The sequence below is a fragment of the Sphingomonas sp. genome (genome assembly GCF_965248875.1).
In the GTDB taxonomy this organism is placed as follows: Bacteria; Pseudomonadota; Alphaproteobacteria; order Sphingomonadales; family Sphingomonadaceae; genus Sphingomonas.
The window spans coordinates 169,405-222,981 of sequence record NZ_CBDFKR010000004.1 but is presented as its reverse complement, the minus strand read 5'-3'; the positions used below and the strand labels follow the sequence as shown (position 1 = coordinate 222,981).

At 69.0% G+C, this 53,577-nt stretch carries 63 protein-coding genes (2 of these 63 cut by a window edge); 30 read left to right on the top strand and 33 right to left on the bottom strand.

Annotated features, from left to right (window positions below):
* Positions 1-504, top strand: partial view of a pyrimidine utilization protein D gene (gene rutD / locus ACP2AD_RS03640; protein ID WP_425228721.1) — the 3' portion only. Its footprint begins 282 nt before the window's first position; only the last 504 of its 786 coding nucleotides appear in the window; its start codon lies beyond the left edge, outside the window; its stop codon occupies positions 502-504.
* Complete coding sequence (rutA, locus tag ACP2AD_RS03635; protein WP_425228720.1) at positions 504-1,574, top strand: pyrimidine utilization protein A; 1,071 nt, start codon at positions 504-506, stop codon at positions 1,572-1,574. The genes rutD and rutA overlap by 1 nt, the downstream gene beginning before the upstream one ends.
* A 139-nt stretch (positions 1,575-1,713) precedes the next feature.
* Here the strand turns inward: rutA and ACP2AD_RS03630 are convergent, their stop codons facing one another.
* On the bottom strand, positions 1,714-4,110 hold the full coding sequence (locus tag ACP2AD_RS03630; protein ID WP_425228719.1) for a TonB-dependent receptor: 2,397 nt from the start codon (positions 4,108-4,110) through the stop codon (positions 1,714-1,716).
* Between the two features lie 116 nt (positions 4,111-4,226).
* Between ACP2AD_RS03630 and ACP2AD_RS03625 the strand changes: the two genes are divergently transcribed.
* Positions 4,227-4,865, top strand: a complete 639-nt coding sequence (locus tag ACP2AD_RS03625; RefSeq protein WP_425228718.1) for a TetR/AcrR family transcriptional regulator — start codon at positions 4,227-4,229, stop codon at positions 4,863-4,865.
* A 27-nt stretch (positions 4,866-4,892) separates the two neighbouring features.
* On the opposite strand, the gene ACP2AD_RS03620 is transcribed toward ACP2AD_RS03625, so the two are convergent.
* From ACP2AD_RS03620 to rpmF, 5 genes are all read right to left on the bottom strand, one after another.
* On the bottom strand, positions 4,893-5,231 hold the full coding sequence (locus tag ACP2AD_RS03620) for a MerR family transcriptional regulator (RefSeq protein WP_425228748.1): 339 nt from the start codon (positions 5,229-5,231) through the stop codon (positions 4,893-4,895).
* Positions 5,228-5,527, bottom strand: a complete 300-nt coding sequence (locus ACP2AD_RS03615) for an integration host factor subunit alpha (RefSeq protein ID WP_425228747.1) — start codon at positions 5,525-5,527, stop codon at positions 5,228-5,230. Before ACP2AD_RS03615 ends, ACP2AD_RS03620 begins: the two co-directional genes overlap by 4 nt.
* 140 nt (positions 5,528-5,667) lie before the next feature.
* Complete coding sequence (locus tag ACP2AD_RS03610; RefSeq protein WP_425228717.1) at positions 5,668-6,636, bottom strand: beta-ketoacyl-ACP synthase III; 969 nt, start codon at positions 6,634-6,636, stop codon at positions 5,668-5,670.
* Entirely contained in the window at positions 6,633-7,673 is a 1,041-nt protein-coding gene (plsX, locus tag ACP2AD_RS03605) for a phosphate acyltransferase PlsX (protein ID WP_425228716.1), read from the bottom strand. The genes ACP2AD_RS03610 and plsX overlap by 4 nt, the downstream gene beginning before the upstream one ends.
* A gap of 29 nt (positions 7,674-7,702) precedes the next feature.
* Positions 7,703-7,882, bottom strand: coding sequence for a 50S ribosomal protein L32 (rpmF, locus tag ACP2AD_RS03600; RefSeq protein WP_425228715.1), 180 nt, complete (start codon positions 7,880-7,882; stop codon positions 7,703-7,705).
* 229 nt (positions 7,883-8,111) lie between these two features.
* On the opposite strand from rpmF, the gene ACP2AD_RS03595 reads away from it, so the two are divergent.
* The gene (locus tag ACP2AD_RS03595) at positions 8,112-8,552 is read left to right on the top strand and encodes an MAPEG family protein (protein WP_425228714.1); all 441 of its coding nucleotides are present in this window, start codon (positions 8,112-8,114) and stop codon (positions 8,550-8,552) included.
* A 13-nt stretch (positions 8,553-8,565) separates the two neighbouring features.
* Here the strand turns inward: ACP2AD_RS03595 and ACP2AD_RS03590 are convergent, their stop codons facing one another.
* Positions 8,566-9,222, bottom strand: coding sequence for an MBL fold metallo-hydrolase (locus ACP2AD_RS03590; protein ID WP_425228713.1), 657 nt, complete (start codon positions 9,220-9,222; stop codon positions 8,566-8,568).
* A gap of 86 nt (positions 9,223-9,308) precedes the next feature.
* Here ACP2AD_RS03590 and ACP2AD_RS03585 point away from each other — a divergent pair, with 86 nt between their 5' ends.
* The 3 genes from ACP2AD_RS03585 (at position 9,309) to msrA (ending at position 13,229) form a co-directional block, all read left to right on the top strand.
* Complete coding sequence (locus ACP2AD_RS03585; protein WP_425228712.1) at positions 9,309-11,054, top strand: chorismate-binding protein; 1,746 nt, start codon at positions 9,309-9,311, stop codon at positions 11,052-11,054.
* Positions 11,055-11,081: 27 nt separating this feature from the next.
* On the top strand, positions 11,082-12,281 hold the full coding sequence (locus ACP2AD_RS03580) for a pyridoxal phosphate-dependent aminotransferase (protein ID WP_425228711.1): 1,200 nt from the start codon (positions 11,082-11,084) through the stop codon (positions 12,279-12,281).
* 288 nt (positions 12,282-12,569) lie between these two features.
* A complete protein-coding gene (gene msrA, locus ACP2AD_RS03575) occupies positions 12,570-13,229 on the top strand; it encodes a peptide-methionine (S)-S-oxide reductase MsrA (RefSeq protein WP_425228710.1) in 660 nt (219 codons plus the stop codon).
* 152 nt (positions 13,230-13,381) lie between these two features.
* Here msrA and pdeM read toward each other — a convergent pair whose 3' ends face one another.
* Entirely contained in the window at positions 13,382-14,044 is a 663-nt protein-coding gene (gene pdeM, locus ACP2AD_RS03570) for a ligase-associated DNA damage response endonuclease PdeM (protein WP_425228709.1), read from the bottom strand.
* Between the two features lie 89 nt (positions 14,045-14,133).
* Between pdeM and ACP2AD_RS03565 the strand changes: the two genes are divergently transcribed.
* Positions 14,134-14,508 (top strand): hypothetical protein, encoded by a 375-nt coding sequence (locus ACP2AD_RS03565; RefSeq protein WP_425228708.1) that lies wholly within the window; start codon positions 14,134-14,136, stop codon positions 14,506-14,508.
* Here ACP2AD_RS03565 and ACP2AD_RS03560 read toward each other — a convergent pair.
* From ACP2AD_RS03560 to ACP2AD_RS03545, 4 genes are all read right to left on the bottom strand, one after another.
* Positions 14,489-15,880 carry a M20/M25/M40 family metallo-hydrolase gene (locus ACP2AD_RS03560; protein WP_425228707.1) on the bottom strand — a complete coding sequence of 464 codons (1,392 nt, stop codon included), beginning with the start codon at positions 15,878-15,880 and terminating at the stop codon, positions 14,489-14,491. The two genes, ACP2AD_RS03565 and ACP2AD_RS03560, sit on opposite strands and share 20 nt — an antisense overlap.
* 67 nt (positions 15,881-15,947) lie before the next feature.
* The gene (locus ACP2AD_RS03555) at positions 15,948-16,946 is read right to left on the bottom strand and encodes an aspartyl protease family protein (protein WP_425228706.1); all 999 of its coding nucleotides are present in this window, start codon (positions 16,944-16,946) and stop codon (positions 15,948-15,950) included.
* A 41-nt stretch (positions 16,947-16,987) separates the two neighbouring features.
* Positions 16,988-19,399, bottom strand: a complete 2,412-nt coding sequence (locus ACP2AD_RS03550; RefSeq protein WP_425228705.1) for a ligase-associated DNA damage response DEXH box helicase — start codon at positions 19,397-19,399, stop codon at positions 16,988-16,990.
* A gap of 42 nt (positions 19,400-19,441) precedes the next feature.
* The gene (locus ACP2AD_RS03545; protein WP_425228704.1) at positions 19,442-19,615 is read right to left on the bottom strand and encodes a hypothetical protein; all 174 of its coding nucleotides are present in this window, start codon (positions 19,613-19,615) and stop codon (positions 19,442-19,444) included.
* A gap of 96 nt (positions 19,616-19,711) precedes the next feature.
* Between ACP2AD_RS03545 and ACP2AD_RS03540 the strand changes: the two genes are divergently transcribed.
* Positions 19,712-20,710, top strand: coding sequence for a ligase-associated DNA damage response exonuclease (locus ACP2AD_RS03540; protein WP_425228746.1), 999 nt, complete (start codon positions 19,712-19,714; stop codon positions 20,708-20,710).
* A 116-nt stretch (positions 20,711-20,826) separates the two neighbouring features.
* Positions 20,827-21,417 carry a hypothetical protein gene (locus ACP2AD_RS03535; RefSeq protein WP_425228703.1) on the top strand — a complete coding sequence of 197 codons (591 nt, stop codon included), beginning with the start codon at positions 20,827-20,829 and terminating at the stop codon, positions 21,415-21,417.
* 3 nt (positions 21,418-21,420) lie between these two features.
* Here the strand turns inward: ACP2AD_RS03535 and ACP2AD_RS03530 are convergent, their stop codons facing one another.
* On the bottom strand, positions 21,421-21,810 hold the full coding sequence (locus tag ACP2AD_RS03530; protein WP_425228702.1) for a hypothetical protein: 390 nt from the start codon (positions 21,808-21,810) through the stop codon (positions 21,421-21,423).
* 106 nt (positions 21,811-21,916) lie between these two features.
* On the opposite strand from ACP2AD_RS03530, the gene ACP2AD_RS03525 reads away from it, so the two are divergent.
* The gene (locus tag ACP2AD_RS03525) at positions 21,917-22,609 is read left to right on the top strand and encodes a response regulator (protein WP_425228701.1); all 693 of its coding nucleotides are present in this window, start codon (positions 21,917-21,919) and stop codon (positions 22,607-22,609) included.
* Here the strand turns inward: ACP2AD_RS03525 and ACP2AD_RS03520 are convergent.
* A complete protein-coding gene (locus ACP2AD_RS03520) occupies positions 22,590-24,614 on the bottom strand; it encodes an ATP-binding response regulator (RefSeq protein ID WP_425228700.1) in 2,025 nt (674 codons plus the stop codon). The genes ACP2AD_RS03525 and ACP2AD_RS03520 overlap by 20 nt on opposite strands.
* A 198-nt stretch (positions 24,615-24,812) precedes the next feature.
* Between ACP2AD_RS03520 and ACP2AD_RS03515 the strand changes: the two genes are divergently transcribed.
* Complete coding sequence (locus tag ACP2AD_RS03515) at positions 24,813-25,175, top strand: hypothetical protein (RefSeq protein WP_425228699.1); 363 nt, start codon at positions 24,813-24,815, stop codon at positions 25,173-25,175.
* Positions 25,176-25,263: 88 nt separating this feature from the next.
* Here the strand turns inward: ACP2AD_RS03515 and rpoN are convergent, their stop codons facing one another.
* The 6 genes from rpoN to ACP2AD_RS03485 form a co-directional block, all read right to left on the bottom strand.
* Entirely contained in the window at positions 25,264-26,715 is a 1,452-nt protein-coding gene (gene rpoN, locus ACP2AD_RS03510; RefSeq protein WP_425228698.1) for an RNA polymerase factor sigma-54, read from the bottom strand.
* 163 nt (positions 26,716-26,878) lie between these two features.
* A complete protein-coding gene (gene lptB, locus ACP2AD_RS03505; RefSeq protein ID WP_425228697.1) occupies positions 26,879-27,667 on the bottom strand; it encodes an LPS export ABC transporter ATP-binding protein in 789 nt (262 codons plus the stop codon).
* Between the two features lie 232 nt (positions 27,668-27,899).
* Positions 27,900-28,424, bottom strand: a complete 525-nt coding sequence (locus tag ACP2AD_RS03500) for an LptA/OstA family protein (RefSeq protein ID WP_425228696.1) — start codon at positions 28,422-28,424, stop codon at positions 27,900-27,902.
* 6 nt (positions 28,425-28,430) lie between these two features.
* Entirely contained in the window at positions 28,431-29,087 is a 657-nt protein-coding gene (gene lptC / locus ACP2AD_RS03495) for an LPS export ABC transporter periplasmic protein LptC (protein WP_425228695.1), read from the bottom strand.
* Entirely contained in the window at positions 29,080-29,703 is a 624-nt protein-coding gene (locus tag ACP2AD_RS03490) for a ribonuclease D (protein WP_425228694.1), read from the bottom strand. Before ACP2AD_RS03490 ends, lptC begins: the two co-directional genes overlap by 8 nt.
* Positions 29,704-29,741: 38 nt before the next feature.
* On the bottom strand, positions 29,742-30,512 hold the full coding sequence (locus tag ACP2AD_RS03485; RefSeq protein WP_425228693.1) for a TerC family protein: 771 nt from the start codon (positions 30,510-30,512) through the stop codon (positions 29,742-29,744).
* Between the two features lie 196 nt (positions 30,513-30,708).
* On the opposite strand from ACP2AD_RS03485, the gene ACP2AD_RS03480 reads away from it, so the two are divergent.
* Positions 30,709-31,581, top strand: a complete 873-nt coding sequence (locus ACP2AD_RS03480; protein WP_425228692.1) for a cold-shock protein — start codon at positions 30,709-30,711, stop codon at positions 31,579-31,581.
* 103 nt (positions 31,582-31,684) lie between these two features.
* On the opposite strand, the gene ACP2AD_RS03475 is transcribed toward ACP2AD_RS03480, so the two are convergent.
* Complete coding sequence (locus ACP2AD_RS03475; protein WP_425228691.1) at positions 31,685-32,407, bottom strand: HAD-IA family hydrolase; 723 nt, start codon at positions 32,405-32,407, stop codon at positions 31,685-31,687.
* A gap of 23 nt (positions 32,408-32,430) precedes the next feature.
* Between ACP2AD_RS03475 and ACP2AD_RS03470 the strand changes: the two genes are divergently transcribed.
* Positions 32,431-33,228 carry a glutaminyl-peptide cyclotransferase gene (locus tag ACP2AD_RS03470; RefSeq protein WP_425228690.1) on the top strand — a complete coding sequence of 266 codons (798 nt, stop codon included), beginning with the start codon at positions 32,431-32,433 and terminating at the stop codon, positions 33,226-33,228.
* Here ACP2AD_RS03470 and ACP2AD_RS03465 read toward each other — a convergent pair.
* The 5 genes from ACP2AD_RS03465 to ACP2AD_RS03445 all read right to left on the bottom strand — a co-directional run bounded on the left by ACP2AD_RS03465 (position 33,212) and on the right by ACP2AD_RS03445 (position 37,392).
* Positions 33,212-34,069: an EamA family transporter gene (locus tag ACP2AD_RS03465; RefSeq protein WP_425228689.1), complete on the bottom strand. Its 858-nt coding sequence runs from the start codon at positions 34,067-34,069 to the stop codon at positions 33,212-33,214. The two genes, ACP2AD_RS03470 and ACP2AD_RS03465, sit on opposite strands and share 17 nt — an antisense overlap.
* The gene (locus ACP2AD_RS03460) at positions 34,066-34,884 is read right to left on the bottom strand and encodes an ATP-grasp fold amidoligase family protein (RefSeq protein WP_425228688.1); all 819 of its coding nucleotides are present in this window, start codon (positions 34,882-34,884) and stop codon (positions 34,066-34,068) included. The genes ACP2AD_RS03465 and ACP2AD_RS03460 overlap by 4 nt, the downstream gene beginning before the upstream one ends.
* Before the next feature lie 54 nt (positions 34,885-34,938).
* The gene (locus ACP2AD_RS03455; protein ID WP_425228687.1) at positions 34,939-35,433 is read right to left on the bottom strand and encodes an HNH endonuclease family protein; all 495 of its coding nucleotides are present in this window, start codon (positions 35,431-35,433) and stop codon (positions 34,939-34,941) included.
* 120 nt (positions 35,434-35,553) lie between these two features.
* Positions 35,554-35,706, bottom strand: a complete 153-nt coding sequence (locus ACP2AD_RS03450) for a hypothetical protein (RefSeq protein ID WP_425228686.1) — start codon at positions 35,704-35,706, stop codon at positions 35,554-35,556.
* A gap of 81 nt (positions 35,707-35,787) precedes the next feature.
* Entirely contained in the window at positions 35,788-37,392 is a 1,605-nt protein-coding gene (locus tag ACP2AD_RS03445; RefSeq protein WP_425228745.1) for a cisplatin damage response ATP-dependent DNA ligase, read from the bottom strand.
* A gap of 79 nt (positions 37,393-37,471) precedes the next feature.
* Between ACP2AD_RS03445 and ACP2AD_RS03440 the strand changes: the two genes are divergently transcribed.
* On the top strand, positions 37,472-38,272 hold the full coding sequence (locus tag ACP2AD_RS03440) for a hypothetical protein (protein WP_425228685.1): 801 nt from the start codon (positions 37,472-37,474) through the stop codon (positions 38,270-38,272).
* Position 38,273: 1 nt separating this feature from the next.
* Positions 38,274-39,116 (top strand): metallophosphoesterase, encoded by an 843-nt coding sequence (locus ACP2AD_RS03435; protein ID WP_425228684.1) that lies wholly within the window; start codon positions 38,274-38,276, stop codon positions 39,114-39,116.
* Here the strand turns inward: ACP2AD_RS03435 and ACP2AD_RS03430 are convergent.
* A complete protein-coding gene (locus ACP2AD_RS03430) occupies positions 39,071-39,412 on the bottom strand; it encodes a chorismate mutase (protein WP_425228683.1) in 342 nt (113 codons plus the stop codon). The two genes, ACP2AD_RS03435 and ACP2AD_RS03430, sit on opposite strands and share 46 nt — an antisense overlap.
* Positions 39,413-39,565: 153 nt before the next feature.
* Between ACP2AD_RS03430 and ACP2AD_RS03425 the strand changes: the two genes are divergently transcribed.
* From ACP2AD_RS03425 to rpsD, 4 genes are all read left to right on the top strand, one after another.
* Positions 39,566-39,745: a hypothetical protein gene (locus ACP2AD_RS03425; protein WP_425228682.1), complete on the top strand. Its 180-nt coding sequence runs from the start codon at positions 39,566-39,568 to the stop codon at positions 39,743-39,745.
* A 92-nt stretch (positions 39,746-39,837) separates the two neighbouring features.
* Entirely contained in the window at positions 39,838-40,110 is a 273-nt protein-coding gene (locus ACP2AD_RS03420; protein ID WP_425228681.1) for a hypothetical protein, read from the top strand.
* A 17-nt stretch (positions 40,111-40,127) separates the two neighbouring features.
* Positions 40,128-40,367 (top strand): hypothetical protein, encoded by a 240-nt coding sequence (locus ACP2AD_RS03415; RefSeq protein WP_425228680.1) that lies wholly within the window; start codon positions 40,128-40,130, stop codon positions 40,365-40,367.
* A 200-nt stretch (positions 40,368-40,567) separates the two neighbouring features.
* Positions 40,568-41,182 (top strand): 30S ribosomal protein S4, encoded by a 615-nt coding sequence (rpsD, locus tag ACP2AD_RS03410; RefSeq protein ID WP_425228679.1) that lies wholly within the window; start codon positions 40,568-40,570, stop codon positions 41,180-41,182.
* Between the two features lie 132 nt (positions 41,183-41,314).
* Here rpsD and ACP2AD_RS03405 read toward each other — a convergent pair whose 3' ends face one another.
* From ACP2AD_RS03405 to sucC, 5 genes are all read right to left on the bottom strand, one after another.
* The gene (locus ACP2AD_RS03405; RefSeq protein WP_425228678.1) at positions 41,315-41,929 is read right to left on the bottom strand and encodes a phytanoyl-CoA dioxygenase family protein; all 615 of its coding nucleotides are present in this window, start codon (positions 41,927-41,929) and stop codon (positions 41,315-41,317) included.
* Between the two features lie 62 nt (positions 41,930-41,991).
* Positions 41,992-42,921, bottom strand: a complete 930-nt coding sequence (locus tag ACP2AD_RS03400; protein ID WP_425228677.1) for an electron transfer flavoprotein subunit alpha/FixB family protein — start codon at positions 42,919-42,921, stop codon at positions 41,992-41,994.
* Complete coding sequence (locus ACP2AD_RS03395) at positions 42,918-43,667, bottom strand: electron transfer flavoprotein subunit beta/FixA family protein (RefSeq protein ID WP_425228676.1); 750 nt, start codon at positions 43,665-43,667, stop codon at positions 42,918-42,920. The genes ACP2AD_RS03400 and ACP2AD_RS03395 overlap by 4 nt, the downstream gene beginning before the upstream one ends.
* A 9-nt stretch (positions 43,668-43,676) precedes the next feature.
* On the bottom strand, positions 43,677-43,919 hold the full coding sequence (locus tag ACP2AD_RS03390; RefSeq protein WP_425228675.1) for a hypothetical protein: 243 nt from the start codon (positions 43,917-43,919) through the stop codon (positions 43,677-43,679).
* A gap of 9 nt (positions 43,920-43,928) precedes the next feature.
* A complete protein-coding gene (gene sucC / locus ACP2AD_RS03385) occupies positions 43,929-45,143 on the bottom strand; it encodes an ADP-forming succinate--CoA ligase subunit beta (RefSeq protein WP_425228674.1) in 1,215 nt (404 codons plus the stop codon).
* A gap of 79 nt (positions 45,144-45,222) precedes the next feature.
* Here sucC and ACP2AD_RS03380 point away from each other — a divergent pair, with 79 nt between their 5' ends.
* Both ACP2AD_RS03380 and ACP2AD_RS03375 read left to right on the top strand, forming a co-directional pair.
* A complete protein-coding gene (locus ACP2AD_RS03380; RefSeq protein WP_425228673.1) occupies positions 45,223-45,747 on the top strand; it encodes a sterol desaturase family protein in 525 nt (174 codons plus the stop codon).
* 24 nt (positions 45,748-45,771) lie between these two features.
* Entirely contained in the window at positions 45,772-46,107 is a 336-nt protein-coding gene (locus ACP2AD_RS03375; protein ID WP_425228672.1) for a pilus assembly protein PilZ, read from the top strand.
* A gap of 63 nt (positions 46,108-46,170) precedes the next feature.
* On the opposite strand, the gene ACP2AD_RS03370 is transcribed toward ACP2AD_RS03375, so the two are convergent.
* On the bottom strand, positions 46,171-47,103 hold the full coding sequence (locus ACP2AD_RS03370) for a ribose-phosphate pyrophosphokinase (protein WP_425228671.1): 933 nt from the start codon (positions 47,101-47,103) through the stop codon (positions 46,171-46,173).
* A 65-nt stretch (positions 47,104-47,168) separates the two neighbouring features.
* On the opposite strand from ACP2AD_RS03370, the gene ACP2AD_RS03365 reads away from it, so the two are divergent.
* From ACP2AD_RS03365 to ACP2AD_RS03330, 8 genes are all read left to right on the top strand, one after another.
* Positions 47,169-48,509 (top strand): glutamate--tRNA ligase, encoded by a 1,341-nt coding sequence (locus ACP2AD_RS03365; RefSeq protein WP_425228670.1) that lies wholly within the window; start codon positions 47,169-47,171, stop codon positions 48,507-48,509.
* 121 nt (positions 48,510-48,630) lie between these two features.
* Positions 48,631-49,293 carry an energy transducer TonB gene (locus ACP2AD_RS03360; protein ID WP_425228669.1) on the top strand — a complete coding sequence of 221 codons (663 nt, stop codon included), beginning with the start codon at positions 48,631-48,633 and terminating at the stop codon, positions 49,291-49,293.
* Positions 49,294-49,354: 61 nt separating this feature from the next.
* A complete protein-coding gene (locus ACP2AD_RS03355) occupies positions 49,355-49,702 on the top strand; it encodes a hypothetical protein (RefSeq protein ID WP_425228668.1) in 348 nt (115 codons plus the stop codon).
* Positions 49,703-49,823: 121 nt separating this feature from the next.
* Complete coding sequence (gene ribD, locus ACP2AD_RS03350) at positions 49,824-50,816, top strand: bifunctional diaminohydroxyphosphoribosylaminopyrimidine deaminase/5-amino-6-(5-phosphoribosylamino)uracil reductase RibD (protein ID WP_425228667.1); 993 nt, start codon at positions 49,824-49,826, stop codon at positions 50,814-50,816.
* An 18-nt stretch (positions 50,817-50,834) separates the two neighbouring features.
* Positions 50,835-51,461 (top strand): riboflavin synthase, encoded by a 627-nt coding sequence (locus ACP2AD_RS03345; RefSeq protein ID WP_425228666.1) that lies wholly within the window; start codon positions 50,835-50,837, stop codon positions 51,459-51,461.
* On the top strand, positions 51,448-52,578 hold the full coding sequence (ribB, locus tag ACP2AD_RS03340) for a 3,4-dihydroxy-2-butanone-4-phosphate synthase (RefSeq protein WP_425228665.1): 1,131 nt from the start codon (positions 51,448-51,450) through the stop codon (positions 52,576-52,578). Before ACP2AD_RS03345 ends, ribB begins: the two co-directional genes overlap by 14 nt.
* A gap of 40 nt (positions 52,579-52,618) precedes the next feature.
* Positions 52,619-53,038: a 6,7-dimethyl-8-ribityllumazine synthase gene (ribH, locus tag ACP2AD_RS03335; protein ID WP_425228664.1), complete on the top strand. Its 420-nt coding sequence runs from the start codon at positions 52,619-52,621 to the stop codon at positions 53,036-53,038.
* 128 nt (positions 53,039-53,166) lie between these two features.
* Positions 53,167-53,577 carry the start of a PEPxxWA-CTERM sorting domain-containing protein gene (locus ACP2AD_RS03330; protein WP_425228663.1) on the top strand. The gene runs 423 nt beyond the window's last position, so only the first 411 of its 834 coding nucleotides appear in the window; its start codon is at positions 53,167-53,169; its stop codon lies beyond the right edge, outside the window.

The window sequence follows — 53,577 nt, the reverse complement described above, 5'->3', positions numbered from 1 at the left end:
GGCATGATCGGGTTGCAGCTGGCGATGGACCGGCCCGAACTGGTGCTGCGCGTCATGATGGTCAACGGCTGGGCCAGCCTCGATCCGCACACCGCGCGCTGCTTCGACACGCGGCTGGCGCTGCTCCGCGACAGCGGCCCGGCAGCCTATCTGCGCGCAACGCCGCTGTTCCTCTATCCACCCGCCTGGGTGTCGGCGCATGACGCCGCGCTGCTGACGGAGGAAACCGAAGCACGCGCTTACCTGCCCGCCGCCGCCGTCATTGAGGCGCGGGTCCATGCCGCACGGCTGTTCGATCCCGGCGCTTACCGGCTCGGCGCGGTCGCGACGCCAGTAATGTGCCTGGCGAGCGAGGACGACGCGCTGGTCCCGGCGCATTGTTCGGAGGCGCTGACGAAGCTGCTTCCCCATGCGACGCTCGCCAGCTTCGCCAGCGGCGGCCATGCGGTAAACGTCACCCGCCCCGACGACTTCAACGCCCGCGTTCAGGATTGGCTGCGCTGATGCAGGTCGGCGTCTTTATTCCCATCAACAACAATGGCTGGCTGATCAGCGAGAATGCGCCGCAGTACATGCCGTCGTTCGATCTCAACAAGGCGATCGCGCTCAAGGCCGAGGAGCATGGGCTCGACTTCCTGCTGTCGATGATCAAACTGCGTGGTTTCGGCGGCAAGACCGAGTTCTGGGAGTACGGCCTGGAGAGTTTCACGCTGATGGCGGGCCTCGCCGCGGTCACCGAGCGGATCAAGATCTACGCGACCTGCCCGACGCTGGTCATCCCGCCTGCCTTCGCGGCGCGGATGTGCAACACGATCGACTCGATCAGCCACGGCCGCTTCGGGCTCAACCTCATCACCGGCTGGCAGCGGCCGGAATACAGCCAGATGGGGTTGTGGCCAGGCGACGAGCATTTCCGCAACCGCTACGCGATGCTCGACGAATACGCGCATATCCTGCGCGAGCTGTGGGACAAGGGGCGGTCCGACTTCAAGGGCGACTACTACCAGATGGACGATTGCCTCGTCCGCCCGACGCCCGCCGGCGAGATGAAGATCATCTGCGCGGGGTCGTCGGATGAGGGCCTCGCCTTTTCGGCCAAATGGGCGGACTATGCCTTCTGCCTGGGGAAGGGCGTCAATACGCCGGCCGCATTCGCGTCGAACAACGAACGGCTGGCGGCGGCGACGGCGAAAACCGGACGCGCCGTCAGCGTCTTCGTGCTGGTCATGATCATCGCCGCCGAGACTGACCAGGCGGCGATGGCGCGCTGGCGGCACATCAATGCGGGCGTCGACGTCGGCGCGATCAGCTGGCTCGCCGATCAGGGCGCGGCGGACACGCACAACGCCACCACCAACGTCCGACAGCTCGCCGCGCCGGAGGGAGCGGTCAACATCAACATGGGCACGCTGGTCGGCAGCTATGAAAGCGTCGCGCGGATGCTCGACGAAATGGCGGCGGTGCCGAACACCGGCGGGGTGCTGCTGACCTTCGACGATTTCCTGGAAGGGGTCGAGGCGTTCGGGACGCGGATCCAGCCGTTGATGAAGAGCCGTGGCGCGGCGCGCACGTGACTAGCGTCAGCTAGTCACGTGCGCGCCAGCCCGGCGGCGGGAGCGCTGCTCCCGTTCGACGACAGCTGCGCTGTCGCCGGCCGTGCCGGGAGGTGCTGCGCACCGGCGCCGTCGCCTGCGGCCGACGCGCCGCCGCCCGTCAGAACCTCACCGACAGCGTCCCGAACACCTGGCGCGGGTTGCCGTAGAACACCGTCGCGATGCCCTCCTTGCCCAGCGTCGGCACATAGCGGCCGGTGGCGGGGATCACCGTCGGGTTCCCCGCCACATCGGCGGCGACATATTGATAGCCGCCGATCTTGTAGCGCACGTCCGACAGGTTCTTGCCGTGGACGCCGATCGAGAAGCGTCCCTGCGACCCGAAGGTGTAGACCAGGTGCGCGTCGTAGAGCGTGTAGCCGGGCTGATCGAGGAACGGGCTCGCCACCTCGAACTGATGCGTCAGGCTGCGGTACGACGCGCCGCCCGACAGGCTGACCGAACCGTCGCCGACCGGCACCTGCGTCGCCAGCGTTCCAGACAACGTCCAGTCCGGCGTGTTCTGGAAGACGCGATACTGCGCGATATTGGTCGGCGCGGCGCCTGCGGTGACGGAGCCCGCGAAGTTGCGGTAGCGCGCGTCGAGATAGCCGAGCGTGCCGTTGAAGCTGATCGTCGACCCCGCGCCCGCGAAGCCGCGCGCCAGGATCGCCGTTGTCTCCAGCTCGGCGCCGCGAATCCGCGCCTTCGCAGCGTTTGTCGTGATGCCGCAGAAATTGGCGAGGCCGTTGACGACGCATGCGGCCGATCCGGGCACCTGGACGTCGCTATAGTCGCTGGTGAAGGCATCGGCGGCGATGGTCAGCCGCCGGTCGAACAACGCGCCCTTGTACCCGACCTCGTAGCTGCGCACCGATTCGGGACGAAAGCGGAGGTAATTGTAGATGTCCTGATAGCCGATGCCGGGCGTGCCGTCGGTATCGGGCGCCTGCGTCGCGGAGCCGCGCGGATCGAAGCCGCCGCCCTTGAACCCTTCGGAATAGGACGCGTAGAGCAGGTGATCGGTCGTCGGCTTGTACGACAGCGACGCGCGCGGGGTGAAGCGGCGGAAATTCGCCTGGCCACGGAAGTTGGTCGCCGCCGCACCGAAGGCGGTCGGCATGCCGGTGAAGGTCGACCCAAGCGTCGACCCGCCCAGATAGTTCTGCTTGAACACGAACGACTTGCGCTGATCCCAGGTGTACCGCCCCCCGAGCGACAGGCTGAGCTGGGACGTGAAGTCGTAGGTGAAGTCGGCATAGACCGAGCTCGTCTCGGTCCGCACGTCTCCCTGGGTACCCGCGTTGAGATTGGCGAGCGTCGTGCCGAGCAGCACGTCGAACCGCGTCGTCGCCTTCGCGCCCAGATAGTAGAAGCCGACCAGGCCGTTCAGCCTGGGACTGTTGACGAGAAGCTGAAACTCCTGGCTGGTCTGGTTGTTGCGGTACACCGCGGGCACGTCGACATCGACCGAGGGCGTCGAATCGAAGTCGATCGGGGTGAACGACCGGTCCTCGCGATAGGCGCTGATCGACCGGAAGGTGAGCATGTCGGTCAGCTTGGCGGTGACCGACATCGACCCGCCGCCCGCCTGCACATCCTGGCGCGGAAAGTTGAGCCCGGCATTGGTGTCATAGACGTTGGCAAGCACCGGCGAGCCGGTCAGGTATCCGGCGAAGACGCGATGGCCGTTGCGCGGGTTCGACCGGTCATGGGTGTAGTCGCCGGTCAGCCGCACGAACAGGCGGCTGTCGGGCGTCTCCGCTTCGATCGTGCCGCGAAAGGCGGTGACGTTCTTGTTGTAGTTGTCGATGCCGAGGTTGCGGTTCTCGCCGAAGCCGTCGCGGGTCAGCCGCGCGCCCGCGACCCCGACGCGCAGCCAGGAACCGAGCGGTGCGGACGCGGTGACGATGCCATCCGCCTGGTGATACGAGCCGTAGGTTCCGCGCGCGCTGACCGACACCGCATCGGGGTTGAGCCGGCGCGTCACATATTTAATCGCGCCGCCAATCGTGTTGCGGCCGTACAGCGTTCCCTGCGGGCCGCGCAGCACCTCGATCCGGTCGACATCATAGATGTCGAGCACCGCCGCCTGTGGCCGGTTGAGGTAGACGTCGTCGAGATAGATGCCGATGCCCGATTCGAATCCCGGGACCGGGTCCTGCTGGCCGACGCCGCGGATAAAGGCGCTGAGCGTCGAGTTGGTCCCGCGCGCATCCTTCAGCGTGGTGTTGGGGGTGACGTTCTGCAGATCGGTGAGGTCGATCGCCCCCGCCCGCTCCAACCGTGCGGCGGTAAAGGCGGTGATCGCGATCGGCACCGACAGCAGCGTCTCTTCGCGGCGGCGCGCGGTGACGACCACATCGCCCGTGCCCGTCGCAGACGCGTCGGCCTGTGACTGCGCCTGCGTCGTGGCGGTCTGGGGCGTCCCCGGCTGCGCTGTCGTCTGAGCCGCGGCGGGCAGGACGAACAAGGCAGCTCCGGCAATGAGCAGCGCGCGCGTGGTCAGGCGTATCATGGGCAAACCCCCTCCTAATGACGGCGCGCCGGTGTCCGGGTTGTACGCCGCGTCGCGATCGTTATACTGAAACCTGAACCGGGTTTCAACTTTGGTTTGTCATCGGGGGCGAAGTTTTGACGGAGGCAGCGGCGTCAGACATCCAGCGGGCGCCGGTCGGGGGCGAGCCGGCGGACAAATCGCCGCGCACCGAGCGCGGACGGCGAACGCGCCGCGCGCTGCTCGACGCGGCGGCGGCCGAGTTCGGCGAGAGCGGCTTCCACGCCGCGTCGATCAGCGCGATCACCCGGCGCGCGGGCGCGGCGCTGGGCAGCTTCTACACCTATTTCGACAGCAAGGACGCGATCTTCCGCGCGCTGGTCAGCGACCTGAGCGATCAGGTGCGCGATCATGTCGCGCCGGGTATCCGCGCCGCCTCCGACGGTATCGCGGGCGAACGTGCTGGCCTGGAGAGCTTCCTCGGATTTGTGCGGCAGCACAAGGAGATCTACCGCATCATCGACGAGGCGGAGTTCGTCGATCCCGCCAGCTTCCGCCGCCACTATGCCACCACCGCCGACCGCATCGCGCAGCGGCTGCGTGAAGCCGCAGCGCGCGGCGAGGTCCGCAATGACGTGGAGGAGGTGCACGCCTGGGCAGTGATGGGGATGAACGTCTTTCTGGGCCTGCGCTTCGGGGTGTGGGACAAGGATCGCAGCGCGGACGACATCGCTGGGGTGATAGCGGATTTCCTGCGGCGCGGCCTGGCGCCCTGATCCTCTGTCCTTCAGCGAAGAGGCGGATCAGTCATCCGCCAGCGCGGCCGCGAGGGCATGGCGGATCGCGCGGAGGGCCGCGCGCGGATCGGCGGTTGGCGCTACCGGGGCACCGTCGGCCAGCAGCTTCTGCACGCCCCTGATCGTGTACCCCTCCCGGTTCAGCGCGCCGTCGATCCGCCGCACCAGCGCCACGTCGGCGGGCCGGTAATAGCGCCGCCCGCCGGCGCGGGTCAGCGGGCGCAGCTGCGGAAAACGGGTCTCCCAATAGCGCAGGACATGCTGTGACAGGCCGGTGTCGCGCGAGACTTCGCCGATGGTCAGGAAAGCGCCCGCAGCCTTTGGCCGCCGGTCCACTCGCGTCAGCCGGCCGCCACGATGCGCTCGCGCATCATCTGGCTGGCGCGGAAGGTCAGCACCCGGCGTGGCGCGATCGCCACCTCGACGCCCGTCTTTGGGTTGCGCCCGACGCGCTCGCCCTTGTCGCGGAGCACGAAGGTGCCGAACCCGGAGATCTTGACGTTCTCGCCATTCGACAGCGCCTCGCACATGTCAGCGAGGATCTGTTCGACGATCTTGGCCGAATCGGCCCGGCTGAGCCCCACCTCACGGTGCAGCGCCTCCGCCAGATCGGCTCGCGTCAGCGTTCCCACGGTCGTCATCAGCACAGCCAATGCCCCTTCCCCAACTTACCCCTTAACGAAGGTTATCATCGGCGAAAAGCCATTCCTGCCCGCGGCATGCGCCGAATCGACACCGGTAGCGTCCGTGGCGCACTCCTTCGTGCGCCATCGCCGATCGTTCAGGTGCGCAGCACCGCCGCCCCCCAGGTGAAGCCGCCGCCCATCGCCTCCAGCACGACGATCTGGCCCGCGTTGATCCGGCCGTCGCGCATCGCCGTGTCGAGCGCGAGCGGCACCGACGCCGCGGACGTGTTGGCATGCTGATCGACGGTGACCACCACCTTTTCCGGCGGCAGGCCCAGCTTGCGCGCGGTCGCGTCGAGAATGCGGGCGTTGGCCTGATGCGGCACCACCCAGTCGACCTCGGCCGCGGTCAGCCCCGCGAGCTGCAGCCCTTCTTCCATCACCGCCGCCAGGTTGACGACGGCGTGACGGAACACCTCGCGGCCCTTCATGCGCAGCTTGCCCACCGTGCCGGTGGTCGACGGGCCGCCGTCGACATAGAGCAGGTCGTTGTGGCGGCCGTCGGCGTGGAGCTTGGTCGCCAGGATCCCCGGTCCAGCGGCATCGGCGCTCTCCCTCGCCTCCAGCACGATCGCTCCCGCGCCGTCGCCGAACAGGACGCAGGTGGCCCGATCCTCCCAGTCGAGGATGCGGCTGAACGTCTCCGACCCGATCACCAGCGCGCGGCGGTGGACGCCCGCGCGCAGCATCGCGTCCGCGACCTGCACCGCGTAGAGAAAGCCCGAGCACACCGCCGCCACATCGAACGCGACGCAGTCGGCGATGCCGAGCAGCGCCTGGACCTTCGTCGCCGACGAGGGAAAGGTCTGGTCGGGGGTCGCGGTCGCCAACACGATCAGGTCGACGTCCGCGGCGAGTACCCCTGCCGCCGCCAACGCCGCCTTTGACGCGTCGGCGGCGAGTGTCGCGGTCGTCTCGTCCGGACCGGCGATGTAGCGGAAACGGATACCGGTGCGCTCGACGATCCATTCGTCGGTGGTGTCGACCTGCTGCGCCAGCTCGGCGTTCGACACGCGCCGCGCGGGCAGCGCCGCACCGGTGCCGGTCAGGACGCTGCGGATCACGCGGCCGCGCCCTCCCGTTCCGGCGCGAAATTGCGCAGGTCGTCGGCGATCCGGCGGGTCAGGTCGGCGCGCACCATCTTGGCGGCATTGCCGATCGCCACAGCGACCCCGTTCGCGGTCGCGCCGCCATGACTCTTCACGACGATGCCGTTGAGGCCGAGGAAGACCGCGCCGTTATGATTGTTCGGATCGAGATGCTCGCGCAGCAGCTCGGTCGCGGGGCGCGAGATCAGGAAGCCGAGCTTCGAGCGCACCGATGAGGTGAACGCGCGGCGCAGCAGGTCCGCGACGAAACGCGCAGTTCCCTCCGCGGTCTTGAGCGCAATGTTGCCGGCGAAACCGTCGCATACGATCACGTCATGGTCGCCGCGCGCCAGCTTGTCGCCCTCGACGAAGCCGGTGAAGGTCAGCGGCACCTTCGCTTCGCGCAGCATCGCCGCGGCGGCGCGGATCTCGCCGGTGCCCTTCTGCTCCTCGGAGCCGATATTCAGCAGCGCGACGCGCGGGCATTCCAGCTCCAGCGTGGTGCGCGCGAAGGCTGCGCCCATCACCGCGAACTGGACGAGGTTGCGCGCGTCGACCTCCGCATTGGCGCCGAGATCGAGCATGATGACGTCGTTGGCGCCCAGCGTCGGCAGTGGCGCGGCGAGCGCCGGGCGATCGATCCCGGGCAACGTCCGCAGCGCCAGCTTCGCCATCGCCATCAGCGCGCCGGTATTCCCCGCGGAGACGGCGGCGCCCGCGCGCCCCTTCTTAACCAGATCGATGGCTATCCCCATCGAGGTGCGCTTGGCGCGGCGGATCGCCTGACTAGGCTTGTCGCTGCCGCCGATCACCTCGGGCGCATGCACCACCTCGGCATTGGCGAGGAGGTTGGGATGCCGCTTCAGTCCATCGGCGATCTGCACCTCGTCGCCGACCAGCACGAAGCGCATGCCGTCATGAGCGCGCCGCGCCTGCGCGACGCCGGCCAGCATCACCGCCAGCCCTTCGTCGCCGCCCATCGCATCGACGGCGATCACTGACTGGTCGGTCACGGCAGCGGTCCGGGTCTGGCTTCGCGCGCTCAGCCCTCGACCGCGACGATCGCACGACCGTTATAATGGCCGCACGCATTGCACAGATTGTGCGGACGCTTAAGCTCGCCGCAGTTCGGACACTCCTGAAAGCTCTCCACGGAGAGCGCGTCGTGCGCGCGGCGCATGCCACGGCGGGAGGGCGAGGTCTTTCTTTTGGGAACGGCCATTTCGGCACCTTGCTGTCACATCGAATACAAACGCGTTACGCCCGCACGCACGCCCCGGCAACCGGCTCGCCGTCGCCGGGAGCAGGCCGCGTGAAGGGCAGCTCGTGACGGCCGGACGCTTCGCGAAGCGCGGGCCTATAGCGGATGGCGCGTCCGTTGCAACCCGCGCAATTTGCCTGAGGCCGCGACACGTGGCAGGTTGCAACGGAAATCCGGAAAGGGCCGAACGATGATGATCTTGCCGCAGGTATCGCTGGTACTCGCCGCCGCGCTGGCGCTGATCAACTGCTGGCTGTCGTTCCGCGTCGGGCAGGTGCGCGGCAGCGAGAAGGTGTCGATCGGCGACGGCGGCAACGACCGCGTGATCCGCCGCATGCGCGCGCATGCCAATTTCGTCGAGAATGCCTGGGCGGTGCTGGCGCTGGTGCTGGTGATCGAACTGAGCGTCGGGACCAGCATCTGGCTGTGGGCGGCGGCGGCGCTGTTCGTGGCGGGACGGATCGGGCACGCGTTCGGCATGGACGGCTGGTATCCCGGGCGCACCGGCGGCACCGGCATAACCCTGGGGCTGCAGCTGATCCTGGCGATCTGGGCGGTGGTCATCCCGCTCAAGGCGCATCGGGCCGCCACGGCCGCTCCCGTTGCCGAGACGACAGTACCGCAGGGCTGACCGGTCGGCCGGGTCAGGCGAGCGCCGCGTCGCCGACGAAGGGATTGGTGCGGCGCTCGTGCGCGAAGGTCGACGCCTCGCCGTGGCCGGGAATGAACGCCGTCGCGTCGCCCAGTGGCCACAGCTTCTCGACGACTGAACGTACCAGCGTCGCATGATCGCCGCCTGGCAGGTCGGTGCGCCCGACCGAGCCCTGGAACAGCACGTCGCCGACCTGCGCGAACTGCGAGGCTGCGTGGTGGAAGATCACGTGCCCCTGGGTGTGGCCGGGGGTATGATAGACGTCTAGCGTCAGGTCGCCGACGCGCACCGTGTCGCCGTCGTCGAGCCAGCGGTCGGGCTCGAACGGCACCCCGGCGATACCCCAATTGCGGCCGTCCTCTTCCAGCCGCGCCAGCCAGAACCGGTCGGCTTCGTGCGGCCCCTCGATCGGCACGCCCAGCGCGTCGCTCAGCGGCTTCGCCTCGCCGGCATGGTCGATATGGCCGTGGGTCAGGAGGATCTTCTCCGCCGTCACCCCCGCCTGCCGCAGCGCCGCCATGATCCGCGCCGAATCGCCGCCCGGGTCGATCACCGCCCCCTTCATCGTCGCGGTGCACCAGATGATGGTGCAGTTCTGCTGGATCGGCGTGACGGTCACGATCGTGGCACGGAGGGGCGGGTTGGGCATCGCCGGGAGATGGCGGGGACGGACGGCGGGGTCAACAATCCGCACACCCCCTTGCAGGCGAGGATGCCGCCTGCGATCCCGCTCGGGTGCTCGACGTCTCCACCCCCTTCGTGCTGTTCGACGACGCGCGCGACGGGGGTGCGCCGGCCAGGCTGTATCGCGATCCCGTCGAGATCGTCACCGCCGCGACCGTGGCGGCGGTGGGCCCTGCCCTCGACCGGGTGCGCGCCGGGGTGGCCCGGGGCCTGTCCGCCGCCGGGTGTCTCGCCTATGAAGCGGCACCCGCGTTCGAGCCGACGCTGACCCTTCCTGCTCCCGCCAGGCCGCTCGCCTGGTTCGCGCTGTTCGAGCGTTGGGCCGAGGTCGACGTCCCCGCGCTGCTCCCCGATCCGGCCGGCGTGCGCGTCCTGCCGCCGCAGCCCTTGATCGGCCGTGCCGATTACGACCGCCGCATCGTACAGGTGCTCGAGCTGATCGCGGCGGGTGACGTCTATCAGGCGAACCTCACCTTTCCGGCCGCGGTGCGATTCCTCGGCGATCCGCTCGCGCTCTACGCCGCCTTGCGTCCACGCGCCGCCGCCGGCTGGGGCGGCATCGTCGCGACCGGCGACGCGCTGATCCTCTCCTTCTCCCCCGAGCTGTTCTTCGCGCTGGAAGGCGGCCATCTCACCTGCCGCCCGATGAAGGGCACCGCGCGGCCAGAGCCCGGCGCCGCGGACGCACTCGCTGCCGACGCAAAGAACCGGGCCGAGAACCTGATGATCGTCGACCTCATCCGGAACGATCTGTCGCGCGTCGCCGTGGCTGGCAGCGTCGCGGTACCCGCGCTGTTCACGGTCGAGCAGTATCCGACGGTGCTGCAGATGACATCCACCGTCACCGCCAACCTTGCGCCGGACAAGGATGCGGTCGACGTCCTTGCCGCCGCCTTTCCCTGCGGCTCGATCACCGGCGCGCCCAAGCTGCGCGCGATCGAGGCGCTGGCGGCGATCGAGGGCGCGCCGCGCGGTGTCTATACCGGCTCGATCGGGCGGATCGACGCGAACGGATCGGCGCAGTTCAACGTCGCGATCCGGACGCTGCTTGTACGCGGAAGCGAAGCGACGCTGGGCTTGGGCGGGGGCATCGTCGCCGACAGCCGCGCCGATGACGAGTGGGACGAGGCGCTGGCCAAGGGCGCGTTCCTAACCGCGGGCCAGCGCCCGGCCGACCTGATCGAGACGATGCGCTTCGATCCGCTCGACGGGCTGCTGCTGCTCGACCGGCACCTCGCGCGGATGCGCGACAGCGCCGCCGCGCTCGGCGTCCGCTTCGACCGGCACGACGCGCGCAACGAGCTGCAGGCCGCGACCTTCCGGCTGCGCGAGGTGCGGCGCGTTCGCCTGCTGCTCGCCGCGTCGGGGGCGATCGCGATCGAGGTCGGGCCGCTGCCCGCCTGGCCGGCGACGCCGGTCGCGGCCGCGATCGTGCCGCTGCCGGTCGACCGCACCGACTGGCGGCTCCGCCACAAGACCAGCGACCGCGGCTTCTACGACGCGGCGCGCCGGGCGGCGGGGACCACCGAAGTGGTGTTCGCCGACCCCGACGGTTTCCTGACCGAGGGCAGCGTCACCAGCCTGTTCGTCGAGCGCGGCGGCGTCCTCCTCACCCCGCCGCTCGCCCGCGGCCTGCTCCCCGGCGTGCTGCGCGCCGATCTCCTCGCGACCGGGCGCGCCAGCGAGGCCGACCTCACCCCCGCCGACCTCGCCGGCGGCTTCCTCATCGGCAACGCGCTCCGCGGCCTGGCGCCGGCGATTGTTGCGGTTGCGAACGGAAGCGCCGCACCGCTATAGCCCGCCCGCCGACCAGGGGGTTTCCACATGCAGCCGTCCGCCGCACTCGCGCGCATCAGCCCCTCGCCGACGCTCGCCGTCTCCGCGCGCGTCATGGAGCTGCAGCGCGCCGGGATCGACGTGATCGGGCTGGGCGCGGGCGAGCCCGACTTCGACACGCCCGAGCACGTCAAGGAAGCGGGCATCCGCGCGATCCGCGACGGTCGCACCAAATATACCCAGGTCGACGGCATCCCCGAGCTGAAGGAAGCGATCCGCGCCAAGTTCGCGCGCGACAATGCGCTCACCTATGCGCAGGATCAGGTGACGGTGAACGTCGGCGGCAAGCACACGCTGTTCAACGCCATCGTCGCGACCGTCGACGCCGGCGACGAGGTGGTGATTCCCGCCCCCTATTGGGTCAGCTATCCCGACGTCGTCCAGTTCGCGGGCGGCGTCCCGGTGATCGCGTCCGCCGGGCCGGAACAGGGATATAAGCTCACCCCCGCCGAGCTGCAGGCGGCGATCACGCCCCGGACCAAATGGGTCATCCTCAACTCGCCGTCGAACCCGACGGGGGCCGCCTATTCGGTTGCGGAACTCCGCGCGCTCGGCGAGGTGCTGGCGCGCCATCCGCAGGTCTGGATCTTCGCCGACGATATGTACGAGCACATCGTCTATGATGATTTCCGGTTCGCGACGATCGCGGAGGTCTGCCCCGAGCTGTACGACCGAACGCTGACCGTCAACGGCTGCTCCAAGGCGTATGCGATGACCGGCTGGCGGATCGGCTTTGCGGGCGGCGGGGCGTGGCTGATCAAGGCGATAGCGAAGCTGCAATCGCAATCGACCAGCAACCCGTGCTCGATCGCGCAGGCCGCCGCCGTGGCGGCGCTGACCGGGCCGCAGGATTTCCTGAAGGAGCGGGCGCGTGCCTTTCAGTCGCGACGCGACTTGGTGGTGTCGATGCTGAACCAAGCGACCGGGCTGAGCTGTCCGCGGCCGGATGGGGCGTTCTACGTCTATCCGTCGGTCGCCGGGCTGATCGGCAGGACGACGCCGGGCGGCGTCATGATCGACTCGGACGAGGCGTTCGTCACCTATCTGCTCGACGACGCGCGGGTGGCGGCGGTGCAGGGCGCCGCGTTCGGGCTGTCGCCGGGCATGCGCATCTCCTACGCGACCTCGGAGGATCTGCTCCGCACCGCCTGCGAGCGCATCCAGACCGCGTGCGCCGCACTGCGTTAACGGGATGCCGACCGGGAGATGAACGGGCGCTCCAGCTTCCATTAAGCTCGTAACGCTAACACCGGTGCTTGTCCGGGGACGGGGTAAATCCCATCTCCGCTGCAACCTTTCCCCGATGGCGATCGTACTTGCTATCGAAAGTCAAGCGACAGGCATTAAGATGATGAGCGTTCTGAAAATGAGTTTTGTGTGGCAGTTCGCCGCCGGTTTCGCGCTGGGCGCGCTCGGGCTGGTTGCGCTGCACCCCGGTGAGGCGAAGGCCGACACTGCGCCAATCCATCTCGCACGATGAAGCTGCTGGTTCCGCTTGCGATTGCCGGGACGGTGGCGCTCGGCGGGCTGGCGCTGACCGGTGCGGCGCGGGCCGAGCGCGCGGTGCCGATCCCTGCGGCGCGCATCGACCTGCCGCCCGCACCGGGGCTGCAGTCCGCGGTGCTCGCGGGCGGCTGCTTCTGGGGAATGGAGGGCGTGTTCGAGCAGGTCCGCGGCGTCCGTCAGGTCATCGCCGGCTATGCGGGCGGCACGCGCAACACCGCCACCTATGACCAGGTTTCGACCGAAGGCACAGGTCACGCCGAGGCGGTGCGGATCACCTACGACCCGCGGCAGATCAGCTATGCGACGCTGCTTCGCGTCTATTTCTCGATCGCGCACGACCCGACCGAGCTGAACCGCCAGGGGCCGGACACAGGTACGAGCTATCGATCCGCCATCTTCCCGCAATCGCCCGATCAGGCGCGGGTCGCGCGCGCCTATATCGCGCAGCTTGGCGCCGCGCATGCCTTCGGCCATCCCATCGTGACGCGGGTCGAAACGGGCGCGTTCTTCCCGGCCGAGGCCTATCATCAGGGCTTCTATCGCCGCAACCCGACCCATCCGTACATCGTGATGTGGGACAAGCCCAAGGTCGCGGGCTTCCGGGCGGGATTTCCGGCCCTCGCTCGTTAACGTTCTGCGGCGGCGCCCGCGCGGAAACCACTGTCCTACAAAGGGCCGGACGGTATCGCCCGGGTCCGCTCTTTCGCAGGTCCGCTTACTCGCCCCGGATCGCGGCGTCGCTGTAAGCGTGCGTGACCCTCTACTCAGCCGCTACTTCCGGGTCACGCCGCCAGCGGAAACCGCAGCAGTCGGTTGTGGACCGGCACCAGCGCCTCCGCCACGCGGCCGACGGCGCGCACGATCGCCGGGTGATGCGCGTCGAGTCCGCCGGTCAGCGCCCCGAAGGCGGGCAGGATCAGCTTGCTCGGCGTCGCCACGAAGCAGCGCCGCGCCACCTGACGCCCGCGCACAGTCAGCCGCAGCTTGGGGTGAAAATGGCCCGACAGCTCCGGCCGGCGCTCGTCGGGCGTCGCCTCATGACGCAGCACCAGCCCGTCGACCACCGCCTCCGCCGCCAGCTCACCGCCGCAGCGGTCGGCGATCACCGGATCGTGGTTGCCCGTGATCCAGGTCCACCGCGTCCGCGCGGTCAGCGCCGTCAGCGTCGCGCGCGCTTCCCCCGGCAGCCGCTCACACCCCTCGCCGTCGTGGAAGCTGTCCCCCAGGCACCACAGCTCCGCCGCATCGGTCGCGACGACCAGCGCCTCCAGATCCGCCAGCGTCGCCAGCGTGTCGTAGGGGGGCAGCATCTGGCCGCGCCCCGCGAACCAGCTCGCCTTTTCGAGATGCAGGTCGGCGACCAGCAGCGCGCGCCGCGCGGGCCAGAACAGCGCGCCCTGGCCGAGCGCGAACAGCGCATGTCCACCGAACGAAAAGGGAACCATCGCCGCCCCCCTAGCCGCGCCGAGTCGACGGGCGCAAGTTGTTAAGGCGAAAGTCTTATCGCCGAGCCCTCCGGATCGGTAAACTGCTCATGCTGCTCCCCCTGTTCCTCGCCCTTCTCGCCGCCCAGGCGCCCGCGACGCCGCCGCCGCTCCCGGCCGCCGACGCCGCCGACGGCCGCTGCATGGTCGTCTTCGCCGCGCTGGGCTCGCGCCTGCCGCCCGAGCAGCGGCCGATGCTGCAACAGGGCGTCATGTATTTCGCGGGCAAGCTGCGCGGCCGCACCGCCAGCATCGACGTCGCCCAGACGCTGGTGCGTGCCGGGCATGAGGCGCAGGCGGCGCATCTTTCGCCGCAGACCGACCTGGTTCGCTGCCGCGACGAGCTGCAGGCCGTCTCGACCTCGCTCGGCCGGATCAGGGCCGTGGTAAACCCGTCACCCGCGCCTACCCCGCATAGGCCTTGACGAGGTCGAACAGGTAATCGCGGCCGTCATACAGCGAGCGCACGCGGATGCGCTCATTAAGGCCGTGGGTGCCGCTGCCGTCGCGGTCGATAAACATGCCGGGCGCGCCGTAGACGGGGATGCCGATCGCCTCCAGGAAGATACCGTCGGTAGCACCGGTGGACATCACCGGTAGGATCGGCATGCCGGGAAAGTGCCGCGCCGCGACCGCCTGCGCCGGGCCGGTGATCATCGGGTCGAGCCGCGGCGGTACTGCGGTCGGGCGGATCGGCTGGTTGACCGTGACCGTCACCCCCGCGCCGGCCAGCTCGCGCAGCTTGGCGAGCGTGCCTTCCACCGTCTCGCCGGGAAAAATGCGGCAGTTGACGTTCGCGGTCGCGCGCTGCGGCAAGGCGTTCTCGGCATGACCGGCGCCCATCAACGTGGCGACACAGGTGGTGCGCAGCGTCGAATGCAGCGCCTTGTCGCGGCTGACGATCGCATCGGCGGCGCGATCCTCCGGGTTCGCCAACAATCGCGTGATCGCCGCCCCCGCCTCGCCGCCGAGCGCATGCGCCGTCGCGGTGAAGAAGGCGCGGGTGGTGTCGGTGAAGCGGACCGGGAACTCATAGCCCTGCACCGCCCGCAACGCGTCGCCAAGCCGATAGATCGCGTTGTCGGGCACCGGCTGCGACGAGTGGCCGCCGGCGTTGGTGACGGTGAAGGTGTAGTTCTGCGCCGCCTTCTCGCCGACCTGGATCGCGAGCAGCTGACGATTGCCGTTCTCGTCAATGCGGCCGCCGCCGCCCTCGTTGAGCGCGAATTGGGCGGCGATCAGCTCGGGCCGGTTGTGCGCCAGCCACTCGGCACCGTTGAAGGCGAAGGTCGTCTCCTCGCCGCAGGTCAGCGCCAGCTTGATCGTGCGGTGCGGGCGATAGCCACTGGTCCTGAAGCGAATCATCGCATCGGCCCAGATCGCCGCCTGCGCCTTGTCGTCGATCGTCCCGCGGCCGTAATAATAGCCGCCTTCCTCGACCAGCATGAAGGGATCGCGCTGCCAGTCCTCGCGCCGCGCCTCGACCACGTCGAGATGCGCGAGCAGCAGCATCGGGCGCGCACGCGCGTCGCTGCCGGGCAGGACGGCGACCAGGCCGCCCTCCCGGGGATGGTCGGGAACGGAGAAATAGGTGAGCTGGCTGTCGGGATAGCCCGCGGCGTGGAGCCGCGCGCCGATCTGCGCCGCCGCCTGGGTGCAGCTGCCGGCCGACAGCGTCGTGTTGGTCTGGACCAGCTCGCGGTAGAGGTCGAAAAAGGCGCGCTGGTCGGGCCGGGCCTGCGCCTGTGCCGTCACGGGCGCGATGGCCAGCGCCGCCATCATCCAGCCGAGTTTCATCGCACCTTCTCCCCTGCTTTCGCCCAAGTAGAGCGGCAAATCACGCTGGGAGCAACGGTCTCCGCCGTTACTCGAAGCCGGCGGAGCGCGTGCCGTCGAACGCCATGCCCATATGGCTGCGCGGCAGGGCGAAGCGGATCTCGCGATTGGCGAAGTCAATGTCGACCTGCCGGAACAGCCGCAGCGCATCCATGCCGAGCATCAGCGCCGGCTTGCCGGTCAGCCCAAAGCGCGCAAACGGCGGCACGTCGGAAAAGGCGACGCGGACGTTCTGAAAGCCGATGCCGCCGATGCTGAGCTCGTCGACCGACCGCGCGTCGGTGGTCAGCGTCCCGCCGGTCGCCGAGGTCAGCTGCAGCGGCCCCAGCGACCGCGCACGGCGCGTCACGGCGGCGAGCAGCGCGGTGTTGCCGACCGTCACGGGCGAGCCGGTATCGATCACCACCGCGATCCGGCGCCCGTGGAAGAAGGCGTCGGTGACGATCAACTGACCGTACAGTGAGCGGGCGGTGACGACCACCTCGTTGGCCATCGCCGCCTGCCGGGCGCCGTTGGCGCGCCGCCGCGACGGGCGCAGCGTCATTCGATCGTGGTCGAAATCGATCGATACGGCATGTCCCTGCAGCGCGTCGATGCCGAGCATGCCGACCGCGCCCAGATCACGCGCCTCCAGCGCGGGCGCCTCGATCGCCTCGTGCGCGACGGTCGAAACCGACAGGTGCGGCACCACGACCGAGCTGGTGATCGCCGGGCCGGTCATGGCGATGACCCGCAGCTGCGGACCTGATGCGAGGCCCAGCACGCCGGCCAGCTCGCGGCTGACCACCGTGCGCTCGGCGCCGGTGTCGATGATGAAGTTCCACGGCCCCCGCTGGTCGATCGAGACGGGCACCGTCATCCGCCCCGCATTGGCCCCGATCGCCAGCATCGCCTCGTCCGAGAGCGGCACCGGCGGCGGGGTGGGCGGGGCGATGATCAGCTGGGCGAGCGCGGTATCGAGCGGCGCGGCGGGCGGCGGAGCGGCGGCGGTCGCCGCAGCGGCAAGGAGGGGGACAAGAGCGAACATCGCATGATGATGCGCCCGAACGGGACGTTTGCAAATACGCTTCACTCGAGCCGCATCGCATCGGCGATCAGCGCCTCCGCCTCTACCAGGAGCGCGTCCTCGCCCGCGCCGCCCGTCGCCACCCGCTCACGGCCGATCAGTGTCAGCACCGGCACCGCCAGCGGCGTGACGCGGGGCAGGTCGACATGGACCATCGTCGCCGCCGCGCGGTCCAGCAGCCCCGCCAGCCGCCCGACATCGGTCATCCGCGCGCGCGCATCCGCCCAGGCGGCTTCAAGCAGCAGGTGCGTCGGCTCGTATTTGCGCAGCACGTCATAGATCAGATCGGTCGAGAAGGTCACCTGCCGCCCGGTCTTGCGCTTGCCCGGATGCTGACGCTCGACCAGGCCGCCGATCACGGCAACCTCGCGAAAGGCTCGTTTAAGCAGGTGGGAACGCTCGACCCAGTCGACGAACTCATGCTCCAGGATGTCGGCTGAGAAGAGCGACGCCGGATCGGTGACCGGCTCGATCGAATAGGTCGCGAGCGCATAGTCGTTGGCGACGAAGCCCAGCGGCTTCAACCCGTGCGCCTCCATCCGCCGCGTCACCAGCATGCCGAGCGACTGGTGGGCGTTCCAGCCTTCAAAGCTGTACGCTACCATGTAGTTGCGCCCCTCGCGCGGGAAGGTTTCGACCAGCAGCTGCCCAGGCTCGGGCAGGACGGAACGCTTGAGCTGGATCTCAAGCCATTCACGCACATCAGCGGGGAACCGCGGCCATTCGGCGGGCGTGGCGAGAAAGCCGCGGACCCGGTCGGCGAGGTTGGTCGACAGCGGCATCCGCGCGCCGCCATAGGTCGGGATGCGCGCCGGCCGCGTGGAGGCGCGGACGACCAGGTCCTCCGTGTCGATCCGCTCCACCTCGCATGACAGCCCGGCGAAGAAGAAGGTGTCGCCCGGCGTCAGCGTCGCTGCGAAACTCTCCTCCACCTTGCCCAGGTTGCGGCCATTCTTGAAGCGGACCGTCAGCATCGTCGCCTCGACGATGATACCAGCGTTGAGGCGGTGCTGGGCAACGAACTTCGGGTGACTGACGCGCCATACCCCGTCGGCATCCTCGGTCAGGCGCTTGAAGCGGTCATAGGCCTTGAGCGCGTAACCACCGTCGCGAATGAAGCCGAGAACGCGGGTAAACAGCTCGTCCGACAACGCGGAATAGGGCAATGCCGATCGCACCTCGTCGAGCAGGTCGGCGGCGCGGAATGGCCCGGCGCAGGCGCAGGCCATCACATGCTGCGCGAGCACGTCGAGCGCGCCGGGGCGGAAGATGTCGGGGTCGAGCTCGCCGGCCTCAACCGCGTCGAGCGCGGCGCGGGCTTCGAGGTACTCGAAGCGGTTGCCGGGGACGACGATGCCCTCCGAGGGCTCATCGAGGCGGTGGTTCGAGCGGCCGAGCCGCTGCAGCAGCCGCGACGAGCCCTTGGGCGCGCCCATCTGGATGACACAGTCGACGTCGCCCCAGTCGACGCCCAGGTCGAGCGACGCGGTGGCGACCAGGGCACGCAGGCGGCCGTCGGCCATCGCCTGCTCCACCTTGCGCCGCGCCTCGCGGGCCAGGCTGCCGTGATGGACGCCGATCGGCAGGCTGAGCGTGTTGACCTTCCACAGATCCTGGAAGATCAGCTCGGCGAGGCTGCGGGTGTTGCAGAAGATGATGGAGGTGCGGTGGGTCTCGATCTCCGCCATCACCTGTTCGGCGGCATAGCGGCCCGAATGGCCCATCCACGGCACGCGATCCTCGGGCAGCAGGATGGCGATGTCGGGGTCGGCGCCGGGCTCGCCCCACACTAGGTCGACCGCGCCGATATCGCCGTCGGGCGCGAGCCAGGCTCGATAGCCGTCGGGGTCGGCCACCGTCGCCGACAGCGCGACCCGGCGCAGCCCCGGCGCCAGCCGCTGCAGCCGCGCCATGCACAGCGACAGCAGGTCGCCGCGCTTGCCCGTCGCAAAGGCGTGAACCTCGTCGACGACAATGCAGCGCAGCCCGGCAAACAGCAGCGTGCTGTCGGGATAGCTGAGCAGCAGCGACAGCGACTCGGGCGTGGTCAGCAGAATGTTGGGCGGCTTCACCCGCTGCCGCACCTTGCGATCCGACGGCGTGTCGCCGGTGCGCGTCTCGACGGTGATCGCAAGCCCCATCTCCTCGACAGGGGCGAGCAGGTTGCGCTGAATGTCGATCGCCAGCGCCTTGAGCGGCGAGACGTAGAGGGTGTGAAGACCGTCCTGCGGCTGCTCGATCAGCTCGGCCAGCGTCGGCAGGAAGCCCGACAGCGTCTTGCCCGCGCCGGTGGCGGCCACAAGCAACGCATGCCGCCCGGCGCGCGCGCGGTCGAGCATGTCGCGCTGATGACGCCGCGGCGACCAGCGCCGCGTGGCGAACCAGGTGGTGAGTTGAGGAGGGAGGTCGATCAAGATCGGTATCCAGTCACTCCTCCCCTGCACGAGGAGGGCCGGTCAGCCGTCGCGCGACGTCTCACCCGCCTTGTCCGCGCGATCCTGCTCCTGATACAGATCCCGCGTGGCCTCTTCCGTGCGCTTGTAACCGCGCCGCGACTGGCGGTTGTTGAGCGCGGCCCAGCCGATCGCGGCGGCCAGCAGCACCGCGCCGACTATGGTCCAGTAATACATCATGGGCGGCGCTCCGGCTGCTGTTCATAGCCTTCAACGCGGCGACCGGTCGTTTCGCTCCCGGACCCGGCAAGCATCGCCGTGCGTAGTGCAGCGATGGCGCGCCTGGGCGATTGGCTGGAACCGCATCCACACGGCATCTACGTTCGCCCCGCGGACGCCTGGGTCGATCCGTCGCGGCCCGAAGCGCGCGCACTGGTGACGCACGGCCATGCCGATCACGCCCGCGGCGGGCATGGCGAAGTGTGGGCGACGCCGGAGACGCTGGCGATCATGGCGGCGCGCTATGGCGAACAGACCGGGCGACCGGTCGGTTATGGCGAGAGCGTGCGCCTCGGTGAGGTGGACGTAGGCTTCGTTCCCGCGGGCCATGTGCTCGGCTCCGCGCAGATCGTGCTCGATTTTCGCGGCGAGCGCATCGTCGTGTCGGGCGACTACAAACGCCGCCCCGATCCGACCTGCGCGCCGTTCGAGCCGGTCGGCTGCGACGTGTTCGTCACCGAGGCGACCTTCGCCCTGCCGGTCTTCCGTCATCCCGAGACGGGCGATGAGATCGACAAGCTGATCGCGGCGCTCCACGCCAATCCCGATCGCTGCGTGCTGGTCGGGGCCTATGCGCTGGGCAAGGCACAGCGGGTGATCGCCGAACTGCGCGCGCGCGGACATGAAGCGCCGATCTACATCCACGGTGCGCTCGCGCGGTTGTGCGAACTCTATGCCGATCACGGCGTCCGATTGGGCGAACTGCTGCCCGCGACCGGCGCGGCGAAGAAGGATGTGGCGGGGCACGTGGTGCTCTGCCCGCCCGGCGCGCTCAACGACCGCTGGTCCAGACGCCTGCCCGACCCCATCACCGCGATGGCGAGCGGCTGGATGCGCATCCGCCAGCGCGCGCGCCAGAAGAATGTCGAGCTGCCGCTGATCCTGTCGGACCATGCCGATTGGGACGAGCTGTGCGACACGCTGCTGGAGCTTTCACCGCGGGAGGTCTGGGTGACCCACGGCCGCGAGGAGGCGCTGGTCCACTGGTGCGCAATGCGCCAGATGAAGGCGAAGCCGCTGCATCTGGCGGGGTTCGAGGATGAAGATGACTGACGCGCCGTTGCAGCGGCGCTGTCGCACCCTCATCGCAATCCCGGCTGCGTGACGCATCCATCCAATCGCCGGCCTGGCGCCTCGGCTTAGCCTCCGGCGCCACAGCGGGGGGAATGATGGTCAAGCTCGATCATGACAGCGACGGCAACGTCTACGAGGTGTGGAAGCAGCAGCAGGAAAGCTCGTGCGGTGTCGCGTCGATCTGGATGGCCAGGTGCCTGGTCCAGCAGAAGTCGATCAACGAGGATGAATGGTCGCTGGCGCGGGCCGTGTATATCAGCGTCGTCGGCCAGACGCTGGCGGCGATGGACAAGCGCAAGGATGACGGGCCGCAAAGCTATGATGCGACCAAGCTTCCCGCCAACCGCGAAACCAGCGCCAACGCCATCGCCTCTGGCGGATACAGCGCCGAACAGATCCGGACGGCGCTGATTGGACAAGGGCTGAGCGTCGATGCGTCGATCCCCGATGGGGCCGGCACACCCTTCAACGCGAGCAAGCTGGGCGATCGCCGCCCCGCGGTGGTGCTGGTCCAGTGGAAGAACGGCGCGGGCCATTTTGTCGTCGCGGCACGGCAGTCGAGCTATGGCACGATTGTCTTCCTCGATCCCTGGGACGGCAAGGTCAACGAGCGGCCGAACACCACCCGCTACCGCGGTCGGTATGGCAATGCCGGGCAGATCGTCGCGGTTCTCTACCTGTCGTGAGCGCTAGGCGGCGTCGGCCTGGCCCGCGTCATCGAACAGCCACCGCTCCGCCTCATCCATGTCGGTAAAGACCTGGGCGTCGCGTGAGCCGATCGCGCGTTGCAGCTGCATGCGCGCCAGCGTCGAGGCGGTGACGAAGGCGAGCCGCTTCGAGCGGTACATCGGATCGGCGAGCACCTGACCCCAGCGCTGCACCACTTCCTGCGTCTGGATCGCCATGTCGCGGATGTCGGTCAGCGACAGATGCTGGTAGGGTCCACAGCGCAGCCGCGCGAACACCGCCTTGCGGGCGAGCAGATAGCCACGGATCGCGGCATCATCGAAAAAGCCCGACAAGCGGGTCAGCACCAGACTGCGCGCGACGTCGACGGAGAACTCGAACCGGGGCTGCATGGCCGGCAGGGTAGCCGCGGATACTTAACATCGGCCTACGCCGTCGGCATCGCGCCTAGACATATGTCGGGTAGCCGGTCACCGCCCGGCCATCTATTTGAAACGCATGGAAACCCCGTCCCCAACCGCCGAGACGCCGCTGGCCGTCCTGCTGCTGGAAGATTTCGGCCTGATCCGCTCGGGCATGCATCGGCTGATCGTCGAGAGCGAGCCGCGGGCGCAGGTCACGGAGGCCGGCAGCTATCAGGCGGCGGTCGACGCGCTGGAGCGGCAGCCTTTCGCCATCGCCTTTCTCGACCATGATCTTCGCGACGAGAAGACCGGGCTCGACCTGCTGAAATGGATCCGCGAGCAGGACATGCTGACCCGCGTCATCATGCTGTCGGGCGAGGCGGACGAGGCGCTGGTGATGACCTGCCTGAAGGAAGGCGCGGCGGGGTATATCTGCAAGGATCTGGACAGCGACGGCATGTTCCGGCGCGCGCTGGACGCGGTGCTGCAGGGGAGCGTGTTCCTGCCGTCGGGCGTCCTCGGGCGGCGCGGCTTCTCGCCGTCGCAGGTGCGCCCGACCACCGCCACCGCCGCGTCGCTGGGGCTGACCGGGCGAACCTTTGAGGCCTTGTATTATGCGAGCCAGGGACTCGCCTACAAGACGATCGCGCGGGCGATGAACATCGAGGAGGCGACCGTGCGGCAGGAATATATGCCCAAGCTGTTCCGCGCCTTTGCTGTGCGCAGCCGCGCCGATCTACAGGCGGAGCTGGCGCGGCGCGCGCTGATCATCCCGAAACCGGACTGATCGCCGCCGCGAGCGCGTCGATCAGTTCGGGCGGCGTGACCGGTTTCTGCAGCACCCGCGGCCTCGCACCCGCAATGTCGCCCAACGGCAGGGCGCCGATCTCGCCGGTCAGCACGATCGCGGGGATATCGCCGCCGAACTGCGCCCGTACCCGGGCGATGACGTCGGCGCCGGTGCAACCGTCCGACAGCCGCCAGTCCGTCAGGATCAGGTCGGGCGGACGCTCGATTTCGGGCAGTTCGGCCTCCAGGGCGGCGAGCGAGGCGAAGCCGTCGCACAGCATGCCCGTCCGCTGCAGCTGGTCGAGCGTCGCCTCGCGCACCATCCGGTCGTCCTCGACGAACAGGCAATAGGATTGCGCCAGTTCATGTGTGGCCGCTTCGACGCCCGCGGGTCCGGAGGCGGGGGCGAGGTCCGGCGCGCGTGGGATTTCAATCGAGAAGCGCGTGCCGCTGCCCGGCGTCGAGCGCATGTCGAGCCGGTGTTCGGCCAACCGCTGCCAGATCGCGTTGGCGATCGACAGGCCCAGGCCGACGCCGCGGTCGCGGTCGCGCTGCGGGTTGCCGAGCTGAACGAACGGATCGAACACGCGGCCCCAATCCGCGCGCGCGATGCCGATGCCGTTGTCGACGATGTCGACCCGAACGCGGCGCGGAAACACGACGACGCCCAGCAGCACCTGCTGGCGCGCACCCTTGGCCGGGTCGCTGTATTTGACGGCGTTGGAGAAGATATTGCCGATCAGCCGCTCCAGCAGCACCGCATCGCTGCGCACCGCGACCGCATCGTCGCACCGCCGCAGGCGGAGTCCCACGCCGCGCTCCTCCGCCTGGCCCGCACTGACCGCCGTTACCGCGCGCAGGATCGGCGCGAGCGCGAATGCGGTATAGTCGGGCTTGACCTGTTCCGATTCGAGACTCGCCATGTCGAGGACGGAGCGCAGCGTCCGGGTCGCCGCGCCGGCCGCCTCCTCGGCATGGTCCAGCGCGGCGGCGCTGCGGCCGCGATCGTCGCGTGCCAGCGCCGCACGAGCGCTCGCGACCTGCTGCACGACCGCGAACAGCGCGTTGCGCAGGTCGTGCGCAAGGTTGCGCAGGAACGCCGTCTTCTCCGCATTGCGCCGCTCGGCGGTCTCGCGGAGCGCATTCTCGGCCTTGACCAGCGCGTCGGTCTTGACCGCGGTCGTGCGCTCGCTGGCGAGCAGCGCGGCGTTGTTCTCCGACAGTTCATGCTCGCGCGCGAAGGTCTCGCGCGACAGCCGCTCGCGCTCGACCGCGATCACCAGGCCCGCCACCGCGAACAGCGCCAGATAGAGGCTGCCGACCGTCGAGAACGACCCAAACGAGCCGATCGCCTCGTGCAGCGTGTCGAAGATGCCGTGCTTGAAATCCTTGCCCATGCCGCCGCCGATCGGCGCGCCATGCTGTTTGCCGAAGCCGGCGATGAAGTTAGTGCTGCGTTCGACCCCGAGCAGCCCGACGATCTGCTGCGCGAATCCGAGCACCACGAAACTCAGGCACAGCTCCACGAACAGGATCGCCGCGATCGCGCGCGCCGGCATCCGGAACAGCCCGCACATCAGCATCATCAGGAGCGACAGGCTTGGATAGTAAAAGAGGTAGTGAAGGTAGCCGACCAGGATGAGGGCAAGCAGCGCACAGATGTAGAGCGTCAGGTTGATGCCGCCGATCAGCGCCGTGACCCACGCCGCCTTTATCCGCATCGCGACCAGACCGCCGACGATCGCCACCGCGCCGACGACTCGCAGCGCCTTCAGGTGATAGAAAAGGTCGCCCGGGTGATGGTGGATATTGTCCCAGACGATGTGCAGCAGCCAGATCGCCAGCACGACATACAGCGAGCCTCGCCGCACATCGCGCGCGGTGCGATCGACCGCCGCGCGATAATCGCGCTCCAGCGCGGGCGGGAAGCGCGCGGGCGGGATGACGGCGGCGAGCAGCTCCCGGCCGCGGCCGACCGCCGTGTCGATGAAATCGCGCTGCATCGGCCGCCCCCGGCTGTGTCGGAAGCTTGATCCGACAAAGCGCGCGCGGGAGCAACCGACAATTGTCGGGCGGCGCGGCCCGACATCAAACACGCGCTTCTCCCACAGCTGTCGGGCAGACCGCGGCTGTTTCCGCGCCAATAACGCTCCTTGTCGAGGCGGCGGAATGGTCCGGCGCCACGAACTAGGAGACCCCCGATGTTCAAGTTCACCACCTTCGCCAAGATCGCCGCCACGCTCGCGGTCGCCACGCTCTCGCTCCAGGCCGCGCCCGCGCTCGCCAATCCCAGCCACGACCGCTACGACCGCCACGTCGTCATCCAGAATGAGTCGAGCCAGACGATCATCGAGGTTCGCGGCACGCCGACCACCTGGGACAATTACGGCCACGATCTGATCCCGACCTCCGTCATCGGCAGCGGCGAGCAGCAGAGCGTCAATTTCGATGTCGGCAGCGGCGAGTGCCAGTATGACCTGCAGGTCAAGCTGGAGGACGGCAACACGGTGACCCGCCACAACGTCAATGTCTGCGCGATCAGCAACTGGACGGTGGGCGACTGAGCGCGACGCATGATCACGACGCCGAACGGGGCGGGAGGGGCGACCTTCCTGCCCCCTGCGTATCAGGCGCGTGCCATGGCCCGCGGGCCTAAGTCCGCTCCAATGCCCGGGCACGGCGGCGCTGCACCGAACTGCCGATCCCCATGCCCTCGCGGTACTTGGCGACGGTTCGCCGGGCGATGTCGAAGCCTTTGGCGTTGAGCTGCTCGACCAGCGTGTCGTCGGACAGCACCGCGGCGCCCTCGCCCGCGATCAGCGCCTTCAGCGCCGCCTTGACCGCGGCCGCCGAGACCGCCTCGCCACCGTCGGCCGCCTGAATTGCCGAGGTGAAGAAATATTTCAGCTCGAACAGCCCGCGCGCGCAGTGGAGATATTTGTTCGACGTGACCCGGCTCACCGTCGATTCGTGCATCTCGATCGCGTCGGCAATCCGCGCCAGCGTCAGCGGCTTCAGATGCTGTACCCCGTGGAGGAAGAACGCCTCCTGCTGACGCACGATCTCGGTCGCGACCTTGACGATCGTGCGCTGGCGCTGGTCGAGCGCCTTGACCAGCCAGTTGGCGCCCGCGAGCATGTCGCCCAGCCACGCCTTCGACGCCTTGTCCTGCGCGCCCGACGCGAGCTGCGCATGGTAGCGGCGGTTGACGAGCACGCGCGGCAACGTCGCGGCGTTCAGTTCGATCGCCCAGGACCACCCGTCCTTGATCCGCGACCGGGTGACGAACAGGTCGGGGACCACCGACTGCACCGGCTCGCCGCCATAGCGGCAGCCGGGCTTGGGATCATAGGCGCGCAGCTCGCGGATCATCTCCGCCATGTCCTCATCGTCGACCCCGCACAGCCGCTGCAGCCGCTTGAGTTCGCCGCGCCCGAGCAGGTCGAGATTCTCGATCAGCCGCGCCATGCACGGGTCGTAGCGGTCCGCCTCCTTTGCCTGCAGCGCCAGGCACTCGGCGAGGTCGCGCGCGCCGACCCCGGTGGGATCGAAGGTCTGGACAGTGGCGAGCACACCCTCGACGCGCGCGAGCGGCACCCCCACGCGCAGCGCGATGTCGAGCAGTGTCGCGCGGAGATAGCCCGCCTCGTCGATCTGATCGATCAGATGCTGGGCGATGAACAGGTCCGCGCCCGCCACCGCCGCGCCCGCCTGGGCGAGAAGATGGTCGGCGAGGCTGTCGGGCGGGCTGCCGAGCGTGTCGAGGTCGGGCAGCTCCTCGCCACCGGCACCGCCCACGCTCGGGCCGGTCGACAGCGCCGCCTCGTTCGGTCCGTCGTCGAAGCGCTCGGCGGCGACATCGACGTCCAGCGCCGCCTCGCCCGCGGCGCTGTCCGCCTCCACCGGCTGGGCCTCGACCGGCTCGGGGGTCGCGCGTTCGGTGGTCGGGTCGGCGGCGAGCAGCGGGTTGCGCTCCAGCTCGTCGGCGATGAACGCTTCGATCTCCAGGTTCGACAGCGTCAGCAGCTTGATCGCCTGCTGCAGCTGCGGCGTCATCACCAGCGACTGCGCCTGACGGAGCTGAAGCGAGGGGGCGAGAGACATGGCTCAACGCTTTCCGGGACGGGGAGGTGGCGGTCGCGAAGCGGCTGATGGACGGGGCGGGCCGCCGGCGACACGCGTGCGGCCCGCCCCGTCCACCACCCGGCCAGACCGGGCGGTCCCCCTCCCCGTCCCGGGGAGGATCAGCGGGCGGCCGCCCATCGCCTCACAGCTCGAAACTCTCGCCCAGATACAGCCGCCGGACATTCTCGTCCGCGACCAGCGCCTGCGGGCTGCCGGTGAACAGCACCCGGCCGTCATAGATGATATAGGCGCGGTCGACGATCTCCAGCGTCTCGCGAACATTGTGGTCGGTGATCAGCACGCCGATGTCGCGGCGCTTCAGGTCCTTCACCAGGTCGCGGATGTCGGCGATCGAGATCGGGTCGATGCCCGCGAACGGCTCGTCCAGGAGCATGATCGACGGGTCCGCCGCCAGCGCGCGCGCGATCTCCGCCCGCCGCCGCTCGCCGCCCGACAGCGCCATCGCGGGCGCCGCGCGCAGCCGGGTCAGCCCGAACTCGTCGAGCAGCCGGTCCAGCTTCGCCTGGCGCGCCGCCTTGTCGGGCTCGGCCAGTTCGAGGACGGTCATGATGTTCTTCTCGATCGACAGCCCGCGGAAGATCGACGTCTCCTGCGGCAGATAGCCGAGCCCCAGGATCGCGCGGCGGTACATCGGCAGCCCGGTGATGTCGTCGCCGTCCAGGACGATCCGCCCCGCATCGGGCTTCACCAGCCCCATCACCGAATAGAAGCATGTCGTCTTGCCCGCACCGTTGGGCCCGAGCAGCCCGACCACCTCGCCGCGACCGACCGACAGCGACACGTCCGTCAGGACCGACCGTTTGTCGTAGCTCTTGGCGATCGACACGACCTGCAGCCCGCGATCGACGGCGGTCTCCGCCAGCGACGGCGATGTCGGATCGGGCTCTAGCGTGGCGGACTGGGCATCCATGGGTCTGGGCCTCGCAGATAAATGGTTAGCGACCGGTTACCGTCGACCCGCTTGGCAAGATTCATGCATCAAGCGGCTGACCGAGGAAAGCAATCTGTCGATCACGCGGTTCAGTGGTGCAGGAGAATATGCGCCATAAGGAAGAACGCGCATGCGACGACCAGCGCTGCCATTCCCCACAATGACGATGGCAGAAAGACCGAACGACGCGCGACCGGGCGCATGTCGCTGCCTATCGGCGATCGGGGACGGAGAAGGTGCCGGTCACCCGGCCGCCGCGCGCGGTCGTCGCGCCGCCCGCGCCCGCACCGCCGCTGCCGACCGACGAACCGTCGATCACAGCGCGGCCGGTATCGAGGTTGATCGTCAGCCGTCCGCCGTTGACGGTGTTGGCCCCCTGGGTCAGCGACACCGCGCCCAGCATGGTGATGACACGGCGGTTGAGGTCGTAGATCGCGTAGCTCGATCGCGCGGTCTGGTCCGGGCGGCGCACGGTGACCCCGCCGCTGGCGTCGAGGCGCGACACCTGCGGGCTGCCGTTCACGACCTGGCCGGTATAGGCGACGGTCATGCGCGCCGCGGCCAGGCTCATCTCCGCCTGCCTTACCGAAACGTTGCCGGAGAGCACGGCGCGGTTTGCCCGGTCCTGCAGCTCGATATGATCGGCGCCGAAGTCGATCGGCGCGGCGGTGTTGTGACTGCCCTGCGCCAGCGCCGGCGCCGCAGCGAGGAGCGACAGGAAGAAAAAGCGGCGCATCGGCGGCTATCTCGCCCCTCGCGGGCTGATGCGCAAGCGCGCATTGCCGTCGAGCGTGACGGTGCGCGCCGCCAGATCGGCATGGAGACGGTCGGCGGAGAAGGTGCCCTGCCGCACCGCGCCGGTCACCGCGCCGCCGCTGGCGAGCTGGCGCTGCTTCAGGTCGACGGTCGCATCGCGCGTGTCGAGCCGATAGCCGTCGGGGCCGATGAAGTGGATCGGCCCGTTCACATGCACCTGCTCGCTGTCCATATCGTAGCGGCCGGTATCGGCGTGAAGCTGCGCCGGGCCGTCGGGAAGCTGGATGCGCGCGTCGAGCGCGTTGAGCTGCACCACCGGCTCGGCCGAGCTGCGTTGGACCGCGGAGCCCGCATTCAGGGTAAAGGGCTGACCCTTGGCATCCTGTCCGCGATATTGCGCCCGCTGGATCTTGAGCCGTTCGTGCGCGACCTCAACCTTGTTCTTGTCGAGGACGAACGAGACGTCGCCGCTGGAATAGATCGGCGCCATCACCAGAAACGCCGCGAGGATGCCGACACCCACAGGCAAGCCGAACGAAAGCAACGACATCAGCCGGTCGTGACGGCCTCCGGGCGCGGCCCAGCGCGCCCGCGCCGAACGCGTGCGGCGTGCGGGCGCGGCAGCGGTGGCTGCTTCAGGCATGCGCGAAAATATCGATTTCAGGCCACCCCGCCAGATCGAGCGCGGCGCGGGCCGGAAGGAAGTCGAAGCACGCCTGCGCCAGCGGCATGCGTCCCTCGCGCAGCAGCCGCTTCTTCAGCTCGTCCTGCAATCGATGCAGGAAGCGCACGTCGGACGCGGCATAATCCTTCTGCGCGTCGCTGAGATCGGGGCTGCCCCAATCGGACGACTGTTGCTGCTTCGACAGGTCCTGCCCGAGCAGCTCCTTGACCAGCTCCTTCAATCCATGCCGGTCCGTATAGGTGCGGATCAGCCGCGACGCGATCTTGGTGTCCCAGGCGGGGGCGGCGACGATGCCGAGGTAATGCTGCAGCGCCGCGATGTCGAAACGGCCGAAATGATAGAGCTTGAGCCGCGCGGGGTCGCCGAGCAGCGCCTTCAGATTGGGCGCCGCGTAGGTGCTGCCGGGCGCGAAACGGACGAGATGCTCGTCCTCCCCACCGTCGGACAGCTGCACGACGCACAGCCTGTCGCGCGGTGTGATCAGCCCCATCGTCTCCGTATCAACCGCGATCGCCGCGCCGGCCGCGAACAGCGCGCCCGCGGGCAGGTCTTCCTCGTGCAGGTGAACCGTCATGCTCAAGCCCTAGCGGGTGGCCGTCCGCAAGGGAACCATCAGCCCGCGGCCCGCCGCCGCCGCGCCAGCAGGTTGAGCGCCTCCACCGCGACCGAAAACGCCATCGCGGTGTAGATATAGCCCTTTGGGATGTGGACGCCGAACCCGTCCGCCACCAGCACTAGCCCGATCATCAGCAGAAATGCGAGCGCCAGCATCACTACCGAGGGATGCCGCGCGATGAAGCGCGCCAGCGGGTCGGCGGCGAGCAGCATCACCCCCACCGCAATCACCACCGCCGCCATCATGATCGGCAGGTCGTCGGTCATCCCGACCGCGGTCAGGATCGAATCGATCGAGAACACCATGTCCAGAGCCAGGATCTGGATCAGCGCCGCCCCGACGGTGATCGTCGCGACCCCGGCCGCGCCCTTCTCCCCGCCCGGCGCATCGAGATTGTGGTGGATCTCCTGCGTCGCCTTCCACAACAGGAACACGCCGCCCGCAATCAAGATCAGGTCCCGCCACGAGAAGTCGGTCGAGAAACTGGGCTCGCCATGCGTGTCGAGCGGCCCGCGCAGACCCAGGTCGATCACGGTCGCGGTCAACCGCGTGATCCACGCAATTGCCGACAGCAGCAGCAGGCGCAGCCCCAGCGCCAGTCCGATGCCGAGCCGTCGCACGCCCCGCTGCCGCTCGGCCGGCAGCTTGTTGGTCAGGACCGAGATGAAGACCAGATTGTCGATCCCGAGCACCACCTCCAGCACCACCAGCGTCAGCAGCGCGGCCCAAGCGGCGGGGTCGGAAATAAGCTGCATGATCGCGGTCATGCCTTATGCCTGTGCCGTTCCTGCCACATTTAGGCAAGGAAGCGTACTAAGCGGCGTCGAATCGCCTCGCACCGCCTTGCGGAATAGGCTAAGGCACCAATCAAGGCGCAAAAGGTTTCGCGCCCGGCCGCGCGTGTCCGACGTCCGACGCACGCGGCTGGCGAGCATTGGACGAGTCGGGAAGACGAACAGGGTTATGGGTTACGACAAGGGTGGCCGCGGCAATCGTGGCGGGCGCGGCCGCGACAAGCGCGACGATTTCGGCGGCGGCAGCAGTGAATTCGGCGGCGGCGGTGATTTCGGTGGCGGCGGCTTTGGCGGCGGCGGTTTCGGCGGCGGCGGTGACCGCGGCGGCTTCGGCGGCGGCGGATTCCGCAGCGGTGCCGGTGGCGGGGGCGGCGGCTTCGGCGGCGGTGGCGGCGGTGGTGGCTTTCGCGGCGGCGGTGGAGGCGGTGGCTTCGGCGGCGGTGGCGGCGGCAACCGCATGCCTCCCCAGGTCGTCGGTGAGGGCACGGGTGTCGTCAAGTTCTTCAACGGCCAGAAGGGCTTCGGCTTCGTCGTCCGCGACGATGGCGGCGAGGACGTGTTCGTTCACATCTCCGCGGTGGAGCAGGCGGGACTGACCGGGCTGGCCGAGGGTCAGCCGCTCGGGTTCACCCTGGTCGATCGCGGCGGCCGCATCTCGGCGACCGACCTCAAGATCGACGGCGAGCCGATGCCGGTTACCGACCGCGCACCCCCGCGTGAGCCGCGCGAAGGCGGCGGCTTCGGCGGCGACCGCGGTCCGCGTCAGGGCGGCGGCTTCGGTGGCGCCGGCGGCGACCGCGGCGGCGCGCCGCAGCGGCAGCTGACCGGCGAAAAGGCGACGGGCACCGTCAAGTTCTTCAACGCGATGAAGGGCTTCGGCTTCATTCAGCGCGATGACGGCCAGCCGGATGCGTTTGTCCATATCTCGGCGGTCGAACGCGCGGGCATGCCGACGCTGAACGAGGGCGACAAGCTCCAGTTCGAGCTGGAGGTCGACCGTCGCGGCAAGTATGCCGCGGTAAACCTGGCCCCCGGTTCGTAAGCGGATACGCAGCGACAGAACGGCCCGCCCGGGGAGACCCGGGCGGGCTTTTTTCGTGGATGGCATCGTTGCGTCGGCCAATCCATTACAGCGCCGACCGCGGCTACAGGCCGTCCCAATGCTGCTGCGCCATCAGGTTTCGCAGTGTTTCCCGACCGGTCCATAGCGCTGCCGTCCACCCGCACGCCTGCGCGCCGGTGACGTTCGCAATCTTGTCGTCGATGAAGAAGATCGCGTCCGGGGTGAGCCCCGTCGCGGCCTCCACTGCCCGATAGAAGGCCTTGGCGGGTTTGGAACTGCCGAGCGCCGCGGCATAGTGCATCCCATCGAACTTGCTGCGGAGGTCGAGCCGCTCCCACAGATGACTCGCCCGCTCGTGCTCCTGAACCGTGGCGAGATGAACCTCCATCCCCTCGCTGCGCAGCCCTGACAGTTCGTCAAGCAGACGGCTGTCCAGATGCGCGTCGTTGGCGAACCAATAGGCTATCAGCTGGTCGCACGTCACCGGGCTCGATAGCTCCGCGAGCGCCAGGGCAAGCCGCGCGCGCAACGCTGCCCGGCCATGCACCACGTCCGCCCAATGGCGTTCGAAGAATACCCGCCGAAGATCAGCAGCCGACAGGCCGATGTCCTTCTCGAGACCTGCGCTCCACCCGGCGGCATCCGGGTGCGTGACGAGCACGCCGTCCACGTCCACCATGATCGCCCTGCGCCGCATGCCGGATCGAACCACGGCGCGAGAGCGGGAGCAAGCCTGCTGTCTGGATCGCCTGCCGGAGCCGAAAGCGCGCCGATCGACTGGCGCAGGCTGCATGGCGCGTCGCATCGCCAGCGTGTATCGGCGGTCGCGTGAAGCGGCTCCTCTCCCTCGCCCTCCTGGCAGCGGCTCCTCAGGCGGCGCCGCCGGTCGCCGCGCCCGCCGCCATGACCGACGCGCCGGTCCCCGTCTTCGTCGCCCGCGTGGTCGCGCGCTACCCGCACGACACGGGCGCGTTCACCGAGGGGCTGCTGTATCGCGACGGCGCGCTGTACGAGAGCATCGGGCTGGAGGGCCGGTCGGAGGTCCGCCGCGTCTCGCTCGTTGACGGGCGCGTCACGGCGCGCGCGCGCATCCCGGCGAGCGAGTTCGGCGAGGGGCTGGCCGCCTGGGGCGAGGAGCTGGTCAGCCTGACCTGGCATGGCGGCGTCGCGCATCGCTGGGACGTGCGCACGCTGCGCCCGCGCGGCAACGGCCGGTTCACCGGGGAGGGCTGGGGGCTGACCAGCGACGCGGCGGGCTTTGTGCAGTCGGACGGGACGGCGACGCTGCGCTTCCTCGATCCGCGCACGCTTGCCGTCCACCGCACCGTCACCGTGACGCTGCGCGGCCGCCCGGTGACCCAGGTCAACGAGCTGGAGGCGGTCGACGGCGCGCTGTTCGCCAATGTCTGGCATACGCCGTACCTGCTCCGCATCGACCCCGCGACCGGGCGCGTGACCGCCGTCGTCGACCTCCGCCCGGTGGTCGCGCAGGTGCAGGTCACCGACCCGGAGGCGGTCGCCAACGGCATCGCCTGGGACGCCGCCCACCGGCGGCTGTTCGTGACGGGCAAGCTGTGGCCGGCGCTGTTCGAAATCGCGCTCGACCCCGCTACCCCGCCAGGATAAGCGCCGCGCCCGCCAGAATGCCGCCCACCGCCGCCGCCCGCCGCCCCGTCACCGCCTCGCGGAGGAACAGCGTCGCGATCACCAGCGCCGTCACCATCCCTGTCTCACGCAGCGCGGCGAGCGGCGCGGTCGGACCGAGCGCATAGGCCCACAGCGCGACGCCGTAGGTGGCGACCGACAGCACCCCCGCGGCCGCGCCCGGCCGCCACTGCGCGCGCAGGTCGCGGAACAGCCGGCCGCGCGTCAGGCTCGCGAACATCGCCACGCTGATCGACCCGATCAGCACGAAGTCCCATACGATATAGCTCGCCGGGGACGGCGCGGCGCGCACCCCGCGCGCGTCCGCGATCGTGTAGAGCGCGGTAGACGCCCCGGTCAGCAGCGCCCAGCCGAGCGCACGCGCGTCGAGATGCCGCCCCAGCACCAGCGTCAGGATCGCGGCCCCGATCAGCGCGATGCCGGCGGAAGCGGTGGTGGCGATCCGCTCGCCGAACAGCCCGATGCTGATCGCCGCGGTCAGCAGCGGCGCGCTGCCGCGCATCACCGGATACGCCGCCGAAAGATCGGCCAGCGCATAGGTGCGGATCATCGCGTAGAGATAGACCAGGTGCACCGCCGCGCTCGCCAGCAGCCAGTGCTCCGCCCCGTGCGGCCAGGCGACGAAGGCGGCGGCGGGCAGCAGCACCACCGCGCTCGCCCCGTCGGTGCTGCCGCGCGCGACCATCCGCGCGTGGAGCGGGTCGGCCGCGCTCGACCGGCCGCCCTTGACGATCGCGTTGACGACCGCGTGGATCGATCCGGACGCGACCATCATCGCCGCGGGAATCGCGAACGCCGTCACGCCGCCGCCAGCCGCTCGCGCGCGCGCCGCCAATGTTCGCCCATCCGCCGGTCGAGCGCGGGCGGCAGGACGGGGAGCAGCCCCGACCCCGGATAGACGGTCAGCTCGCCGAACAGCGGCCGTCCGTCGACCTCGTAGAAATCTGCCCGGAGAAAATCGTGTCCTTTGGCCAGCGCCTCCGCCGCCGCGACGATGCGGTCCAGCGTCGCGGGCCGGGCGGGGTCGCGCTCGCCGGTCGGCGGCGACACGCGCCGCCACCGCCGGTCCATGACGATCCAGCGATGATCGCCTGCGCGATCGAGATGGACCTGGACGAACTCGACGCGGCCGCCGAACACGAAGCACTTGTAATCGACCGGCAGCACCGCGCCGCAGCCGATATAGGGCTCGACCAGCAGCCCGCGCGGCGCGCCGCGATACGCCCATTCGTCCAGCCAATAGCCATAGCCGTGCCCGCCCCAGCGCGCCGTCCGCCGCCGGACGTCGGGCCAATCGGCGGGATCGGTCACGATCGCCACCCGGCCACAGCCCGCCCGCGGCTTGACGACGACCGGCAGCGGCCAGGGCGGTGCCGCCGGTAGGGTGTTGCCATGCCACAGCGTCGGGATCACCCACGCCTCGCCCAGCTGCGCGGCGACCAGCGCCTTCACCGCCACCTTATCGGCGAGCGGCGGCAGCCGCGGGTCGCGATCGAACAGCTTGCGGTGCTGGACCCATTCGGTGAACAGCCGCGGCGACGCCAGCCGCAACCGCCGCCGGTGCCGCCACAGATAGGTCAGGTGGACGCGCGCGGGGGCGAGGAGGGGAACGGTCACGCGGCGGCTCGCATGCCCTTCCTTAGCCGATCACGGCGCCGGTGCGAGGGCGGTTCACGCGCGTGCTGCCGCGTCCGGATGTGGCCAGATCGCGATCGCCCGCTCCGCCAGCTCGCGGCTCCGCTCCTCAATCGCCGCCTCGTTCCACTCGCCGCGGCTGGCGAACCATTTGTTGAGCGCGAGCAGGCTGGCATCGAGCTTGGCGCGTTTCGCCTCGAACATGCCGTTCCCGAGTGCGATGTTGAGCCGATCGGTCGTCAGCGTCAGATTGCCGAGCGTATGGATCAGCCGCTCTCGCCGGTCGCGTGCGGGCTGGTGGGCGGTGAGGTCGGCGTTCGCGGGCAGCGGCCAATGCGCCTCCCACGACTGCGGCATGACATGTTCGACCCATAGACTTGACGGCCGCGCCAGCTTCTCGGCGAACGGCCCGCGGCTCGCCACCTCCAATTCCCAGAGAACATCCTGCAGGCGTTCGCCTTTGACAAACCATTTGTAGAGCGGGTTGTTGACGATCGCGAAGCGCAGCTCATCATTGGACGGGAACAGCACGGCGGGACCGGACTGCTCGGCAAAACTGTCGACGAACGAGGTCAGCGACGGACCGCCATCGCGGAGAAAGCGCGCGCCGATCCAGCAGCGGCTTGCCGTTGCTGTTCAACGTCTCGAAGATCACCTGTGCATCATCACCGTCAACCAGGGTGGTTCGTGCCATAACGGCAGCAGCTCGACCTCGCCCCATTGGTATTTGCGCTGATAGAGCGGCACCATGAAGCGGCGCGGATCGCGCAGCACCTCATTCACCACATAGTCCTTGGCGTCCATCGCATCCCCCGCTTCTGCGTCATCGCTGGTGGCCGCACGCGGGCACGCGCAAAATTTAAATCGCTGAAAGGAAACGGCGCTTCACGTCACCAGCCGCTTCAGCGTGTCCAGCCGGTCCGCCTCGGCGGCGGGCTTGTCGGTCCTGATCCGCGCGATGCGGGGGAAGCGCATCGCGACGCCGCTCTTGTGGCGCGCCGACAGGTGGATCGAATCGAACGCGACCTCCAGCACCAGCGTCTTCTCCACCTCGCGCACCGGGCCGAAGCGGTTGAGCGTGTGGGTGCGGACGAACTTGTCGAGCTCGGCGATCTCCTGGTCGGTGATGCCCTGATAGGCCTTGCCGACCGGCAGCAGCTCGCCGCCCGCCGCCGGGTCGCAGGTCCAGCAGCCGAAGGTATAGTCGGAATACCAGCTCGATCGCCGCCCGTTGCCGCGCTGCGCATACATCATCACGCAGTCGGCGGTGAGGGGGTCGCGCTTCCATTTGTACCACAGCCCGGCGCGGCGGCCGGTGACATAGGGGCTGTCGAGGCGCTTGAGCATCACGCCCTCGATCGCCGCATCGCGCGCGCCGGCGCGGATCGCCTCCAGCCCGGTGAAGTCGCCCGCCTCGATCACCGCCGAGAGATCGAACCGCTCGGGGTCGAGCCGCGGGACGAACGCCTCCAGCCGCCGCCGCCGTTCCGTCCAGGGTTCGCCGCGCAGGTCCTCGGTGCCGTCGAACAGGATGTCGTAGAGGCGGACGAACGCCGGATAGTCGGCGAGCATCTTCGCCGACACGATCTTGCGCCCGAGCCGCTGCTGGAGCGCATTGAAGCTCGCCGCCCCACCGCCGTGATCCAGGGCGCCGCCCTGGGCCTCGCCCTTCACCAGCAGCTCGCCGTCGACGACGCCCGGCGTGGCGAAGGCGGCTGCGACCTCGGGGAAGCTGCCCGTCACGTCGTCGCCGGTGCGGCTGTAGAGCCGGGTCTGGCCCGCAACGTTGACGATCTGGACGCGGATGCCGTCCCATTTCCACTCGGCGGCATAGTCGTCGAGGCTGACGCGCAGCTCCTCCAGCGGATGCGCGAGCATGAACGGACGGAACACCGGCGTATCGGCCGCCGTCGGCTGCGCGCCCGTTCCCTCCGCCCAGGCGAACAGCGTCGGGTAAGGCGGTGCAATCCCGTGCCACACCTCCTCCACCACCTCGACGTCGAGGCCGAACGCCTGCGCGAACGCGGTCTTGACCAGCCGTGCCGACGCGCCGACGCGCATCGCGCCCGTCGCCATCTTGATCAGCGCATAGCGTTCGTCGCTGTCGAGCCGGTCGAGCATCGCCGCGAGCGCCCCCGGCGCGTCCGAGCGCGACAGGTGGCGGAGCCGGTCGACAACCTCGCTCACGCTCAGCGGGGCCGCCGCGACCGGCGGCTGCGGTTCGGGCCAGAGCAGCGCCACCGTCTCGGCCGTGTCGCCGACATAGTCGCGACTCATCCGGAACAGCACCGGATCGACCCGGCTCTCGATCAGCGCGCGGATCAGCGCCGGCTTGACCGCGGGCAGGTCCAGCTCCTCGGTCAGCGCCGCCATCGCCCAGCCGCGATCGGGGTCGGGCGTGGCGCGCAGGTAATCGGCAATCAGCTTGAGCTTGCCGTTGCGCCCGCGCGTGTAGATGAGGCTGTCGAGGAGCTGCGCGAAGGCGTGCATGGTGGTCGTAACGCGTGCGATCCGTTCGGGTTCGACCGGGCAGCCATCACCGGCTATCGTGCGGCCGGGGGCCAAGCAGATGATCGTACGCCGCGTCCGACGCTTCAGCCGGTTCCGCCGCCATGTCGCGACGCACAACTGGTTCGGCACGGCCATCGATCTCGCGATCCTGGTGCTCGGCGTGTTTCTCGGATTGCAGGCGAACAACTGGAACGCGGCGCGGCTGAACCAGGCGGACGGGCACGAGTATCGCCAGCGGCTGATCGGCGACCTGGCCGACAACGAATCCGATCTCGTTGATCGCGGCCGCTACTATGCCGGGGTGCGTGCGCATGCGCAGCAGGCGCTCGCGGGGCTGGACCGACCGGCGGGCGCGAGCGACGCCGCGCTGCTGATCGACGTATTCGAGGCGACGCAGATCACGCCGCGCAAGGTGAAACGCTTCACCTATGACGAGCTCCTGTCGCGCGGCGCGACGCCCTGGATCGGCGACGCCCGGTTGCGCGAGCAGGTCGCCAACTATTATGTCGGCGTGGCGACCACCAGCGTCACCTTCGACGCGGTGACCCCCTATCGCGAGCTGGTCCGCAGCGGGATGCCGGATGCGGCGCAGCAGGCGGTGCGACGGGCCTGTCCCGAGCGGATCTCGTTCACCCCCGACGGCTCCGGCCGCGCGGAGCTGGCGGCGCAGTGCGCGCCGCTGCCGCTCGATCCGGCGACGACGGCACGCAGTGCCGCGGTGGTGCGCGCGCTGCCGGGGCTGCGCGCGGCGCTCAACCGCCAGATCAGCGATCACGATGGCAAGATCGCGCTGGTCCAGCCGCTGGTCCGCCATGCGCGAGACGTGCGCCGCCTGCTTGGCGCGGCAGATCGGCGATAGGATGAAGGATCGCAAGCGGAGGCATATGCTGCGGCGGGCGGTGAGGGGTGTGGCGCTGCTCCTGCTGATCGCGGCGGCACTGACCGCGAACGGCTACCGCCATGCCCGCGCCGACCCGGTGGTGCGGCAGGCGACGGTGCGGCTGCCCGGCTGGCCTGCGGGCGCGGCGCCGGTCCGGGTGCTGCTGTGGAGCGACCTCCACTCCGGCAACGCCGCGACCGACCGCGCGCGGCTGCGGCGGCTGGTCGCCGCGGCCGAGGCGCTGCACCCGGACCTCGTCATCCTGGCGGGCGACTATGTGGCGGGGCATCGGCAGGCCGACGCCGCACCCGCCGCCGCGATGCTGGGCGAAGTCGGCAGGCTGCGCCCGCCGCTCGGGATCGTCGCGGTGATGGGCAACCATGAATATTGGACGGACGCGCCGCGCCTGCGTCGCGCCCTCGCCGCCGCGGGCGTGACAGTGCTGAGGAACACGGCGGTCCGGCGCGGGCCGCTGGCGATCGGCGGCATCGACGACATGGTCACCCGCCACGCCAACCCGGCCGCGGCGGTGGCCGCGGTGCGGCAACTGGGCGGCGCACCGGTGCTGGTCTCGCACTCGCCCGACATCGCGCCGCGGCTGCCCGCGGATATGCCGCTGCTCCTCGCCGGCCATTCGCATTGCGGCCAGATCGTGCTGCCGCTGATCGGCGCGTTGGTTCAGGTGACGCAGCCGCGCTATCGCTGCGGCGCGGTGCGTGAGGGCGCGCGGCTGACGATCGTCACCGCCGGCACGGGAACCAGCGTCGCGCCGCTGCGCTACGGCGCGCCCGCCGACTGGTGGCTGCTGACGCTGACGCCCTGACGGCGGTCCCAGGCGATAAGCTCATAGGTGATCGACGCCTCGACCAACTGATCCCACAGCGCAGCGAGCGGCTCTTCGGGCAGGCCGGCGGCGCGCGCCCGGGCACGGATATTGGCGATCACCTGCGCCTTGCGCGCCTCGTCGCGCACCGCATCACGGACCGGTTTGATCCGCGCCGCGGCGTCCATATAGGCGAAACGGCGGGCGAGCAGGGCGACCAGCTCGAGGTCAACTTCATCGACCCCGGCGCGGACTTCGGCCATGCTGGTGCAGTCGGGGCCGGGTAGCGTCGTCATGAGCCAAGGCGCATAACCGCTGGGCGGGACAAGTCCAACGCCGCCGCGCCGCCGTTGATTTTCGCGTGTAATTGGGTCAAGGTCGCTGCTCCAATTGCCGCGGTTCCGGCCGGCCGGCAAACGGGTCACCGCAGCTCGTCCACGGGGTCGTCGATGCTCTTTGCCTATCTGCTGCTCGGCGCGCAGGCTGCAACGCCCGCCGTCCTTCCCGCCGCCGCCCCCGCCGCACGGGCCGATCCAATGGTCTGCCGCTATCAGACCGCGACGGGGAGCATCTTCCCCGGCCGCATCTGCAAAGCGCGCAGCCAGTGGATGTCGGTCGATCGTGAGTAGGAGAGGATTCAGCAGAATCGCCGCGTATCGAACACCGTCGATCACGCGCAGGCCGGGACGGTTGGTCACCTTTAGCTTCAGGAGGAACGCCGATGCTCTTCGTTTTCCTGCTCCTGACCGGTCAGGTCACCGTGCCGCCACGCGCCGCCGCTACTGCCGTTCGCCCCGACCCGATGGTCTGCCGCTACCAGACGGCTACGGGCAGCATCTTCCCCGGCCGCATCTGCAAGCCGCGCAGCCAGTGGGCCGCGACCGATCGCGACACGGAACGTGCCCGGCAGAACAGTCGCGACGCGAGCGGCACTGAGTATAGTGCAGGCGGCGCGAACGAGGGCGCCAATGTTGGCGACACCCGCCCGCGTTAACAGGATTTGACAAGCTGATGTTCGCTTACCTGCTTGTTGCGCTTCAGAGCGCGCCGTCCGCCGCCGCGACCCTGGCCGCCCCCGCGCCGCTCGACCGTATGGTCTGTCGGACGGTGGAGACGGCGACCGGCTCGATCATGCCCGGGCGACGAACCTGCAGGCGCAAGAGCGAGTGGGCCGTCATCGACGCGCAGAACCGGCGCGCGATGGACCGGATCGAGATCGAGCGGCAGCGCGGCACGCAGCCGACCAACTGATGCACAGTTGACGCGATTGGCATCCGCCGCTAGGCCCCGCCCCGTCGCAATCGCCCCTGCACCCCGGTGAAGCAGGCGGCCTGCCCCGAGCGATCGGCCAGCAGCGCGAGACCGGGACCAACCTGCCTTCCCCGAAAAGTGGGAACCGGTTTTCGGGCCAGGAAGGCGGAAAACGTCGTTCGTAGATTGAAGGAAGTCTCATGTCGAAGCGCGCCAGCGCCAAGTACAAGCTCGACCGCCGGATGGGCGAGAACATCTGGGGTCGTCCGAAGAGCCCGGTCAACAAGCGCGAATACGGCCCCGGTCAGCACGGCCAGCGCCGCAAGGGCAAGGTCTCCGACTTCGGCATCCAGCTGCGCGCCAAGCAAAAGCTCAAGGGCTATTACGGCGACGTCACCGAGAAGCAGTTCAAGGCCGCCTATATCGAGGCCGCCCGGATGAAGGGCGACACGGGCCAGAACCTGATCGGCCTGCTCGAGCAGCGGCTGGACATGATCGTCTATCGCGCCAAGTTCGCGCCGACTGTCTTCGCCGCGCGCCAGCTCGTCAGCCACGGCCATGTCCGCGTCAACGGGACCAAATGCAACGTCGCCTCGCGCCGCTGTTTCGTCGGCGACGAGATCACGCTGGGGGCGAAGGCGCAGGAGATGGCCCTGGTCATGGAGGCGCAGAGCCTCGCCGAGCGCGAAATCCCGGAATATGTGGCCGCAGACGGTACCGCGAAGGTCACCTTCAACCGTGTGCCGACGCTGGACGAGGTGCCGTATCCGGTGAAGATGGAGCCGAACCTCGTGGTCGAGTTCTATTCGCGCTGAAGCATCGGATTAGCACAGCTGATCCGGCGGCTACTCGGCGCGAGCGGCCGGCCTCGCCACAGCGAGGACCGGCGACGCGGCTTCGCCACGTCGCTGTCCGAACATAACAAGGGACGCCCGCGGCGGCACCCTTCAAATGCCGAGCCACTCCAACGGCGCTGGGAGCTGCTCAGCGCTATAGTCCACCTGAAGCACGCGACGATGCGCGTGACCTGACGCCGCCGCCGACGCATGGAGTACCGGCGTCGCATAGGCCCAGATGTCGCCGCGCGCTGCGAGGCAGATTGCTGTCCCGCATTGCCGAACTGCGTCCGTGATATCCGCTTCCGCGACCCGTCCCAGCCGGTGCGATCCGGGCGCGATCAGCAGCGGGGCGTTGTCGGCCGGCACATCATCAAGGTGGATGCGCAGCGTGATCATCGCCTTCAGGATCGCGAAGGGCGGCTCGACGTGCTGGAGGCCCGCCTTCATCGTCCACGGTCCCCAACCGGGCAGATTGTGACTGCGCGCAACGGCGATGGTGCGGTCCTGATGCCAACCCAGCGCCCAGTTGGTCTCAGGAGTCTTGTCGAATAGGATTGCGCGGACCGGCGTAGCGCACGCGCCCAGCTGCGCAGCGGCAACTCCACCGATCACCCCACCCGCCGCGACCAAGCGGGCGAGGGCGGGATACCCGCGTATGCGAAGGCCCGCCACCGTGCGGCCGACCGTTGTTATCTCCGCTTCCACCGCCGCGAGGACGGGCAATGCGGCGCCCGGGAAGAGGGCAGCGCCGTCGCGAGCAAATGAGAGTGCCGCCGTCGAGAAGATCAGAGCTTCCCCGTCAGCTCCGGCACCAGCTTGAACAGATCGCCCACCAGGCCAAGGTCGGCGACCTGGAAGATCGGGGCGTCGGCGTCCTTGTTGATCGCGATGATCGTCTTTGAGTCCTTCATCCCCGCCAGGTGCTGGATCGCGCCGGAGATGCCGACCGCCACGTACACCTCGGGGGCGACGATCTTGCCGGTCTGGCCGACCTGATAGTCGTTGGGCGCATAGCCCGCGTCGACCGCGGCACGGCTGGCCCCGACCCCGGCGCCGAGCTTGTCGGCGAGCGGGTCGATCAGCGCGTGGAACTGTTCGGACGAGCCCAATGCACGGCCGCCCGACACGATCACCTTGGCGCTGGTCAGCTCGGGCCGGGCATTCTTGGCGATCTCGGCGCCTTGGAAGGTCGACAGGCCCTTGTCGCCGGTCGAGGCGACCGCCTCCACCGTGCCGCTGCCGCCCTCGCCGGCCGCCTTGTCGAACGCGGTGCCGCGCACGGTCAGCACCAGCTTCTTGTCGCTGGTCTGGACGGTCGCGATCGCGTTGCCGGCATAGATCGGGCGCGTGAAGGTGTCCGGCCCCTCGACCGACAGGATGTCGGACAGCTGCATCACGTCGAGCAGTGCGGCGACGCGCGGCGCGACGTTCTTGCCCGTCGTCGTGGCGGGCACCACAAAGGCGTCGTGATGCCCCATCAGCTCGACGACCAGCGGTGCGACATTCTCGGCCAGCGCATGCGCATAGGCCGCGTCGTCTGCGACATGAACCTTCCTCACGCCGGCGATCCGCGCCGCCGCCTGCGCGACCGCATCGACGCCCTGCCCGGCGACGAGCAGATGCACCTCGCCCAGCTTGGCCGCGGCAGTGACCGCCGACAGCGTGGCGTCCTTGACGGCGCCGCCGTCATGCTCGACCCAGACCAGCGTCTTCACTTTGAAATTCCCATCGCGGACAGCTTCATCACGAGTTCGTCGACATCGGCGACCTTGACCCCGGCGGTACGCTTGCCGGGTTCGACCACCTTGACCGTCTTCAGCCGCGGGGTGACGTCGACGCCGTAGTCGGCGGGCGTCTTCTGCGCGAGCGGCTTCGACTTCGCCTTCATGATGTTGGGCAGCGACGCATACCGCGGCTCGTTTAATCGCAGGTCGGTGGTGACGATCGCGGGCAGCGTGAACCGGTCCGTCTCAAGCCCGCCGTCGACCTCGCGTGTCACGGTGACGTGGCCGTCCGCGATTTCCACCTTGGATGCGAAGGTGCCCTGGCCCCAGCCGAGCAGCCCCGCGAGCATCTGCCCGGTCTGGTTGTTGTCGTCGTCGATCGCCTGCTTGCCCAAGATGATCAGGTCGGGCTTCTCCTCGGCGGCAATCGCGCTGAGGATCTTGGCGACGCCCAGCGGCTCGACCTTCTCGTCGCTGACGACAAGGATGGCGCGGTCGGCGCCCATCGCCAGCGCGGTGCGCAGCGTCTCCTGCGCCTTGGCCTCGCCTACCGACACCGCGACGATCTCGGTCACCCCGGCCCGCTCCTTGAGCCGGATTGCTTCCTCGACGGCGATCTCGTCGAAGGGGTTCATGCTCATCTTGACGTTGGCGAGATCGACGCCGGAGCCGTCGGCCTTCACCCGGGGTTTGACGTTGTAGTCAAGCACGCGCTTGACGGGAACGAGTACCTTCATGCGGGTTCCTCAATCAGTCAGTTCTAGGCGGCGCTCGACACGGTCGAGGCGTCTGTGAACGTTGTCGAGCGAGAGCTGCTGGGCCGCATCGGCTCCGGCGAGATGGCCAAGATGCTGGATGATCGACGCTTGGCCGCCCTCAAGATTAGCTAGGCGGCCGGTGTGCTCATTGACCACGCGCTCCACGCGATCGATGGACGCCTGCAACCGCTTGAGCAGCTCCAAGGTCATGTTCTCAACATTGTCGGCCATGTCAGCTCCTCACGCCGCCTTCTTCACCTCGGCGACGATCTTCTGCGCGGCGTCGCCCAGGTCGTTGGCGGGGACGATGGCGAGGCCGCTGTTCGCCAGGATCGCCTTGCCCTGCTCGACATTGGTGCCCTCCAACCGCACGACAAGGGGGACCGACAGGTTCACCTCGCGCGCCGCCGCGACGATGCCGTCGGCGATGATGTCGCAGCGCATGATGCCGCCGAAGATGTTGACCAGGATGCCCTTCACGTTCGGATCGCCGAGGATGATCTTGAACGCCGCCGTCACCTTCTCCTTGTTCGCGCCGCCGCCGACGTCGAGGAAGTTGGCGGGGAACATGCCGTTCAGCTTGATGATGTCCATCGTCGCCATCGCCAGCCCGGCGCCGTTGACCATGCAGCCGATGTCGCCGTCGAGCTTGATATAGGCCAAATCGTACTTCGACGCCTCGATCTCCGACGCATCCTCCTCGGTTTCGTCGCGCAGCGCCGCCAGGTCCTTGTGGCGGAACATGGCGTTGCCGTCGAACGCGACCTTGGCGTCGAGCACCATCAGCTTTGCCCCAGAATCACCAGAGGCTTCGGTGACCGCCAGCGGATTGATCTCGATCTGCTCTGCGTCGGTTCCCAGAAACGCGTCGTACAGCTTGGCGGCAACGTTGGCGGCCTGCTTGGCGAGGTCACCGGTCAGCGCGAGCGCGGCAGCGACGGCGCGGCCGTGGTGCGGCATGAAGCCGGTCGCGGTGTCGATGTCGATCGCGTGGATCTTCTCGGGCGTGTCGTGAGCGACGGTCTCGATATCCATGCCACCCTCGGTCGAGGCGACCATCGACACGCGGCCGGTCGCCCGGTTCACCAGCAACGCGAGGTAGAACTCCTTGGCGATGTCGACGCCGTCGGTCACGTACAGGCGGTTGACCTGCTTGCCGTGCTCGCCGGTCTGGACGGTCACCAGTGTGTTGCCCAGCATGTCGGCCGCGGCCGCGCGCACCTCATCGGCGGTCTTCGCCAGCCGGACGCCGCCCTTGGCGTCGGGACCCAGTTCCTTGAACTTGCCCTTGCCGCGCCCGCCCGCATGGATCTGCGCCTTGACGACATAGAGCGGCCCGGGGAGCTTGCCCGCCGCCGCCACCGCCTCGTCCACGCTCATCGCGGCGAAACCAGCGGGCACGGGAACGCCGAACTTCGCCAGCAATTCCTTGGCCTGGTACTCGTGAATGTTCATGGAGCTGCCATAACCTCTGAAGGATCATGGCGGCTAAAGCATATCGATTGCAGCGAATCCACCCTATATGCCCACCGCGATGACCTGGCCTGTCGGCATCCTCCTGTTCCTCGGCACCGTCCTCGCGATGGAGGGCGTGGCCTACGCGGCGCATCGCTGGGTGATGCACGGGTTCGGATGGTTTCTCCATCGCAGCCACCACCGCCCGCGCACCGGCGCGTGGGAGCTGAACGACCTTTACGCCGTCATCTTCGCCGTGCCGTCGATCATGTTGCTCTACGCAGGCGTGCAGGCGGGTTGGTGGCCGGGCTGCACCTGGATCGGCGCGGGCATCGCCGGCTATGGCGCGATCTATTTCGGCTTTCACGACGTGATCGTGCATGGCCGCATCCCGACCCGCTATCTGCCGCGCTCCTCCTATATGAGGCGGATCGTCCAGGCGCACCGACTGCACCACGTCGTCGAAAGCAAAGGGGGCACGGTCAGCTTCGGGTTTCTGGTCGCGCCGCGACCCGATGTGCTCAAGGCGGAACTGAAGCGTCGCCGCGGCGGCGGCGAACGCGCCGGTGCAATCCGCGCGCCGGCCGGTTTAGCCAAACGATAACCAATCCCGTGGCATGGCGGGGGCATGGAACAGCCGCGCTTCTCGCCTCCGTACACGTCCCTGCGGCCGCTGAGCGATCATCGCCGCGCGCTGCGCAAGGGCGTCAAGATGCGCGCCCACCTGCGCGACCGGGGTCAGACGAAGTTCGAGATCGATGTCGTCGACCTGTCGCGATCGGGTTTCCGGGCGGAGACTAGCTTCACGCTATGGCCGGGAACGGTCGTGTGGCTGACGCTGCCGGGGTTGGCCGCGCTGGAGGCGGTGGTCGCTTGGCGCGACAAGTTCAAATATGGCTGCGCGTTCGCCAAGCCGCTGCATCCGGCGGTATTCGAGCATATCGTGGCGCTGTCGCAGCAATAGTCGCGGCCGCAGGCGCGGCCGCCGCCGAGCCTGCCCGACGACGCGGCTTCGCCGCGGCGGTTTTCAGTCGAACAGACTAGACACCGACGTTTCGTCCGCGATCCGCTTGATCGCCTCGCCCAGCAGCGGCGCGATCGGCAGATGCCTGATCCGCGGCGAGGCCGACACCGCTTCGCTGCCGATCGAGTCGGTTATCACCAGTTCCGACAGCACCGAGCCGTGGACGCGCGCAACCGCGCCGCCCGACAGCACGCCGTGGGTGACATAGGCGACCACCTCCGCCGCGCCCGCCTGTTTCAGCGCCGCCGCCGCGTTGCACAAGGTCCCCGCCGAATCGACGATATCGTCGATCAGGATGCAGAAACGCCCCTCGACCTCGCCGATGATGTTCATCACCTCCGACTCGCCGGCACGCTCGCGGCGCTTGTCGACGATCGCAAGCGGCGCATTGCCGAGCCGCTTCGCCAGCACCCGTGCGCGCACCACGCCGCCGACGTCCGGAGAAACCACCATCATGTTGTCGCGGGGAAAGCGCGCCTGGATATCGGCGCTCATCACCGGCGCGGCGTAGAGATTGTCGGTCGGGATGTCGAAGAAGCCCTGGATCTGCCCCGCATGCAGATCGACCGACAGGACCCGGTCTGCGCCCGCGACGGTGATCAGGTTGGCGACCAGCTTGGCGGAGATCGGCGTGCGGGGACCGGGCTTCCGGTCCTGCCGCGCATAGCCGAAATAGGGCAGCACCGCGGTGATCCGCCGCGCCGACGCACGTTTCAGCGCGTCGATCATGATGAGCAGTTCCATCAGATTGTCGTTGGCCGGGAAGCCAGTCGACTGGATCACGAACACGTCCTCGCCGCGGACATTCTCGTTGACCTCGACGAACACCTCCTCGTCGGCGAAGCGGCGGACGCTGGCGTCGGTCAGCGCGGTGCCGAGATAGTCGGCGATCGCCTGCGCGAGCGGGCGGTTGGCGTTGCCGGTCATCAGTTTCATGCATGTGCCTCCCGCAGGCGCGCTCCATAGCCGCGGCTGTCGCGATTGGGCTAGAGGGCCGGGGCATGACCGCCGCCGCCACCGTCGTCACCCGCTTCGCGCCCTCCCCCACCGGGCGCCTGCACGTGGGCAATCTCCAACAGGCGCTGCGCAACTGGCTGTTCGCGCGGGCGGCGGGGGGGGGGCGGTTCCTGCTCCGGATCGACGATACAGACGCCGATCGATCGGAGGAGCGGTTCGTCGACGCGATCCGGGCCGACCTCGCCTGGTTCGGGCTAGACTGGGAGGCGGAAGCGCGGCAATCCCGTCACAGCGACGCCTATGAGGCGCGCTTCGCGCAGCTGGTCGCGGCAGGGCGCGTCTATCCGGCGTATGAGACGACGCAGGAACTGGACCTGAAGCGCAAGGTACTGCTCGGGCGCGGGCGACCGCCGGTTTACGACCGCGCGGCGCTGGCTTTGAGCGACGCGGCGCGGGCGCGGCTGGAAGCGGACGGTGTCCGGCCGCACTGGCGGTTCCGGCTCGACCATCACACGCCGATCGCGTGGGCCGATCTTGTTCGCGGGCCCCAGACGGTCGAGCCGACGACGATGAGCGACCCGGTGGTGCGCCGCGCCGACGGCTCGTGGCTGTACATGCTGCCGAGCGCGATCGACGATCTCGACCTGGGCGTCACGCATGTCGTGCGCGGGGAGGATCATGTCTCGAACACGGCGCTGCAATTGCAGATGTTTGCGGCGATGGGGGGCGCCGCGCCGCGCTTCGCCCACACCCCACTATTGACGGGAACGGAAGGCAAGCTGTCGAAGCGGCTGGGGTCGCTGGGCGTCGATCATTTCCGCGGCGAGGGCGTGGAGCCCGCTGCGCTGCGGTCGCTGCTGGCGCGGCTGGGGACGAGCGATCCGGTCGAGGCGGTGACCGGTCTCGACGCGCTGATCGACGGATTTGCCATCGACCATATCGGTCGCGCGCCGGCGCGGTTCGACGAGGGCGAGCTGCACCAGGTCAACGCCCGGATCGTCCATCAACTGCCGTTCGACGCGGTCGCCGGCCGGCTGCCGCCGGGGATGGACGCGACCGCCTGGGCGGTGGTGCGCCCCAATCTCGAGCGGGTCACCGACGCCGCCGACTGGTGGCGGGTGATCGAGGGGCCGATCGACGCCGCGATCCTGCTGGAGGACCGCGCCTATCTGGCGCAGGCGGCGGCGGCCGCGGGCGCGATCGACTGGGCGGGCGACCCGTGGCACGCGCTGACCGGCGCGTTGAAGGGCGCGACGGGGCGCAAGGGCAAGGCGCTGTTCCTGCCGCTCCGCCGGGCGCTGACGGGGCTGGACCACGGTCCCGACATGGCGGCGCTGCTGCCGCTGATCGGGCGCGAGCGGGCGATCGCGCGGCTCTCCCGTTGAAAGGTCACGAGCTTCAAACCCGCGGAACCTGCTTGTGTTCGTAATGTTATAGTATAACCTGACAGTCGAGTCGGGCGCAGACCCGGCCGGCACAGGCACACACACGCACAGGAGAGGTGTCATGTATGCGAACCGTTATGCACCACGGCGGGTCAACAAGGGCAGCCTGACGCTGTCCGTCGCCATCGTCGGCGTGCTGGTCGCCACCGCGATGCTCAGCCCGACGGTGATCGGCGTCCTGCATCACGAGAAGGAGCTCCACTTCATCGATGTGGCGCCGCCCCCGCCCCCACCGCCACCCGATCCCACGCCGCCGCCGCGCCAGCGGCTGGAGCCGCGGCCGGCTCAGATCGACCCGCCGATCCCGATCGTGCCGCCGCCACTCGCGAGCGACTTCACGGTGCCGCACGATCCGGTGGCGCCGGTGGCGCCGCTGGCAGGGACGGGCCCCGGAGAGGACGTGGCGATTGATCCGCCCAAACCGCCGCCGGTGCTGGTCGGAGCCCAGCCCGACGCACGCTATCTGAGCGACTTTCAGCCGACTTATCCGGCGGAGGAGCGCCGGGCAGGACGTGAAGGCGTGGTGACGCTGCGCGTGCTGGTCGGCATCGACGGCCGGGTTACCGACGTCGAGGAGATCGCCGCGCCCAGCGATGCGTTCTGGCGCGTCACCGAACAGCGCGCCCGCACCAAATGGCGCTTCCGCCCGGCAACGCGCGACGGCATACCCTATGCGGCGTGGCGGCAGATGACGGTACGCTTCCGCATTGAGGGCGAGGAATGATGCGGCGGCGATAGGCCTCGGGGGGTGGTTGCCGGCGCGCGCCACCCCTATGTTCGCGCAGATGAAGATGCTCCAGCGTATCCAGCCCGCGGGCGCCTGGGCCGACCTGCGCTATTTCTTTGGTCAGCGCCGCCCGCATCAGTGGGGCTTTGCGGCACTGGCGGTGACGCTGACCGCCGTCACGATCTGGGCGTTCTGGCACGACAGTCAGTTCCGGAAGGTCTATCACCGCGATATCATCTATGTGCAGCAATGGCGGCGCGACCGCACCGACGCCGAGGTGATCGCGCAGCAGCGGATCGACGGCCCGATCGAGGCGCGGCAGCGCGCCGAGCGCGAGCAGGCCGACGCGGCGCGCCGCGCGCAGTTCCAGCAGGTCAAGGACCGCATGGATGCGCTTCATCTATGAGTAGCTGGATTGCCATTCGTTGTCCGGACCGCCGATCGCGACCGTGGTTGCGCGGCTCGGGGCAGGGTAGCGGGATCGCGGCGCGCCGCCGGGACGCCGGGCGATAGACGACCGTCGCTGGATGGCCGCTGCGCTGGGGCTGGCGGAGCGCGGGCGGGGGCGGACCTGTCCCAATCCCCCGGTTGGCTGCGTACTGGTCAAGGACGGTCGCGTGGTCGGGCGCGGCTGGACCCAGCCCGGTGGCCGGCCGCATGCCGAGGCGATAGCGCTGGACCAGGCTCGCGAGGCGGCGCGCGGCGCCACCGCGTATGTGACGCTGGAGCCCTGCGCGCATGCCTCGCCGCGCGGCCCGGCCTGTGCCGGCCTCCTTGCCGAGGCAGGCGTAGCGCGGGTGGTGGCCGCGCTGCGCGACCCCGACCCGCGCACCGACGGGACTGGTCTGGCCCGGCTGCAGGCGGCGGGCGTGACGGTCACCGCCGGCATCTCAGCGTCGGCGGCGCGGCGGAGCATGACGGGCTGGCTCACCCGCCGGACGCTCGGTCGTCCGCTGGTGACGCTGAAGCTGGCGATGTCGCTCGACGGCTGCATCGCGCTGGCGAGCGGCGAGAGCCGGTGGATCACCGGGCCGGAAGCGCGCGCGCATGCCCATGTCGAGCGCACCCGGCATGAGGCGATCCTGGTCGGGCGCGGGACGTGGGCGGCGGACCGGCCGACGCTCGATGTCAGGCTGCCTGGCTTGGAGGAGCGGTCGCCGCAACGCGTCGTCCTTTCGTCGCGTCATCCGCGCGAAAGCGGCGATGACGATGTTCTCTGGCTCGACGCGCCGGAGCAGGTCGCCACCCTCGCCGCCGACCACCTCCTGATCGAAGGCGGTGCGCAGACCGCCGCGGCGTTCCTCAAGGCCGGCCTGGTCGACCGCCTCCTCCTCTATCGGGCGCCGATCCTGATCGGTGGGGGTATGCCGGCCATCGCCGCACTTGACATGACAGCGTTGACACAAGCGCATGGCCGCTGGCATCTGTACGACGCGCGGCAGCTTGGCGCTGACCGGCTGGAGGTCTACGAGCGCACCGCGCTATCAGGAGAAGTGAGAACCACTTTTCCCCCCGGATGACGCGGCAACAGAGGGCTTATGTTCACGGGAATCGTCAGCGACATAGGGACGATCGAGCGCGTCGAGACGCGCGGCGACACGCGCGTTGTCGTCTCGACCGACTATGACACCGCCGGCATCGACCTCGGCGCGTCGATCAGCTGCTCGGGCGTCTGCCTGACCGTTGTCGACCTGGGCGTCGGCGAGGATGGGGGCCCGGGCTGGTTCGCGGTCGATGTCTCTGGCGAGACGCTGAGCCGCACCGCGCAGGGTCAGTGGACTGAGGGCAAGCGCCTCAATCTGGAACGCGCGCTCAGGCTTGGCGACGAACTCGGCGGCCACATCGTCACCGGCCATGTCGACGGCGTCGCCGAGGTGCTGGGCGTCTGTCCCGCGGGCGACAGCAAGCGGATCGGCTTCCGCCTGCCCCGTGAACTGGCGGCGTTCGTCGCGCCAAAGGGGTCGGTGACGGTCGACGGCGTGTCGCTGACCGTCAACGAGGTCCGCGACGAGCAGGACGGCACGCATTTCAGCATCAACGTCATTCCCCACACCCAGTCGGAAACGACGCTGGGCGAGTTGGAGGCCGGACAGGCGGTCAATATCGAAATCGACGTGCTCGCGCGCTACCTGCAACGGATGGAGAGCTATCGTGCCCGCTCATAAGGCCGAACTCGCGCGGCTGCGCCACGGCTTCCTGTCGTCGCCCGAGGAGATCATCGACGAGGCGCGCAACGGCCGCATGTTCATCCTGGTCGACGACGAGGACCGGGAGAATGAGGGCGACCTCGTCATTCCCGCGCAGATGGCGACGCCCGAGAAAATCAACTTCATGGCCAAATACGGCCGCGGCCTGGTCTGCCTGGCGCTCACCAAGCGGCGCGTGGACGAGCTGGGCCTGCAGCTGATGAGCCGCAACAACGGCACCCGCTACGAGACCGCGTTCACCACCTCGATCGAGGCGCGCGACGGGGTGACGACCGGCATCTCCGCCGCCGACCGGGCACGGACGATCGCGGTGGCGATCGACGCCGGTAAGGGGCGCGATGAAATCGTGACCCCGGGCCATGTCTTTCCGCTGGTCGCGCGCGACGGCGGGGTGCTGGTCCGCACCGGGCATACGGAGGCGGCGGTCGACGTCGCGCGGCTGGCCGGGCTCAATCCCTCGGGCGTGATCTGCGAGATCATGAACGAGGACGGGACGATGGCGCGAATGGACGACCTGGTCGCCTTCGCGCAGCACCATGCGCTCAAGATCGGCACCATCCGCGACCTGATCGCCTATCGCCGCCGCCACGACCATCTGGTCGAAAAGCGCGCGGAGGCGAAGTTCACCAGCCGCTGGGGCGGCGAATGGACGGCGCAGACCTTCTGGAACAAGGCCACAGGCACCGAGCAGATCGCGCTGGTCAAGGGCCGCGTAGACCCGGCCAGGCCGACGCTGGTCCGCATGCACGCGCTGTCGACCTTTGCCGACATCTTCGGCGAGGACGGCGACCGCGGCGACCTGCTGCGCCGCTCGATGGAGCTGATCGGCGAAGAGGGCGCAGGCGTCGTCGTCGTCATCAACCGGCCCCGCCCCGACCAGTTCACCGTCGCGCTGCAGACCAAGGCGGGCACGCTGCAGCCCGACATGGAGGAGCTGCGCGATTATGGCGTCGGGGCGATGATCCTAACCGAGCTGGGGGTGGAGGAGATGGTGCTGCTGACCAACACCCACCACACGCTGATCGGCCTCGACGGCTATGGGCTGAGCATCGTCGGCGAGCGGAAGATCGGCTGAATCCTCCCGGTTGGCGGGTGGGATCGACGGAAGGAGCGCAATGCCCCACATCCTGATCGCCGAGGCGCGGTTCTACGATCATCTCAACGACCTGCTGATCGCGGGCGCCCGGGCGGTGGTGAAGGCCGCGGGGCATACGCACGAGGTCGTGACCGTGCCGGGCGCGCTGGAACTGCCCGGCGCGATCGCGCTCGCCGCGGAGAGCGGACGATATGACGGCTATGTCGCGCTGGGCGTCGTCATCCGCGGCGAGACCTATCATTTCGAGGTCGTCGCGAACGAGAGCGCGCGCGCGCTGATGGCGCTGACGCTCGACGGGCTGGCGATCGGCAACGGCGTGCTGACGGTAGAGAACGAGGCGCAGGCAATGGCGCGGGCCCGGCCGGACGAGCTGGACAAGGGCGGCGGCGCGGCGCGGGCGGCGTTGGCGATGATGGCGCTGAAAGAACGATTTGGCTGAGACCTGCGCCGATCTGTCCCGAACAGGAACAGCCCGCCGGCCAGCGACCTCCCCTGGACTTGCATATGCTTACGGAGAGATTAACGAGGCGCCAACGATTCGTCGTTTGGTTCCTTGGGGGAAGATAAATGTTCAAGAAGCTTGTTCAGGCAGCCGCGGTCGGCACGCTGTTCTTCAGCGGCGCGGCGTATGCGCAGACCACCACCACCTCGCCGACGGGCGGCGCGCTTCCCGCAGGCGTGACCAAGGTCGGCGGCGTCGTCGTTGACCTCACCGGCACGAACGGCAACCGCATCGTGTCGCAGCTCTCTGCCGCTTCGCTGTTCGTCGGCTTCTCCACCGATCCCGCGACCAAGCCGGGCACGTCCAATGGCAACCCGCTGGTGTTCGGCACGCAGACGGGCTTCACGTCGACGGTGCTGTCGGCTTTGGGCGGTGGGCTGACCGGCGCATCGTTCCGCATCACGCTGTACGATGGCGACAACGCGCCGGGCGATTTCGACTTCAACGACAACACCTTCACGGTCGACGGGATCAAC

Excerpts from the sequence above, each read along its gene's own strand:
- ACP2AD_RS03555 (WP_425228706.1), bottom strand. The coding sequence starts at position 16,946 with ATGTTCGCTCTTGTCCCCCTCCTTGCCGCTGCGGCGACCGCCGCCGCT.
- ACP2AD_RS03565 (WP_425228708.1), top strand. The coding sequence starts at position 14,134 with ATGCTGCTCCCCCTGTTCCTCGCCCTTCTCGCCGCCCAGGCGCCCGCG.
- pdeM (WP_425228709.1), bottom strand. The coding sequence starts at position 14,044 with ATGGTTCCCTTTTCGTTCGGTGGACATGCGCTGTTCGCGCTCGGCCAG.
- ACP2AD_RS03485 (WP_425228693.1), bottom strand. The coding sequence starts at position 30,512 with ATGACCGCGATCATGCAGCTTATTTCCGACCCCGCCGCTTGGGCCGCG.
- lptB (WP_425228697.1), bottom strand. The coding sequence starts at position 27,667 with ATGGATGCCCAGTCCGCCACGCTAGAGCCCGATCCGACATCGCCGTCG.
- ACP2AD_RS03515 (WP_425228699.1), top strand. The coding sequence starts at position 24,813 with ATGTTCAAGTTCACCACCTTCGCCAAGATCGCCGCCACGCTCGCGGTC.
- ACP2AD_RS03480 (WP_425228692.1), top strand. The coding sequence starts at position 30,709 with ATGGGTTACGACAAGGGTGGCCGCGGCAATCGTGGCGGGCGCGGCCGC.
- rutA (WP_425228720.1), top strand. The coding sequence starts at position 504 with ATGCAGGTCGGCGTCTTTATTCCCATCAACAACAATGGCTGGCTGATC.
- ACP2AD_RS03615 (WP_425228747.1), bottom strand. The coding sequence starts at position 5,527 with ATGACGACCGTGGGAACGCTGACGCGAGCCGATCTGGCGGAGGCGCTG.
- ACP2AD_RS03595 (WP_425228714.1), top strand. The coding sequence starts at position 8,112 with ATGATGATCTTGCCGCAGGTATCGCTGGTACTCGCCGCCGCGCTGGCG.
- ACP2AD_RS03540 (WP_425228746.1), top strand. The coding sequence starts at position 19,712 with ATGGCGCGCCTGGGCGATTGGCTGGAACCGCATCCACACGGCATCTAC.
- ACP2AD_RS03435 (WP_425228684.1), top strand. The coding sequence starts at position 38,274 with ATGAAGGATCGCAAGCGGAGGCATATGCTGCGGCGGGCGGTGAGGGGT.
- rpoN (WP_425228698.1), bottom strand. The coding sequence starts at position 26,715 with ATGTCTCTCGCCCCCTCGCTTCAGCTCCGTCAGGCGCAGTCGCTGGTG.
- ACP2AD_RS03440 (WP_425228685.1), top strand. The coding sequence starts at position 37,472 with ATGATCGTACGCCGCGTCCGACGCTTCAGCCGGTTCCGCCGCCATGTC.
- ACP2AD_RS03445 (WP_425228745.1), bottom strand. The coding sequence starts at position 37,392 with ATGCACGCCTTCGCGCAGCTCCTCGACAGCCTCATCTACACGCGCGGG.
- ACP2AD_RS03415 (WP_425228680.1), top strand. The coding sequence starts at position 40,128 with ATGTTCGCTTACCTGCTTGTTGCGCTTCAGAGCGCGCCGTCCGCCGCC.
- ACP2AD_RS03525 (WP_425228701.1), top strand. The coding sequence starts at position 21,917 with ATGGAAACCCCGTCCCCAACCGCCGAGACGCCGCTGGCCGTCCTGCTG.
- ACP2AD_RS03425 (WP_425228682.1), top strand. The coding sequence starts at position 39,566 with ATGCTCTTTGCCTATCTGCTGCTCGGCGCGCAGGCTGCAACGCCCGCC.
- ACP2AD_RS03530 (WP_425228702.1), bottom strand. The coding sequence starts at position 21,810 with ATGCAGCCCCGGTTCGAGTTCTCCGTCGACGTCGCGCGCAGTCTGGTG.
- ACP2AD_RS03370 (WP_425228671.1), bottom strand. The coding sequence starts at position 47,103 with ATGAAACTGATGACCGGCAACGCCAACCGCCCGCTCGCGCAGGCGATC.
- ACP2AD_RS03545 (WP_425228704.1), bottom strand. The coding sequence starts at position 19,615 with ATGTATTACTGGACCATAGTCGGCGCGGTGCTGCTGGCCGCCGCGATC.
- ribD (WP_425228667.1), top strand. The coding sequence starts at position 49,824 with ATGGCCGCTGCGCTGGGGCTGGCGGAGCGCGGGCGGGGGCGGACCTGT.
- ACP2AD_RS03360 (WP_425228669.1), top strand. The coding sequence starts at position 48,631 with ATGTATGCGAACCGTTATGCACCACGGCGGGTCAACAAGGGCAGCCTG.
- ACP2AD_RS03490 (WP_425228694.1), bottom strand. The coding sequence starts at position 29,703 with ATGACGGTTCACCTGCACGAGGAAGACCTGCCCGCGGGCGCGCTGTTC.
- rpsD (WP_425228679.1), top strand. The coding sequence starts at position 40,568 with ATGTCGAAGCGCGCCAGCGCCAAGTACAAGCTCGACCGCCGGATGGGC.
- ACP2AD_RS03420 (WP_425228681.1), top strand. The coding sequence starts at position 39,838 with ATGCTCTTCGTTTTCCTGCTCCTGACCGGTCAGGTCACCGTGCCGCCA.
- ACP2AD_RS03355 (WP_425228668.1), top strand. The coding sequence starts at position 49,355 with ATGAAGATGCTCCAGCGTATCCAGCCCGCGGGCGCCTGGGCCGACCTG.
- ACP2AD_RS03500 (WP_425228696.1), bottom strand. The coding sequence starts at position 28,424 with ATGCGCCGCTTTTTCTTCCTGTCGCTCCTCGCTGCGGCGCCGGCGCTG.
- lptC (WP_425228695.1), bottom strand. The coding sequence starts at position 29,087 with ATGCCTGAAGCAGCCACCGCTGCCGCGCCCGCACGCCGCACGCGTTCG.
- ACP2AD_RS03395 (WP_425228676.1), bottom strand. The coding sequence starts at position 43,667 with ATGAAGGTACTCGTTCCCGTCAAGCGCGTGCTTGACTACAACGTCAAA.
- ACP2AD_RS03560 (WP_425228707.1), bottom strand. The coding sequence starts at position 15,880 with ATGAAACTCGGCTGGATGATGGCGGCGCTGGCCATCGCGCCCGTGACG.
- rpmF (WP_425228715.1), bottom strand. The coding sequence starts at position 7,882 with ATGGCCGTTCCCAAAAGAAAGACCTCGCCCTCCCGCCGTGGCATGCGC.
- msrA (WP_425228710.1), top strand. The coding sequence starts at position 12,570 with ATGAAGCTGCTGGTTCCGCTTGCGATTGCCGGGACGGTGGCGCTCGGC.
- ACP2AD_RS03390 (WP_425228675.1), bottom strand. The coding sequence starts at position 43,919 with ATGGCCGACAATGTTGAGAACATGACCTTGGAGCTGCTCAAGCGGTTG.
- ACP2AD_RS03590 (WP_425228713.1), bottom strand. The coding sequence starts at position 9,222 with ATGCCCAACCCGCCCCTCCGTGCCACGATCGTGACCGTCACGCCGATC.
- ACP2AD_RS03535 (WP_425228703.1), top strand. The coding sequence starts at position 20,827 with ATGGTCAAGCTCGATCATGACAGCGACGGCAACGTCTACGAGGTGTGG.
- ACP2AD_RS03520 (WP_425228700.1), bottom strand. The coding sequence starts at position 24,614 with ATGCAGCGCGATTTCATCGACACGGCGGTCGGCCGCGGCCGGGAGCTG.
- ACP2AD_RS03630 (WP_425228719.1), bottom strand. The coding sequence starts at position 4,110 with ATGATACGCCTGACCACGCGCGCGCTGCTCATTGCCGGAGCTGCCTTG.
- ACP2AD_RS03580 (WP_425228711.1), top strand. The coding sequence starts at position 11,082 with ATGCAGCCGTCCGCCGCACTCGCGCGCATCAGCCCCTCGCCGACGCTC.
- ACP2AD_RS03380 (WP_425228673.1), top strand. The coding sequence starts at position 45,223 with ATGACCTGGCCTGTCGGCATCCTCCTGTTCCTCGGCACCGTCCTCGCG.
- ACP2AD_RS03365 (WP_425228670.1), top strand. The coding sequence starts at position 47,169 with ATGACCGCCGCCGCCACCGTCGTCACCCGCTTCGCGCCCTCCCCCACC.
- ACP2AD_RS03375 (WP_425228672.1), top strand. The coding sequence starts at position 45,772 with ATGGAACAGCCGCGCTTCTCGCCTCCGTACACGTCCCTGCGGCCGCTG.
- ACP2AD_RS03475 (WP_425228691.1), bottom strand. The coding sequence starts at position 32,407 with ATGCGACGCGCCATGCAGCCTGCGCCAGTCGATCGGCGCGCTTTCGGC.
- ACP2AD_RS03345 (WP_425228666.1), top strand. The coding sequence starts at position 50,835 with ATGTTCACGGGAATCGTCAGCGACATAGGGACGATCGAGCGCGTCGAG.
- ACP2AD_RS03450 (WP_425228686.1), bottom strand. The coding sequence starts at position 35,706 with ATGGACGCCAAGGACTATGTGGTGAATGAGGTGCTGCGCGATCCGCGC.
- sucC (WP_425228674.1), bottom strand. The coding sequence starts at position 45,143 with ATGAACATTCACGAGTACCAGGCCAAGGAATTGCTGGCGAAGTTCGGC.
- ACP2AD_RS03430 (WP_425228683.1), bottom strand. The coding sequence starts at position 39,412 with ATGACGACGCTACCCGGCCCCGACTGCACCAGCATGGCCGAAGTCCGC.
- ribH (WP_425228664.1), top strand. The coding sequence starts at position 52,619 with ATGCCCCACATCCTGATCGCCGAGGCGCGGTTCTACGATCATCTCAAC.